Consider the following 54,091-nt stretch of genomic DNA (forward strand, 5'->3'; position numbering starts at 1 on the left):
GTTGCTCGGCAAGCGCCAGCACCGCGATGCCGTCGCCGATGCCGAAGGGATGGTTCGCGACGATGACGATCGGTGCGTCCGGCATCTCGCGCGGCGGCCATTCGCCGCGCACGTCCATGCGAACATCGATCAGGTCGAGCATCTTGCCGAACACCCGCTCGCTCTTGCCGACGATGTCGCTGCGCCAGATGTCATAGAGGCGCGCATAGCGATCGCGGCCGGACAGACCTTCGATCGAGCGGATCAGCCAGCGCTTGATGCGCGGGTCGCGTTCATTGGCGTAGGTGAATTCTTTCAATGGAAATCTACGTCGGACCCCGACCGCTCCTCAACCGTCAACGCGCTATATTACAAGTCTGTGACAATTATCTGACGGCGCGTGGCGCCGTCAGTCTTGTTATCAGGGTTTTAAGCGGCTTTCGCCTGCTTGGCTTCGTTCTTGCGGCGAATATCCGGAGGCGTTGCTTCCAGCGCCAGCGCGGCGATCGCCTCATCCAGCGACATCGGCGTTTGCGCCTGAGAGCCAAGACGGCGAATATTCACCGAGCGCTCTTCCGCTTCCTTCTTGCCGCAAACGATGATCACCGGAACCTTCGTGACCGAATGTTCGCGGATCTTGTAGTTGATCTTCTCGTTGCGGAAATCGGTTTCGACATTGAGGCCGGCCTCGCGCAGCGCCTCGGCCACTTCCAAGCCGTAAACGTCCGCTTCGGAGGTGATCGTCGCCACGACCACCTGCTGCGGCGAAATCCACAGCGGCAGATGCCCGGCGAAGTTCTCGATCAGGATGCCGAGGAAGCGTTCCATCGAGCCGCAGATGGCGCGGTGGATCATCACCGGCTGCGTCTTTTCAGAGTGCTGGTCGATGTAGAAGGCACCGAAGCGTTCCGGCAGGTTGAAATCGACCTGCGTGGTGCCGCACTGCCATTCGCGCCCGATGGCGTCCTTCAGCGTGTATTCGAACTTCGGACCGTAAAACGCGCCCTCGCCCGGCAGAATCCCGGTCTTGATGTTGTTCGACTGCTGCTGGATCGTCTCCAGCACCTCGGTCATAACGCTTTCGGCACGATCCCAGAGATCGTCCGAGCCGACGCGCTTGTCGGGGCGCGTCGAGAGCTTGATGGTGATCTCATCGAAGCCGAAATCCTTGTAGACGGACAGGATCAGGTCATTGATTTTCAAGCATTCGGCAGCCATCTGCTCGTCGGTGCAGAAGATATGGGCGTCGTCCTGCGTGAAGCCGCGCACGCGCATCAGCCCATGCAAAGCGCCCGATGGTTCGTAGCGATGGACGGTTCCAAATTCCGCAAGGCGGATAGGCAGTTCGCGGTAAGACTTCAGACCGTGCTTGAAGATCTGCACATGGCCGGGGCAGTTCATCGGCTTCAATGCGAAGACGCGGTCGTCATCGGTCTCGTCGCCAGCGACGGTGACCTTGAACATATTGTCGCGATACCAGCCCCAGTGGCCTGAGGTTTCCCACAGCGACTTATCGAGCACCTGCGGCGCATTGACTTCCTGGTAGTCGGCCGCGAGCCGGCGGCGCATATAGGAGACCAGCGTCTGGAACATCCGCCAGCCCTTGCCATGCCAGAAGACGACGCCGGGGCCCTCCTCCTGGAAGTGGAAGAGATCCATTTCGCGGCCCAAGCGGCGGTGATCGCGCTTCTCGGCTTCGGCCAGCACATGCAGGTAGTTGTCGAGCTCTGCCTGCTCGGCAAAGGCCGTACCGTAAATGCGGGTCAGCATCGGATTGTTGGAATCGCCGCGCCAATAGGCGCCCGCGACCTTCATCAGTTTAAACGCGGTGCCGATCTGGCCGGTGGAGGCCATATGCGGGCCACGGCAGAGATCGAACCAGTCGCCCTGGTAGTAGATCTTCAGGTCCTGCCCTTCGGGGATAGCGTCAACCAGCTCGACCTTGTAGCTCTCGCCTTTTGCGGCAAATACTTCTTTGGCCTTCTCGCGCGACCAGACCTCTTTGGTGAACGCTTTGTTGCGCTGGATGATCTCGCGCATCCTCTTTTCGATGACCGGCAGATCATCCGGCGTGAACGGCTCGTTCTTGGCAAAATCGTAGTAAAAGCCGTTCTCGATGACCGGGCCGATCGTCACCTGCGTACCCGGCCACAGTTCCTGCACCGCTTCGGCCATCACATGCGCCGCGTCATGCCGGATCAGTTCCAGTGCGCGGGCATCGCTACGCGTGACGATCTCGATCGCGCCGGTCTTCACCGGGTCGGAGAGATCGCGGACGACCCCATCGATCGCAATCGCGACGGCCTTCTTGGCCAACGACTTGGAAATGGATTCGGCGACATCGCGCCCGGTCGTGCCGGCCGCAAAGCCACGCACGGAACCATCGGGAAATGTGAGGGAAACGGCTTCGGACATCGAATTCTCCTTGTCCAGTCCCGCCAACGAATGCGGGTGGTGTCAATGGTACGGATCCGCAGTCGCGGATCACGGGCGCCTGATACCGGTATTTCCCATCTGAGTAAAGAAAAAGCCGGCTCGCCACGGGGAGCCGCAACTGAAATAGCTCGAATGCCGTTTGCTTCAGGCACGGCGGTGACTGCGCGATGTCGGATTGCCACCATCCCTCGATGCATGGCCGGAATATTCTTTGATATTAAAGCCTTGAATGGATTGCTCTACTTAGAGGCGGAAATATCGCCAAGGTGCCCACCACCGCAAATCGGCCCCGAGCGTCTCCGGCACCGGATCGAACCCGCTGGTGCCGCCGGGGCCGCAGCGTGCCACCCGAAAAAGCGTCATCCAGCCGCCGCTCCAAAGCCCGTGCCGCGCGATCGCCTCGTAGCCATATTCGGAGCAGGTCGGCAGATGGCGGCAGGAATTGCCGATGAAGCCTGACAAGGTCAGCTGGTAGAGACGGACCAGGCCGATGCCAAACAACCGATCCGGGGTCTTGCGGAATGGGCCTGACCAGTTACGAGATGCGCGCGGCGGCTTGATGCGCGGCGCGGCCGCACCTCCATCGTCCTCTTCGTGATCCATCAAGCAGAACTGGCACATGGCGGCGTCTCAAGCCTCGACCGTTTCGGCGCGCTTGGCCTCGATCTGGGTGATCGCATCGACGACGGCGTCGAAGGTCAGCATGGTGGAGGCGTGCCGGGCCTTATAGTCCTTCACTGGCTTCAAATAGCGCATGTCCTCGAACCGGCCGAACGGCCCGTCGCCATCGGCCTTCAGCATGGCAAGCATGTCTTCGCGCGCGTGGCGCACCTCCGCGGCCGTTGCGCCTACGACGTGCCGCGCCATAACCGAGGAAGAGGCCTGGCCAAGTGCACAGGCCTTGACGTCGTGGGCAAAATCCGTCACCACATCGCCGTCCATCTTCAACCAGATTTTCACGCGCGAGCCGCAGAGTTTCGAATGAGCCTGGGCGCTCGCATCGGCGCCGACGAGGCTGCCGATCCGGGGAATATTGCCGGCGAATTCGAGAATCTTGGTGTTGTAGATGTCATCCATCGCCGAATTTACTCCGATGCGCGTCAGGTGCGTATCCTAACAAAAAACACACCGTGTCCTATTCGGACACTTTCACAGTGACGGCGCCTTACTATATGTATGTCGTCCGAAGGCTATGGAAATGCAATGGCCTTCTGTAAGTTTGATGGGAAACCGTGCAGGAAGGCCTTTGAAAAACGGCCCGAACGCCCCGGAGCCCGCCGAAGGTACAAGTGCCCCGTCATCGGGGACAACCAGTGGCGAGTCCGAAAAAATGATGTCCGCAGAGCGGCTCAGGAGACCATATTTATGGACGCCATTATAAAGAACTTTCCGCAGACCGAGCATCAGTTCGACGATCGGCCGACGCAGAAGGAGGCTGAAGAAGCCGTCCGCGTCCTGCTTCGTTGGGCTGGTGACGATCCGGAACGCGAGGGTTTGCTCGATACGCCGGCGCGCGTCGCCAAGTCCTATCGCGAGTTGTTCGCCGGCTACGACATGAACCCGGAAGACGTGCTCGGCCGGACGTTCGAGGAAGTCGCCGGTTATGACGACATGGTTCTCGTCAAGGACATCCCGTTCTTCTCCCATTGCGAACATCACATGGTTCCGATCATCGGCAAGGCGCATGTCGCCTATCTGCCGAGCGGCCGGGTCCTCGGCCTGTCGAAGATCGCTCGCGTCGTCGAGATCTACGGACGCCGCCTGCAGACGCAGGAAGCCATGACCGCGCAGATTGCCGCGGCGATCGACGACACGTTGCGCCCGCGCGGCGTTGCCATCATGATCGAAGCCGAGCATATGTGCATGGCGATGCGCGGCGTGCAGAAGCAAGGTTCCACGACGTTGACGACCACCTTCACCGGTGCTTTCAAGTCGGAACCGGCCGAGCAGGTGCGCTTCACCACCATGGTCCGGGGCCGCTGATATCGGCTCCATAGCGGAGCCGATAATGACCCTGACGTTCAATCCACCATCTCCAGACAAGACCGAACTCGAGGGCGCGGGCGATTTTACGCCCCGCTTCGATGATCACGGCCTGATCACCGCCATCGTCACCGACGTTCACGACGGCGCGCTGCTGATGGTCGCCCACATGAATGCTGATGCATTGGCGCTGACGCTTGAGACCGGCGTTGCCCACTATTTCAGCCGCTCCCGCCAGAAAATCTGGAAAAAGGGCGAGACCTCCGGCAATTTGCAGAGCGTCAAGGCAATCCATACGGATTGCGATCAGGACGCACTTTGGCTGAAAGTAGAAGTCGCCGGACATGAGGCGACGTGCCATACTGGCAGACGGTCGTGTTTTTACCGATCCGTCGAGATGCAGGACGGCAAGGCGGTCGTTCGCATTACGGACGACAAGCGGCATTTCGATCCCGAGACGATCTACCGGCGGTAGCACGCCTTCTCCGCGATACGGCGGAAAATTGCCTAAATATACTATTTCGAAATAAAAAAGGGACACTAATTACCGTGAAGGCCCGAAAAGCTTGGAGGAGTCCGGAATGCTCAGTTGGAGTTCAAATCGTCCGAATGTAGCTCGCTCTTCGGCGGATCTAAGCCTTCCAACTGCGCAGTCCCCCAACCCGCCGCTCAATCCCGCGCCTCCGAAGAAAGCAAAGATCGCGCTGGCGCTCGGCGGTGGTGCCGCGCGCGGCTGGGCGCATATCGGCGTCTTGCGCGCGCTCGACGAGGCAGGCGTCGAGGTCGGCATGATCGCCGGCACGTCCATCGGCGCATTGGTCGGCGGTTGCTATCTCGCGGGCAAGCTCGACGAACTCGAAGGCTTCGCGCGGTCGCTGACCATGCGCCGCATCGCGAGCCTTCTCGACCTGACGATCGGCGGCAGCGGGCTGTTCGGCGGCATGCGCCTCACCAAGCGCATGGCGGAACATCTCGAGGGTCTGAGCATCGAGGAACTTGACCGCCCCTTCGTTGCCGTGGCCGCCGAAATCAGCTCCGGCCACGAGGTCTGGATCGCCAATGGCTCCTTGATCACGGCGCTCAGGGCGTCCTACGCACTGCCCGGAATTTTCGAGCCCATCCGTAGCAACAACCGCCTGCTCGTCGACGGCGCGCTCGTCAATCCTGTCCCGGTTTCCGTTTGCCGCGCCTATGAGGAGCCGCTCGTCGTGGCGGTCAATCTCAATTACGACCTCTACGGCCGATCAGCGGTCATCAAGCACAATGCCGGGCTGACCCCTATGGAAATCCAGCGCCAGCAGGTGACCCAGTCGAACAAGCTTGGCATGACCGGCATCATGGTGCAGGCCTTCAACATCATCCAGGACAGGATTTCGCGGGCGAGGCTCGCCGGCGACCCGCCGGATCTGGCACTCCATCCGCGCCTCAGCGATATCGGTCTTTCGGAGTTCCACCGCGCAGGCGAAGCGATCGAGCGCGGCTATGAGGAGGCTTCGGCGCGGCTTCCCGAAATCAGGCGCATGCAGGAAGCCTACGCGCCGCAAAATCCGTAAAGCGGCGGCGCTCGCCCGCGCTTCGTCTCATCCCGCGATATAAGCCTTGATCTGTTCCGTCTCGAGTTCGATCTCGCGGATGCGCGATTTAACGACGTCGCCGATCGAGATGATGCCGCTGAGCTTGCCCTTGTCTTCGACGGGTACGTGCCTGAAGCGCCGCTTGGTCATCAGTTCCATCAGTTCGTCGACGGTGCTGTCTTCCTTGCACCGGTAAACCTTGGCCGTCATCAACCCTGCTAGCGGCTGATCCAGGCTCTCCCTCCCCGACTTCGCGACTGCGTTGACCACATCACGCTCGGTGAAAATGCCGGCAATCTTTCCGTCGGGAGCGACGACCACCAGCGCGCCAATGCGATTTTCGCTAAGAATCTTCGCGGCTTCGCCGAGAGACGTGGCCGACCCTGTCGTCACTACGCTGCGGCCCTTTACGTCAAGGATGTTCTTGACCAAAGTCGACATTCAAACCTCCCATGCCGAGAGCGACATGAAATTCTTCTTGTCCACAGGCTCAGCGCCGCTCTCTCGTCACGAGTCTGTGAAGGCAAATGGTGCCTCACCGGCCATGAGAAAGCAACACATACAATCCTGCTTGATCAAGTCCTGACGCGCGGCTTGTCGAACGGCGTAAACAGCAGGAAGCCGAATAGAAAGCCGCCGATATGCGCATCCCAAGCAACCGCCTGTGATCCGTCGCCGATGAGCGGCACGCCGAACGCGATCAAGAGGTTGGTGAGAAACCAGAACAGGATGAAGACGAGTACGGTGCGGCTGCGCAACGAGGCTACGACCGAAAGGCGCGGGTTGTGATGCGCCGCCAGGGTGGACCGCCCGGTTGGAAAGGCGAAGCGACAGGCAGCTCCCATCAGCGCCGAAACGACGCCGGAGGCGCCGATCAAAAGCGTAACTTCGCCCCAATTCAAGACAGCGTGCAAAAACGCCGACGCCGTGGACGACAGGATCCAGAAGACGAGATAGCGCGCAGCACCGATCCGGCGCACGACGGGAGCGCCGAACGCCATCAGCCAGAGGCCGTTGAAGACGATGTGTTCCACGTTCCCGTGCAGCAAGGAATAGGTAACGGGCGTCCATAGCCATTCCGGCCCCTGCTGCGATAGCGGCACCACATAGCGCACCGGGATGAAGCCGAAGGTGAACAGAAAACGGCTCAACAGCGCCGGCGGCAGCAGCGACTGTACAATGAAAATACCGATGAGGAGGCCGAGCGTTGCCATCAGCACAGGCGGCAGGTTGAAAACGGGACGCCGGCGCCGCGCTTCTTCCGCACCCACTTCGGGGTCTTGTGGCGGCAGTGCTTCGCTGTCCATATCATGCTCTTCGGTCACGGATCGGAACCCTGACATACAGGAGCGAAGATCAAAAAAAAAGCCGTCCGGCATTTCTGCCGGACGGCTTTCGAGTCCCCAGAAGAAGAACCATCACCCCAAGGTTCTTCCCCCGTCCCGAATGAGTTTGTGCTGTCACTCCCACTTGTATGCTGTGATCTTTCCTCCCACGAATCTTGTTCGCGCTCAACCGAAACCATTCTTTAACCTTAACGGCCGCCGTTTGGCATGAAAAACGCTACGGATGATGGAAAGGCTCAGATTCGCTAGCGAATGTGAGCCGCAATGAAACACGGACCGTCATGCGCCAGAAAATTAGTCTCGAAATCTTTACCTACTGGAACGAGCTTCGCGGCTCGGCCGCCGCGCCGCTGCGAGCAGATGTCACGCCTGCTTCAATTCGGCACATCCTGCCGCACCTCTTCATTCTGCAAGCAGGCCAGGACAAAACGCCGCGCTTTCGTCTTGCCGGGACCGCGATCTGCACCGCCTTCGGCCGCGAGCTGCGTGAGGAAGGTTTCGCATCGTTCTGGGCAAAGGAGCAGTCGGCCGACCCGGTGAAGATCAGCGAAAGCGTCATGGAGCACGCCCTACCCACGCTGATCAACGCCACCGGCCATGGCATAGGCGGGCGGCGGATGGCGTTCGAAATGGTCCTATTGCCGCTGCGTTCCGCGCCTGACATCTGCGACCGGATCCTCGGATGCCTTGCGCCGGCATCCACCACCCCTTGGCTCAGTACCGAGCCCCTTGGCTACCTTTCGCTCGACGGCAGCCGCGCCCTTGTTCGGCGGCCGACAGATACCGACGCACCGCAATCGAGGGGGAATGGCCTTCGGCGGCGAAGCGCGTCGATGCCGCGCATGCATCGATCCGACGCATGACAACGCAAGCATTGTCAGCCCTGCGTTGCGGAAAATTCCGATAAGACAACTTTCTATTAACGGATCTCAGCTATTGGTTGTCAGATAAGAGTTCCTCCACAAGAAGCCCTCTTCTCATGCACACCTTCCAGTCAAGTCATTCGGCCACCCGCAATATTCCTCCTCCCTCGCAGCGCACCTTCCAGCGCGTGCCCATCAACATGCAGGGCCGCTTGATGCTGAGCAGCTTCGAGGAATTCGACTGTGTCGCCGTCGACATGTCGCCGGGTGATCTCTACGTCACCTGTCAGGCGCGCCCGCGCGCCAAGGAACGCATCATCGCCTACATCGAACATCTCGGCCGCCTCGAAGGCCATGTGATGGCGCTGGACGGTCGCGGCTTCAGCATGTCGATCAACGCCACCGATCGCAAGCGAGAGAAACTCGCAGCTCAACTGACCTGGCTTGCCAACAAACATGAGCTTGGCCTGCCCGAGGACCGACGTCACGATCGCCTGATGCCGCAGACGATAGACACGGAATTGACGCTTGAGGACGGCAGCAGCCATCCTTGCCGTCTCCTGGATCTCTCCTATTCCGGCGCTGCGGTCGACCTCGACATGCGCCCGCCTTTGGGGCAAGCCGTTCATCTCGGTAGTATCCGCGGCCGTATCGTGCGCCACTTCATGGAAGGCGTCGCCGTCGAATTCATCTCCATACAATCCCGCGAAAGCCTCCGCGAATTTCTCTAGTTTGGCTTGGCTCATCGGCAGGCGTCAGATAGCGGACGTGATTACATATGGTGATGGTCGTGGCGCAGACGCCGCATTTTTGCGCTTGCAGTTTTGATTGCGCAAGCCAGCCGCTACCGCCACTCTCCTCCCCCGCACCCCTTAGCAAACCTCGCGGCTAACGTACACCGATCCGCCAGGGTCGGTCGCCTCAGCGTGTCGACGAACTTGGCGATCGCTCTTGGTTGGCGGCGAAGAAATCTGTGGCTCCCACGTTCAAATATTTTCTCGGAGCTTCACGCGCCACCCTCTGAATTCAGGTGCGAAGCCGGCAAATCCACCGTCGCGACAACCTCCATCAGTCGGCTGGCCGTTAACTAATCGGTGCCAGACCATGCCGCACCGAGCGTCGAAGAACACAGACAAATCAAGCGATTCGCCACTGTTTCAGGTAGGGTGGAAGGCGGCGGCGCGGTCGCGTTCCCTTTCGATTTCGTTCAAATTTGAATCAAATTCGCATCGTCTTTTATTCAAGTACGCTCTGCATTTGAATAAACTAAGCCCTTAATTCTATTGCGCAATTTTGCCTGAGATAAAAACCTCCATGTCATTGTTCTCCTCACAACGGGGAGACTACAATGACCACTCGATGCTGGCTTCGGAGCGCCGCTACAGCAGCTGCACTGACATTCGGCCTATTCGGCCTTGCCAACGCGACACCCGCCAAGATGACGATCCTCGGCAATGCGGCTCCGCCCATCGGCCATTATGAATTCTGCCGGGACAATCCAGCCGAATGCAGCGACCCGAACGGCGACGTCGGTCCCCTCGCGCTCACGGAAGATCTGTGGAAACAGATCCTCAAGGTCAACTATACCGTCAACACCACGATCACGCCGATCACCGACAAGGAGCTCTACGGCGTCGAAGAGAAATGGGCCATTCCCACGCGCGCCGGTGATTGCGAGGATTTCGCGCTTCTGAAGCGCAAGCAGCTGATCGAAGCCGGCATTTCGCCCTCCGACTTGCTGATGACAGTTGTCTTGCAGCAGAACGGCGAGGGTCATGCTCTACTGACAGTCAGAACCGACCGTGGCGATTTCGTTCTCGACAACATGCGCAACAAGGTGCTGCTCTGGACCGACACGGAATATACCTTCCTCAAGCGTCAGTCCTCGGAGGATCCTGTCCGCTGGGTAAAGATCCAGGACGGCAGAGCCGTTGCAGTCGGCAGCGTCAAGTGAGAAGCCTTCGCCGCCCATCGGCCGCGCGCAAGCCTCAAAATCCGTAAACCGCTCGATCGCACGGCGCCTTGCAGCGCCGCGCGTCATTCTTCACACGCCAGGGACGTAGTAACACTTTGAATTTGTGCGCAATCCTTTGTTCAAAGGACTATGCGCTGGGCCTCGGCCCCGGTCGAAGTCCCCACTCGTCCCGACCGGTGCCCGGAGCCGTTCCTGCAGCCCCAGGAACGGCTCCACCACACCCCCCCAGATCCTGCCGATCAGGCTTAACCGGGCGTTAACCATAGCGGCGACAACACTGTTCTCGTTCGAGACTCATCGTCAGGGGTCTCTCCAAAGGCCGCGGGAAGATCGTCCCACTACTTCAACGGATCGAGAGCAATTGCATGGCCACGTCAATGCCGCCCTCCATATCGCTCGACGAGACGCCGCTATTCTCCAGACGTTTCGTTGTCAGGTCGATGGTAGCGGTTGCCGCCTTTGCCGCCCTGACGGCGGTTGTAACCGTGGGCGGCCATAGACTTGGTCAGACCATAGCGCTCGGCGGTCACACGGACCGTGAGACGCCGATCTCCGTGAGCATCGGGTCAGATACGCTGACGCTCGCAGCCAATACCATCCGCTTTCCGAGCGAGCGCAAGGACGGGCCCGCAGAGCGGGTCGATCTCTATCTGACCTTGCCGCAGATGCAGGGCTATCGCGAGGAGGACAGCCAGCGTTTCAACGATATCTCCCTGTCGTCTTCGCTGCTCTTTCTGCAGATCAGCCAGAGCACCATGTCGCGCGACATGTCCGGCCGCATGGAACCGATCTATTCCCACCTGATTGAGGGTGACGCCTTTGCTGGACCGCACGGACTAACCGGGCATCGCCTGCGGGCAGAGGCCGGTTACAACGGCGAAACCCTGCTCACTGCGCCGCGCTCCGGCGAGCCGGACTATGTCGTGCGCTGCATCCTGCCGGAGCACCCCGAAGCCGCTACCAGCGGTGATTGCCAGCGCGACATCAAGCTCGGCAACGATCTCAGCGTCCTCTATCGTTTTTCGAGCGCACAACTCGCCGATTGGCAACACATTGATGCCGCTATTCGGCGGTTTGTGGAATCCCGCCTGGCCGCGACGCCGGACGGGCCGGCCGACCTGCGACAAAGGATGGGTAAAATGTCGCCCGAGGCCGAAACCAACCATTCATCATAAACTTGTTGGTAACGCTAAGTCCTTATGCTGCCTCAATACGGAGCGTGTGGAGGCAGCGTTCCACCACCGAGAACATCAATGCAAGCGAAGAGCAAAATAGTGCCGAGCCAAGTTTCCCCCATATCCTCGTCCCATCCCGGCAAGTTTATTGCTAAGGTTTTCGTCGGCTTTGCTCTGGCGTTCGCCGCTGTCAGCACGTCGGCACCTGCCGCGTCCGCTGCCGGACCGAGCTATGCCGGCATCGTCATTGACGCCAAGACAGGCGCCGTCCTCTACAGCGAGGATGCGGATTCGCTGCATTATCCCGCCTCGCTCACCAAGATGATGACGCTCTACCTGGCCTTTGAAGCGCTGGAATCCGGTCGCATTCAGCCCGATACGGCAATCGTCTTCTCGCGGAACGCGTCGGCTCAAGCGCCCTCAAAACTCGGCGTGCGCGCCGGCGGTTCGATCACCGTCGAACAGGCGATCCTTGCCGTCGTTACCCGCTCCGCAAATGATGCTGCCATGGCACTTGGCGAAAACCTCGGCGGTTCCGAGGACGGTTTTGCTCGGATGATGAACAACAAGGCGCGCGCGCTCGGCATGACGCGGACGACCTACCGCAATCCGAACGGCCTTCCCAACACCGCGCAGATGACGACCGCGCGCGACCAGGCTCGCCTCGGCATCGCCCTTCGCGAGCATTTCCCGCAATATTACGGCTATTTTTCCACCCGCAGCTTCCGCTTCGGCAATCAGGTGATCGGCAATCACAATCACCTGCTCGGATCCGTGCGCGGCGTCGATGGCATCAAGACCGGTTATACGCGTGCTGCCGGCTTCAATCTTGTTTCCTCCGTCCAGGCGGACGGGCGCTCGATCGTCGGCGTGGTTCTCGGCGGAACCTCCACGCCCGCTCGCGACAATCAGATGCGCAAGTTGATCGCCTCCTATCTGCCGAAGGCGTCGACAGGCGCCGACAAGAACCTGATTGCGCAGACCGCGCCGACTGTTCCTCCGGCACAGGCGCCAGCGCAGCCGAACGTCGCCGCTGCCGCCGCCCGTATGGCCGACGTCGCCGACACCGAAATTACCAAGAGCGTGACCCGCGAGGCGCCGCCCTCTTCCAGCGCCGCGGCCTTTGCAGCGGTCACACCGCAGCCTGCCGCTACGGCGCCGCTCAAGGCCCGCACGACAAAAACGGCGCAGGCCGAAGTTGCGTCGATTGCTCCCGCCTACGCGGAAGGCGACGAGGATGAAGTCGATACAGTCACCACAGGTACGACTCCCAAGGTCGCAAAGGCCGAAGCCAAGCAGGAAAAGACCGAGAAGACGCCGTCCGGCTGGGTGGTTCAGGTCGGGATTTCGCCGAGCAAGGAAATGGCCAGCGATCTGCTCGATGCCGCCAAGGCGAAGGGCGGCAAGGCGCTGCGCTCCGCAAAGTCCTATACGGTCGCGTTCGGTAGCGGCAGCTCGCAGGTCTATCGCGCCCGCTTCGGTGGCTTCGAAGATCAGCGCGATGCCACCAATGCCTGCAAGGCCCTCAAGAAGGCAGGCGTGAAGTGCTGGGCAAGTATGGAATAGTGGGCGCGGCGGCTTCAGCCGCCTCGCTTTTCATACAAGAGGGCCGGAAGCGTCGTTTCCTGCTCACTTCATTGGGTCTTTCGGCCCACTCGTAAATTTGTATTGCGTTACGGGGAATATGACATGGCGATGAACGAGAATTCTCCGGAGTTCTTGCCGGACAGCGAAGGGAAGGCGAAGCCCAAGGGCTACGCACTTCATCCGTTGCATGAGGCGGCGATGCGGCTGGCCGACATCGGCTTCCACCGGTCACGGTCGCGCAAGACCAAGGACCTGATCGGCGTCCTCCTGGCCCATGGCGCGCGCGCCTGGCGCTACTCGCAGCCGGAGGCGCGGATCCACTTGCACATCACCTCTCCATCTGGCCAGTCGCCGGTGTTGATGCGCTTGCGCTGATCGATAGGTCGGAAATCTGAAACGATCTAGAGAAGTCCGAGTTCGGAAAGCTCGCGGCGCAAATCCGGCGGCATCTCGCCGACGCCCTCGCCGAGGCTCAACAAGTCGCGGGGCACGTCATCTGCGGGCAGATAGCGCCATCCCTGAAAGGCGCGGCGTGGCTGCAGCGCCGTTTCCACCACCTCAGGGCCAAGCACGAGATGACAGCGTGAAATTCCCTCGCCATCCGTGAAAGTGCGGATATCGATGAGACGCTGACGCGCCTGCACCTGTCCCTTGATGACCCAATAAAGCGACCCGCCGTCCAGCAGTTCGTCCATCCTCTTCGGCGCCATCCGTGTCGTGTGGGTGGTATGCGGTTCGAGCCCCGCCGCGATCGCGGTCAGCGACCTCTCGGAAACCCACTCGCGCAGGTCCTCGATCGAGTCGGCGCCTACGCACAGTTTGATGAGATGCAAAGCCATACCGCCGTTCAAATCCTTTTGACGGACAGCGTCAAGGCTTAACCGCAGCACATCCACATGACGAACTGCTGGCTTCTGGAAAGGATCGAGATGGCGCGGCGGTCCCTGAGCGGATGAGCGCCCTCAGCACTCGACGACGTTGACGGCGAGGCCGCCGGTGGAGGTTTCCTTGTATTTCTCGCTCATGTCGTAGCCGGTCTGGCGCATGGTTTCGATGCATGCGTCGAGCGGCACGAAATGCGTTCCGTCACCCTTGAGCGCGAGCGACGCGGCCGTCACGGCCTTGACGGCGCCGAGCGCGTTGCGCTCGATGCAGGGCACCTGCACGAGGCCGGCGACGGGATCGCAGGTCATGCCGAGATGGTGCTCGAGCGCTATCTCGGCTGCGTTCTCGATCTGCTCGGGCGTACCTCCCATGACGGCGGCAAGGCCGGCCGCTGCCATTGCGGCCGCCGAGCCCACCTCGCCCTGACAGCCGACTTCGGCGCCGGAGATCGAAGCATTGTGCTTGATGATGCCACCGACGGCGGCAGCCGTCAGAAGGTAGTCGCGGATGCCATGCTCATCCGCATCCTCATGAAAATGCAGGTAGTAGCGCACCGTCCCGGGAATGACCCCCGCCGCACCGTTGGTCGGAGCGGTGACAACGCGACCGCCGGCGGCATTCTCCTCGTTGACGGCCATGGCGTAGACGCTCAGCCAGTCGTTGGCGAGCAAGGGATTGATGCGGTTGCTGCGCCATTCTTCCTGGAGCTTGTCGTGGATCGCCTTGGCGCGGCGGCGCACCTTCAGCCCGCCGGGCATGATGCCTTCGGTCTTCAGGCCGCGGTCGATGCAGCTGTTCATGGCCTCCCAGATGCGATCGAGGCCGCTATCCAGCGCCTCGCGCGTCATGTGGCTCTCTTCGTTGGCGCGCTTCATCTGCGCGATGGTGAGCCCCGAGCGCTCGGCCATATCCAGCATTTGCTTGGCCGTCGAGAAGGGGAACGGGATCTTGTCGCCGGAAGAGGCGGTCTTCTTGTTGGCGCGCATCTGCTCGAGCTCGGTGTCGGTGACCACGAAGCCGCCGCCGACGGAATAGTAGATGCGTTTCAGAAGAAGTCGCCCGTCCCTGTCGAGCGCCGAAAAACTCATGCCGTTGGCATGTCCCGGCAAGGGCACCTTCTTGTCGAAGATGAGATCGGTTTTCGGCTGGAATGCATAGACGGGGTGGCCGGTGGGCGTGACCTGGCCGCTCGATTCGACGGCGGATATGATCACGTCCATGCGATCCGGATCGACTTCGTCAGGCCGTTCGCCCATCAACCCGAGCACGACCGCCCTTCCCGTGCCGTGCCCGATACCCGTATGGGCGAGCGAACCATGCAGGCTGACCTTGATCGCGGCGACATGCGCCTGCGAGGGCCGCGGCCACTCGTCGGAGAGGATCAGCGCGAGAAAGCGGTTGGCGGCCGACATTGGCCCCATCGTGTGTGAGCTGGACGGCCCCACGCCGATCTTGAATACGTCGAATACGGAAAGGAACATCGAAACCTGCGCAGATCGAGGAATATCGGAATAGGCTATGCCAAGCGCCTCTTCGGCTACGGCGACCCACCGACATCGGATTTCACGCCAACGACATTACAGTCAGGCGCAAGGGGAAGCAAATATCACCCGAGGGCAAACGCGAGGCGCCTTTGCCTGGACGCCAGCGATGGGTACAGTTCCTCGCTCTAAGGATTTTGGAGACCCGCCTTGTTGACGACCGCCGACTTTGTAGCGCTGGCGCTATTTCTCATCCTCTGGATCGGCTTGAACTGGATCACATCCAGCCTCCACTTCTTCGACCGGCCGAGCCTTACCAAGGCGATGACCGAGCGACGGCGCGAGTGGATCTACAATTCGCTGCGCCGTGACCTGAAGATGATCGACACGCAGATTCTCGCCGGTCTCCAGAACGGCACCGCCTTTTTCGCATCGACATCGATCCTTGCGATCGGCGGCTGCTTTGCCCTTCTCGGCGCGACCGACAAGGTCAACGCATTTTTCGCCGACCTCCCCTTCGTCTTCAATGGCGGGCGAAGTGCGTTCGAACTCAAGGTGGCCGGGCTTGCGTGCCTCTACGGCTACGCCTTCTTCAAATTCGGCTGGGCCTACCGGCTGTTCAACTATTGCACCATTCTCTTCGGCGCGATCCCGATGACGCAGGACGCGGAAGCCGACCCCACCGCGACGGTGCGCGCCGCCGAACGCGTCATTCGCATGAACGTCATTGCCGCGCGCAACTTCAATGCCGGGCTCAGAGCCATCTTTCTGTCGATCGGCTATCTCGGCTGGTTTGTCAGCCCATACGTGTTCATGGGAACCAGCACCTTCATCGTCGTCATATTGTTCCGGCGTCAGTTCTTCTCGGATGCCCGGCTGGCGATCATGGATGTGGATATGCCATGAAACCGCCGCGCTCGTCCTATTTGCCACCGGCTTGCCTCGTCTTGCCGAGAGCCGAAATTCGCCTGGGAGAAGCCGTTGATGGCCGCCATCACCGACAGCACTGATACGTCTTTGAGATTGCCCCGCGTCGGGATTTTAGACACCGCCCGCGGTGTCGCGCTGCTGGCCATGGCGAGCTACCATTTCACTTGGGATCTGGAGCATTTCGGCTATCTCGCGGCCGGGACGGCGGAGACGGGCTGGCTGAAGATCTATGCCCGGGTCATCGCCAGCACATTTCTGTTCCTCGCGGGTGTGAGCTTGGTTCTGGCGAGCACGCCGGAGATCCGCTGGCAATCCTACTCAAAACGGCTCGGCATGATCGTTGCGGCAGCAGCGGCGATCTCGCTCGTCACGTTCTTCCTTATGCCCGAGGAATGGATCTTCTTCGGTATCCTGCACTCGATCGCGGCCGCCAGTGTCATCGGCCTTGTCTTCCTGCGGCTACCCTCCTGGGGTAGCCTCCTGGTGGCGGCGGCCCTGCTTGCAGGCATATTCGTCGAGAATTTCCTCTCTCCGGGGCTGCTGCGCGCCCCATTCTTTGACGCCCCATGGTTCTGGTGGCTGGGGCTTTCGGAAACCCTGCCCCGCTCCAACGACTACGTGCCGGTCTTTCCGTGGCTGACGCCGTTTCTCTTCGGCCTCGGCCTCGCTCAGCTGGGCATCGCCAGGGGCTGGTTTGACCGTCTCGCCAGGCTCGGCACCGGAGGGAGCCTTGTCGCGAGCGCCGGACGACACAGCCTGCTCTTTTATCTTGTGCATCAACCCGTGCTTTTCGGCGCGGTCTATTTACTTTCGCTGGCGGCTCCGGCACCTACCCCCGACCCTGCGGTCGGCTATCTCAACGAATGCCAGGTCTCATGCACGAAATCCGGCAGCGAGGCCCAGTGCCGCAGCTTCTGCCAATGCACGCTCGATCAGCTCAAGGCGCAAAGTCTGTTCGAGCCGCTTCAGGCAGGCAAAATACAAGCAAATAATGATGAACAAATACAGCGAATCGCAATACAGTGCACTATGCAAGCGCAATGACGGGATAGTGCAATGAATGCATTTCGTGCCAAGCCGCTGACCTTCCCCTGGCCGCCATTGTTTTACGGGCTGGCCATTTTGACCGCACTTGTACTTGATCGCGTCTCGCCCCTGCCCTGTATTTGCGGTCCGATGACTTGGATTGCCGGCGGCCTGCTAGCGATGGGGTCCATTCTTCTTGGCCTATGGACCGCCAAGACGCTGGTCGAGAGCGAGACGGTGATCACCTACCGCCGCGCAACGCATCTCGTGACGCGCGGACCATTTCGCTACACGCGCAACCCCACCTATCTCTGCTACACGCTGCTGACCGTCACCTTCGGCTTGGTCACGGGCAATCTCTGGTTCTTCGCAGCGGCTGCGGCCGCCGCCGCCGTGACGACAGCCGTCGTCATCCATCGCGAAGAGATGCACCTGCTCTCCCGCTTCGGCTTCGAATTCGAGCATTATTGCAAGCGGACGCGCCGCTGGGTCTGACGTTGAGCTAATGGAAGGCGATCCGTAGCTGCTACGATCGCCTTCGAGGGGGTCACGTCCCGACGCCGATATCGGCAAGTCGCCCGAGGCAGGCTTCCTCGACGTTGTCGAGTTCCGTCAACGTGTCCTCGATATCTTTGCGCTTTTGGCGCAGCTCTTCCCGTTTCTCGTCGACACGCTTCATCAAAAGCTTGAGCTGGCCGAGTTCGCCGGGGGGTTCCTTATAGACCTGGATAATCTCGCGGATCTCTGCAATCGTGAAGCCGATCCGGCGTCCGCGCAGGATTTCGCCGATGAGCCGACGGTCGGCCTGGCGGAAAAGCCGCGTGCGTCCGCGCCGCTCGGGGTGGATCAGCCCCTCGTCCTCGTAGAAGCGCAGCGTTCGGGTCGAAACTCCGAATTCACGCGTCAGCTCCGTTATGCTAAAGTACTTGCTCACTGCCAAATCGTCCTCGAAGTGCTGCAACAGGCGCCCGCCAGACCGCGTGCAGCAACATATGAAAGGCGCGTGGCAATTCAGCCTTTGCGCCGGAGCGATCATCATATTGACTTTTACGTAATAGTCAATTTACGCATGTAGCAACCACTGGCGCTACCTTCACGCAAAAACCGGCTCCAGCGGGCGCTCCTCATCAGTTCACGAAGAAGCCGATCGCAAAGGCATTGGCGATATCGATGAAGAAGGCCGAGACGAGCGGCAAGATAATAAAGGACGTGGGCGATGCACCGTGCAGCTTGGTAACGGCGGTCATGTTGGCGATCGCCGTCGGGGTCGCGCCGAGGCTGATGCCGGTAAAACCCGCGGCAATCACCGCCGCGTCGTAATTGCGGCCCATGGCGGGAAAGACGACGAAGAGGATGTAGGCGACGGCCGCCGCCGTCTGGATCACCAGTACGATGACGAGCGCAAGGCCAAGACCCGAAAGCGTCCATAGCTGCATACTCATAAGCGACATGGCAAGGAAGATGCTCAGCGACAGATCCGAGGTCAGCGCCAGCGAGCGCGTCCGCGTCGGCCAGCCGAGCGTGGGCAGGAGGCGCGGCACGATATTGGTCAACGCGATCGCCGACAGCAGACAGGCGACGAAGAGCGGCAGGCGCAGCCCTGTTTCCAACAGCAACTCATCGAGCACGTAGCCGCAGAGGATCGCCACATTCAATACGAGAATGGTCCTGAGCAGGCTGAAATGATCGAGGTCGTCGCTGACGTCGCGCTCGTTCTCGTGCGGAAAGCCGATCGACAGCGCCTGCGCTTGCGGCCCTTGCAGATGGAAGCGCTTGACGAGAAATCCGGCGATCGGGCCGCCGACCAGACTTGCCACAACCAGACCGAGGGTTGCCGCTGCGACACCGACTTCCATCGCGTTCGTCAATCCGAAGCGCTCCGTCAGGATCGGCGCCCAGGCAATCGTCGTTCCGTGGCCGCCGATCAGCGATGCCGACCCCAAGAGAACGGTGATCCCCTCGGGCAGGCCAAGCACAGCGACACTCGCCACGGCGATCAGGTTCTGGATGACGAGAAAGCCGAGCGTGAGCGCGAGAAGGGTCAGCAACGGCCGTCCGCCGGCGATGAGATCCGAAAACCTCGCGTTGAGCCCGATGCCGGTGAAGAAATAGAGCAGCAGCGTATCCCGGGCATCGAGATGAAAATTGACCGAAATCCCGAGAAATCGATGAATGAGCAGCGTGGCCGCCGCCGCCAGCAAGCCACCCGTCACCGCCTCCGGAATGTTCCAGTTTCTGAGCGCCGGAATATGCCGGTTGAGGCCCGCGCCGATGAAGAAGACGACGATGGCGATCGTCAGGCTAAGCAGGCCTGAAACTTCAAAACTATTCACGCCGATATCCCCTTCGTGCGCGTGTCGGTAAAATCGTCAGTGGAGTGCGAACCACCAGGTCGCCAATCCAAGAAATGAAAAATAGCCGGTGCAATCCGTCACCGTCGTGACGAAGGCCGAGGACGCGATCGCGGGATCGGCCCCATAACGGTCGAGCAGCAGCGGCAGCAGAATGCCGCCGAGCGCTGCGGCGACCAGGTTGATGACCATCGCCGCCGCCAGCACTATGGCGAGCTGCATGTCGTGGAACCAGAAGGTTGCAATTCCTCCCATGACCACGGCGAAGAGGATACCGTTCAGCAAGCCGACGCCTGCTTCCCTGCGGATAACACGCGCGGCGTTGTAGATGTCGAGGTCGCCGGTCGCCAGCGCCCGCACGGTGACCGTCATCGTCTGCGTGCCGGCGTTCCCCCCCATCGAGGCGACGATCGGCATCAAAACGGCGAGCGCGATCATCTTCTCGATCGAGCCGTCGAAAAGGCCGATGATGCTCGCGGAGAGTATGGCCGTCACCATGTTGACCGCCAGCCATAGAAAGCGCGAGCGCACCGTGGAGAGGATATTGTCGGAGAGTTCTTCATCGCCCACGCCACCGAGGCGCTTGATATCCTCGTCCGCCTCCTCGTGGATGACGTCGACGACGTCGTCGATGGTCAGGACGCCGACGAGACGCTCGTTTTCATCAACGACAGCGGCCGAGAGAAGGTCGTATTGTTCGAACAGCTGTGCGGCTTCTTCCTGGTCCATCTCGGCGGGAATGGGATGCGTCGTCTCCCGCATGATGGCTTCGATCTTGACCTGGCGCTTGGCGCGCAGGATCCGGTCGAGGTCCACGCTGCCGAGCAGCTTGAAGGTGGGATCGATGACGAAGATCTGCGAAAACGCATCCGGCAGCTCCGCTTCCTCGCGCATGTAGTCGATCGTCTGGCCGACGGTCCAGAAAGGCGGAACCGCCACGAACTCCGTCTGCATGCGGCGACCGGCCGAGCTTTCCGGATATTCAAGGGCACGGCGAAGGCGGACGCGTTCGGTAAAGGGCAGCTGCGAGAGGATGTCGTCGCGATCCTCCTTGTCGAGATCCTCGAGAATGTATACGGCGTCGTCCGAATCGAGTTCGCCGATTGCTGCCGCCAGTTGATCGTTCGGCAGATGCTCGACGATTTCGAGACGAATGGCTTCATCGACCTGGGTCAGCGCCGCCATGTCGAAATCGTCGCCCAACAGGCGCACCAGTGCCAACCGCTCGTCCGCATCCAGCGATTCGAGCAGATGGCCCATTTCCGATTCGTGCAGGCGCGCGACGTTGTGCTCGAGGAAGGCAGTGTCGCCCGCCTCGACCGCCTCGCGGACACCGGTCAGGAAATCGACGCGAACGTTGCCGTCCTCGTCATAAATATCGAACTGATGATCGGATATGGAGGTGCGAACGCGCTCGTCTTCCGGGGTCGTGTTCATCAGCCGCCTCGCATTCCGCCCACGAATGGGCCACGTCATTCACCGCCACCGACAATGACGGCATAAAATCTATTGTCAACAATCAGATAGCTCGAAAACTTCGCATACGCTTGCGTAGATCGACGATGGTTTCCAGCCTGTGTTCTTGCGTCAACAAGCATCGTGCGCCGCCGCCGGATTTAGGGACATTCAAAGCCCCCATGTGATAGTTCTGAATCAGAAGGGAGACGCGATAGGTCTCTCAGTGACACCGAAAGCAACGCCACTTCTCAACAAGGAATCTCCGTGCCCGTCCGCACCATCATTCGATATCCAGATCCTCTCCTTAGGGCCCGCTGCCTGCCCGTCGCGCATTTCGACGCCCCGTTGCACCAGCTTGCCGACGATCTACTCGATACGATGCGCGCGGCTCCGGGCGTCGGCATCACGGCCGCGCATGTCGGCGAGCTTCAGCGCTTGTTCGTGATCGAACTTACGCCCGGCGACGTGCGCGTCTATGTCAATCCTGACATCACCTGGCTGTCGGAGGAGACGGCGGACCATGTCGAAGGCAGTGTGTCGATGCCGGGCTCAACCGAAACGGTCCGGCGGCCCGCGACCGTGCGCTTCCGCTACCAGGATCTGCGAGGAGAAATTCACGAAGAGGAAGCCGAGGGGTTCTTCGCGACCTGCATCCAGCACGAAATCGACCAACTCGACGGGATCTTCTGGCTGCAGCGCCTCTCGCGTCTGAAGCGTGAGCGTCTCGTCAAAAAATGGGAGAAGACAAAGATCTGACGATCCGAACCATTGCGCCTTTCCCGCGTTCTATCGAAGGGCAAACTGGAGACAGATCATGGATCCCAAAGACAAGGAACTCAGCCGCGAGGAAGACTATCGCGACTACGAGGAACGGGACATCGAGGAAGGATGGCCCTATGACGACGCGGCCGGCGAGCGCTCCGCCAAGAAGGCCAACCCGTCGTACGGCGAAGGCGCCAACTTCGACAGCCAAACCAACAAGGGCTACAGGGTCACCGACGCCGACGAGAGCGGCAACGAAGAGCGCCAGGCCGACGGACTGCTTCCCGGAACCTCGGGACGAGAGGAAGACGACGATCTGGAAGAGCGCGTCATGGACGCGTTGTTGCAATCGGACGACACGCAGCCGGAACAGATCGACGTTCGCGTGGAAGGCTCGACCGTTACACTCGAAGGCGATGTCGACGGCGCGGAAGCGGCTCACCGGCTCGTATCGCTGGCGCGGGGTGTCAAAGGTGTCGGCAGGATCCACAACAATCTCAGAGTTTTAGGCGCGGATGCCAATATCCCGGATGAAGACTAATCTCCTCAAACGAAACGGGCGCCTCGTGGGCGCCCGCTCGTTCTTTGCTTCGCAATTCATCAGCCCTTGAGCTTGGTATTGCACAGGCTGTAGTAGCCGCCGCCCTTTTCGATCCACTTCAGGCCGCCAAGAGCATTCTTGGCCTTGGCGTCGTTATAGGCATCGACGCAGGTGTGGAAGCGGGCCTTGCCGGGCGTCTCGCTGGCGTATTTCGTCGAGACGGCCGTTGGGAAGGCCACGCCCTTGGGTGCGGCCATCGTCGGCTTCGCGGGCTCTTTTGCCGGCACGACCGCGGGATCCGGCTCAGAATCAACCGGCTTGGCCGCAGCCATCGACTTCGTCGCAGGCTGGGCAGCGGTGTCGGCAGTGGCGTCCGTGCCGCATTGTGCTGCGCGGAAGTCGTTCCACTTCATGCCGTTGAGCGTGCCGGCCGTCTGCGCGGCTTTATACTTGGCGCTGCATTCCTTCATCGACAACGCCGAAGCCGGTGTCACGAAGGCGAGCGAACCAAGAATGGCGAAAGATGTAAATGACATCAAAACTGCTGTGCGACTGGTCATTCTCAGCTCCTCTTATCCAGGACGGATGTCGAACTATCGATCCGGCGCCCACAATTGTCAATTGAGCGGGCGCCTTGGTTTCTGAGGGGTAACATGTTGCAAAAATTGGAGAAGTCAACGTGCAAACAGGCGCATCCGAGCCAAACGCCGGAGAATGAAAAACCCGCCGAAGCGGGTTTCAACGGTGCGGTTGCGGAGCTCCGCGTCGTTCTGTCGCGGCCCACCAAGCGGATCCCTACATTCGTGCGGCTAGCCGCACGGATAAATTGAAGCGACCTCAAAGGCCGCTCCATGAAAGCGGTGGGTAGGAACCGCCTCTATCCGATGCTCATGAGGCTGGCGTTGCCCCCGGCGGCAGCGGTGTTGATTGACGTCGAAACCTCTTCGACCAGCCAGTTCAGGCTGTAGGCCTCGACATCGCTTTCGATCTCCGCGGTCGACGCCGACTGAACCAACACAAGCGGGCCGTCCAGTTTGGCGATCGCCTGGTTGACCGTCCGAACACGGTCAGCAGCCCCTTCGACCAGGGCAGCAGCGTAAGGCCCATCGGCGTTCCAGTCAGACGACCACGCAACGCGCGCGGCCACGGTGCCCGGAAGGTCCTTGAGGGCTGTTCGAAGTCCAGAACCATTGTCGATGACGATCTGGTTGCCGGTCGCCAGGGCGGCCGCGATCTGACGATAAAGTCCGCGTTCGGTCTCGGGAGCGAGCAGGACTCGGCCGCGGGGATGCAGAGCGTAGAGGTTGCGTTCGCCGACCGGACCTACGAGCTCTTTCTCAAGGCCAACGGCCGAAAGGCTGCCAAGTTCGCGCGCCGCTTCGGCGTCGTCGTTCCTACCCTTTGCGGACAGCCAGACTGCGAAGTCAGTGACCGCTATGTCGATATGAACGGAGCTGTGCTGCGGCGGCACCGGCGCCTTCTGCACGAGTCGACCGATATATAGCGGCCCCCCGGCTTTCGGTCCGGTTCCAGAAAGACCCCGTCCGCCGAACGGCTGCACGCCGACCACTGCGCCAATGATGTTCCGGTTCACGTACAGGTTCCCGGCCTGCACGCGCCGCGTGACGTGTGCAATCGTCTCGTCGAGACGGGTGTGCAGACCGAAGGTGAGGCCGTAGCCGCTGGCATTGATGTCGTCGATCAGTCGATCCATGTCCTCGCGGCGATAGCGGATGACGTGAAGAACCGGGCCGAAAATCTCCTTCGTGAGATCCGACAGCTTCTTCAGCTCGATGATCGTCGGAGGAACGAATGTTCCGAGGGTTGCGCCCTCCGGGAGGGGTAGCTGCTCGACCTTGCATCCTAGGCTTCGCATCTTTTCGATGTGAGCGTCGATCTCGCCCTTGGCCTGGTCGTTGATAACAGGCCCGACGTCGATGCTGAGGCGGTCCGTCCGTCCGATTGTCAGCTCCTTAAGGGCGCCCTTGAGCATGTTCAGGGTGCGATCGGCGATGTCTTCCTGGAGGCAAAGCACGCGAAGTGCGGAGCAGCGCTGACCAGCGCTGTCGAACGCCGACGCGATGACGTCTCCGACGACTTGTTCGGCGAGTGCAGAGGAATCGACGATCATCCCATTCTGCCCCCCGGTCTCGGCGATCAGCGGGATCGGCTTGCCGGACTTCGACAGCCGATTTGCCAGTTGCGCCTGGATCATGCGCGCCACGCCCGTCGAGCCGGTGAACATGACGCCGGCCGTCTCGGGAGCGTCGATCAGGGCTGCGCCCAGGCGCCCGCTGCCCGGCGTGAACTGAAGGGCGCCTCTTGGAACGCCGGCCTCATGCAGAATCTTGACGCTCTCAAACGCGATGATTGGCGTGACGCCTGCGGGCTTGGCCATGACCGAGTTGCCGGCGACAAGTGCGGCGGCCACCTGGCCGGTGAAGATGGCCAATGGAAAATTCCATGGGCTGATGCAGACGACCGGACCGAGCGGCGCATGGGACGGTCCAAGCGTCCGGCGCGCCTGCTCCGCGTAATAGCGGAGGAAGTCGACCGCCTCGCGCACTTCGCCGATGGCGTTACCGGCCGACTTACCCGCCTCGCGCATGATGACGCCCATCAGGGGCTGGATGCGTGACTCCATGATCTCAGCAGCCCGATCAAGGCATGCGGCGCGATCTGCCGGAGGAACGGTCGCCCATTCCCGCGCGCCTTGGGCAGCGAGCAGCGCGATCTTCGCGGCGGCACCGGTTTCGACCTCGGTAACCTGGCCAACAACGTCGCGATGATCCGCGGGATTGAGGACCGGGCGGGTCGTTCCTTCCACAGATTCGTCGGCGAGCAGCGGAAGCGCGTGCCAAGACGTCTTCGTCGTTTCGACAAGGCGCTGCGCCAGCCCCGCCAGCTCGTTCTCGTTCGAAAGGTCGATGCCGGAGGAATTGCGTCGCTCGCTTCCGTAGAGGTTGTTCGGCAACGAAATCAAATCATGCGGCTTGCCGACCGGCAACGTCGCCTCGACCACGTCGACGGGATCGGCCGTCAACTCGTCGATGGATACTTTCGGGTCGGAAATGCGGTTGACGAAGGAGGAATTCGCGCCGTTTTCGAGGAGGCGACGGACCAAGTAGGCCAGCAGCGTCTCATGGGTCCCCACGGGAGCGTAGATGCGGCACGGACGGTCGAGCTTCTGCTTGCCGACGACTTCGTCATAGAGCGGTTCCCCCATGCCATGGAGGCATTGAAACTCGTACTTGCCGACCCGAAAGTCGGGGCCGGCCAGATGATAGATCGTCGCGAGCGTCTGCGCGTTGTGGGTCGCAAACTGCGGAAAGACATCGTCCGTCGCCGCGAGCAGCTTGCGGGCGCAGGCGACATAGGCGACGTCGGTGTGGATCTTGCGGGTATAGACCGGGAAATCAGGAAGGCCGTCGAGCTGCGCGCGCTTGATCTCGGCGTCCCAATAGGCGCCTTTCACCAGACGCACCATTATTCTGCGGCCGGATCGACGAGCAAGATCGATGATGTAATCGAGGACGAAGGGGCAACGCTTGCCATAGGCCTGGACCACGAACCCGAGGCCGTTCCAGCCCTTCAGCTCCTGATCGAGGCTGAGTTCTTCCAGGAGATCAAGGGAGAGCTCCAGGCGGTCGGCTTCCTCGGCGTCGATATTCAGGCCAATGTCGTACTTGCAAGCCAGCAACGCCAGTTCGCGAACGCGCGGAAGAAGCTCTTCCATGACGCGCCTCGACTGGGCGCGCGCATATCGGGGATGAAGGGCGGAAAGTTTGATGGAGATGCCCGGACCTTCGTAGACGCCGCGGCCGTTGGAGGCTTTGCCTATAGCATGGATGGCATTTTCGTAGTCACGATAGTAGCGCTGAGCATCTGCCGCGGTCGTCGCCGCTTCCCCGAGCATGTCGTAGGAGTAGCCGAAGCCGCGGGCTTCCAGCGGACGCGCCCGCTTCAAAGCTTCGTCGATCGTTTCGCCGGTCACGAATTGCTCGCCCATCATGCGCATCGCCATGTCGACGCCACGGCGGATGACAGGTTCGCCGCACCGAGCGATGAGCCGCGTCAGCGCAGCAGAGAGACTGCGATCGTTGACGGTAGACGTCAGTTTGCCGGTTACCACCAGACCCCAGGTCGCCGCGTTGACGAAAAGAGAGCGGCCACCGCCGACATGGGATTTCCAGTCGCCTTCCGAAATCTTGTCGCGGATCAGCGCATCGCGGGTGGCGGTATCGGGAATGCGCAGCAGGGCCTCCGCAAGGCACATCAGCGCCACGCCTTCCTGGCTCGACAGCGAATATTCCTGCACGAGGCCCTCGACGCCCGTGCCCTTGTGTTTCGCGCGCAGCGCCTCAATCAGCTTCGTCCCGGTCGTGCGGACCGAGGCTTTCAGATCACCGGAAATCCTTGCCGCTTGCAATAGCGGGGGAAGGCATTCCGTCTCTGGCCGACGATAAGCCGCTGTGATCGACTTGCGCAGCGCTGACTGCTCCCGGATCGGGGGAGCGAACTGTTCGAATGGCAACGCGAAAGCGGTGTCGGAGTTTGCTTCGTTGACGGCTTCAAGCATTTGCAGGACCTATTGAAAAGAATGTTGAACGTGATCGTGTTTCCGGAGGATTCTCGGACGAAGAGCCGCGCCGCGGGCTCTCTCCGACGCATATCCTTGCAGTCAATCGGGGCTACGTGACTGCAGCCCTGATAAGCGGAGAGACCGATAGGCGGGTACCTTCCGGGTAGGTCGATATCCCGAGTTGGTCGATTGTCGCATGTTTAGCCGCGGACCTCAATTTTCATCACTTCGCAACGCCCGGCCGCCTCGGTGCAGTGGACAGCACGACGGCACGAAGCACGCCCTCCCCGGCTCGCTGATATCGAGTGCGTATCCATGCGCCCTCCTCCAAATTCATCCATAGATAGATAGCATGGACCTGGTTCACCAATCTCACTTGATATGATATCGATTCTAGCCAGAAGCCCCTATTTTTTGCGCTAATGGAAACCGATATGCCCAATGAAGACAGCATCTATAGTGAACTTGACCAGTTCGATAAGAAGATATTGGAAGTTCTCTCAGAAGACGGACGCATATCGATAACCGACCTCGCCGCGCGTGTGGGTCTGTCAAAGACACCTTGTCAGCTGCGCTTCAGGAAGTTGATCAACGAAGGTTATATCGAAGGCTTCAAGGCCATTCTCAATCCGTCGAAGATGCAGCTCGACCACATCGCCTTCGTCGAGGTGAAGCTATCGAACACCCGTGAAGACGCGCTCAAAAGCTTCAACGACGCCGTCAAGAAAATCAGGGAAGTCGACGAGTGCCACATGATCGCCGGCAGGTTCGATTATCTTCTCAAGATCAGGACGCGCGACATAGGTCGCTATCGTCGGGTGTTGGGGGAGCGGATTTCGACGCTTCCGCATGTGGCAAGCACCTCGACCAACGTCGCCATGGAAACGGTCAAGGAAAGTTGGGGCAAGGCCGCATCGAGTTTGGCGTGATGCTAGTCGAGTTCGCACGCCCGCGCGTGCCGCGGGGCTGGCAGTCTCGCTGCCAGCCTCGGTGCATTCCGCCTAGCCGAGGTGGGTGACAACCGCGCGGCCGCTGGTGAGATCGGTTATGGCGCGCAGAATGGCGTCGGCTTCGTCGACGGGCAGGAGAACTTCAAATTCCGCGCCGTCTTCCGTGAACCGCTCGGTTTCGATTGTCACGTCAGGCGCGGCGGTCAGTCGTCCCCGGAGGCGGGCGAGGTCTGAAAAAACCGCGAATATGCGAGCCGAGGTCAGGGCGACAACGACTGCCTTGTCGGCAGTTCGAAGGCAGGTGGCCGCGGTGCCGCCGTAGGCGCGCATCAGCCCGCCGCTGCCAAGCAGGATGCCGCCGAACCAGCGCGTCACGACGACCGCGACGTTGTCGAGCGCCTGGCCATCGATCGCCTGCAGGATGGGTTTTCCCGCCGTGCCGCTCGGCTCTCCGTCGTCGTTGAACCGGTAGGCCTGGCCGACGCGCCACGCCCAGCAGTTATGATTGGCGCCAGCGTCGGAGTGAACGGCAATGAATTCTTTTGCCGCCTGTTCGTTCGCGACCGTTCCGGCCACGGCTCGGAAACGGCTCTTCTTGATCTCCTGCGCGGAGGTTTCGATGCGCTGAAGTGTGAAGAGCGTCGGTTTCATGCTCTCCTCATAAAGCAAACGAATAACCGAATGAAAGTCATTGCGGCACGACGCGCCTTATACATGGAGGTCATTGGTTTTCTTAGTTCATCGAGCACGCAGGGGTCGAGCCACTGCGGTTTCGTGCAGCATCAGCACGGAGCCTGTCACCAGGCAGCACGCGCTGCAGCCGCTTCGCCTCACCAGAGTTCTCGGTCAAGTCTCGGTCTCGCCGGGCTAGGCGAGCATCCCCTGCATCACGTCCGGCGGACGGAAGCGACCAAGATTCGGTGGCTGGAAGCTCTCAATGGTCCGACGCGACCAGCCACCGGTGATCTCGATGACAGTTGCCTATTGGCAAGGAGCCTCGTAGCGGCGACCATTACGGTCCCTATACACGCAGTAGCCCTGGCGCTCATGCGAACGACCGATCAGGTTCCCGACGAGCCCGCCCGCGGCTGCGCCGACAGCGGCACCACCCCAGCTATTGGTGACCGCGCCGCCGATGATTGCGCCGGTGCCCGCGCCGATTGCCGTTCCCTGCTCTGTCGGCGTGCACGAAGCAAGCGCTCCGATCATTCCAATGGCAACAACGAATTTTTTCATGAGGTTTATTCCTTTGCTTGATACTGATCTCGGCATTTCATCACAGGCGCACGCCCATATCCACGGCACACAGTTCAATATTTTTGCAAGGCGTTCAATAGGTGTCCACTCCGACTGCATGCAGGACGCAATCACGAAGCCGTCCTTCCGACCCCCGTTTCTGTGTTCGCTGGGTGCGGCATTCCATGCCACCGAACTAATAAATGCCAAATCGCGCTTGACGGTTGGGTTCTTAAGATTAGTAAGATGCACATACGATAATCTCCCCCGCACGAATACCATTCCTTAGAGCGGGCCGCATGGTCCGAAGGTCATCCATGACAGAGAAAACTTCGCATCGCGGGCTCGTCGTCGTCGCGATCATGGCAAGCATGGCGATGATCGCCATCGAGGCGACGATCGTCTCGACGGCGATGCCGCAGATTGCCGCCCAGCTCGGACAACTTAATCTCTACTCCTGGGTCTTCTCGTCGTTCCTGCTGACCCAGACAGCGACGACAGTCGTATTCGGGAAGCTCGCGGATATTTATGGTCGCAAGCCGATGATCCTTATCGGCATCGCACTGTTTCTGTTTGCCTCGGTGCTTGCCGGATTCGCATGGTCGATGCCGTCGATGATCGCTTTTCGGCTGCTGCAGGGTATCGGTGCGGGCGCCATTCAGCCCGTCGCCATGACCGTTGTTGCCGATCTCTTCCCCGGAAACCAGCGCGGCAAGGTCCAGGGCTATCTGGCAAGCGTATGGGCGCTATCGGCCGTCGTTGGACCACTGCTCGGCAGCCTCATCATTCACAACCTCCCCTGGGCCTGGGTATTCTGGATCAACGTACCCGTGGGGCTTTTCGCGGCATCGGCGTTCCTCTTCTTTCTGCACGAGGAGAAGCGGACCCGGGTCGTGTCCATCGACGTGCTCGGCGCAGCACTTTTCGCCGTCTCCATTTCCGCGCTGATGATTGCGCTCACCGAAATGGAAAACGCAATATCCGGACAAGCCATAGGCGCGCTCGCCGTATCCATGGCGGCCCTTGCTGCCTTCATCTGGCAGGAACGCCGCGCCGAAGCACCGATGATCGCACCGGATCTGTGGCTAAAGCGTCCGATAGCGTTTGCAAACCTGGCGGTCTTTTTCGCAAGCATGGCGATCATGGGCCTGACCACCTTCCTGCCTATGTATGTCCAAACGGTTCTCAACCGCTCGCCACTCGTTGCAGGTTTCGCGTTGACAATGCTGCTGCTCGGCTGGCCCTGCGGCGCGACGATCGCTTCCCGTCAGTTTGCACGCTTCGGTCTGCGACCCATCATGATCGCCGGCAGCCTGTGCATTCCGGTGGGCACATCCCTGTTCGCCTTCCTTACGCCCTCCAGTTCGGCCGTACTGGCCGGCGCTGGTTCGCTCATTATGGGTTTCGGCATGGGACTGCTCAATATCGGGGCTCTTGTCCTCACGCAGGAAAGCGTGAGCTGGTCCGAGCGCGGCAGCGCTACCGCCTCCAACGTCTTCTCGCGTAACCTTGGCAGCACGCTTGGCGCGGCAGTCTTAGGCGCGGTGCTGACCTATGGCCTGACGCACGCCACCAACGGCCAGGCGATAACGCCGGAACAGATGCGGGCTCTCCTGAACGGTACCGGTGCTGTCATCAGTGACGCCGAAGAGATCCGGCTTGCCCTGCAGCAGGCGCTACACGCGACCTTCATAGCAATGCTGCTGATCGCCATCCTGATCGTGCCGGCCTGCCTCCTGGTTCCACCACCTCACAGGCAGCAGGAAACACCGCAGGAAGCATGATTGGCACAGCGCCACAGATGCAAAGGAAAAAAGGCCGGAACGACTTCCGACCCTTTTGAGCGAGAGCATCTACCTTCTCGAAAAGAGACCCGTTGACAGGGCCACCCCCGCACCGGTGACGACAGCGGCCGAAAGCTCTGCCGCACCTATGCTTTCGCCGAGCAGCAGACCGCCGCCAAGCGTCGCGAGAACGGGCGTGATGGCGGTGAAGGCGGCCGCCTGCGTGCCGCCGAGCGCCTTTACGGCAACTCCGTAGGCAAGCATCGCTGCAAGCCCTGAAAGCAAGCCTTGGCTTAAGATTTGCAGGCCGATTTCGGAAACGGGGACCGACCGCAAGGCGCTGCCGAAAACGAGCGCCAATCCCACATGGATGATGAAGGACCAGATGGCGATCACGGCGCTTGCCTGGATGGCGCTCAGTCCGGAGCGGCGGAAGACCTGAGTGTAGACCGCCCAGAGAAGCGCGGCGAGCGGCAGCAGCGTGAAGCTCGTCCAGGACATTGCTTCGCCCGACAGGCTCCGCGCAAGCAGGATGGCAACGCCGGCGACGATGCCGCCAAGCCCTGTCAAGCGCAGGGCGTCCAGCCGCTCGCCGAATGCCAGCACCCCGATCGCGGCCGCGGCAAGCGGCATGGAACCGCCAAGCAGGATGCCAGCGGAGGCGGCGGGCGTATTGTGAATGGCAAAGGTGGCGAGCTGGAAGAAGACGGCACCCGCGCCGCAAACCATCAGCGCCAGGCTAGTGAGCGGAACACCTTTCGGCAGAAGGCCGGTGCGCAGCCAGACCGGCGCAAGCACCAAAGCCGGAATGCCGTAGCGTATGAGCCCGAGATCGATCGTGCCCATCGTCGTTTCGGCGGTGTGGCGGGTGGCAAGGATCCAGTTCGCCCAGATCAGGACGGTTACGATGGCGCCGCTGTAGCCGGCGATGACGGGTGCGCGCTTGGCTGTGAAAAATGCGGTGCCGATCATCACTTTAATCCTCTCTTCGAACGTTGGGATCGTTGCCCCGAGAAGAGAAAGCTAACGCCAATGACCGAGGCATGTCCTTGCTAGTTATGGCGTCAAATTCATGATATAAGCAGTAATCTGCCAATATTTACGTTGGAATTACTCAAAGATGCCAAATCTTGATAGTTTCGATATTGCCATCCTGAAATGCCTGCAGGAGGACGCCAGGGCGACAAACGTCGAGATCGCCGAGAGGGTCAACCTTTCGCCGTCGCCCTGCCTTCGACGTATCCGCAATCTCGAAAAGTTGGGCGTGCTGCGTGGCTACCGCGCCGACATCGACCGCAAGAAAGTGGGCTTGGGGCTCACCGTCTTCGTGGAGATCAAGGTGGGACACCACAGTCGCGAAAACTCGGAAGCGCAGCAGCAGGCGCTGTTGTCGATACCGGAGGTGGTGTCGTGCTTCTTGATCTCCGGCACGGCGGATTTCCTGGCTGAAGTGGTCGTCGAGGATCTGACAGCCTACGAACGGCTGCTCACGGAAACTTTGCTGGCGCTTCCGGGCGTAGCGGACATTCGCTCCAACTTCGCCATACGTCTGATGAAGACCGGTGGTCCGCTAAGGTTGCCGGAGCCGCAATAGCGTTGCGTTTTGGTAGCCCGACGATCTAGGCCCTTATGTTACGGGCGCAATCCGGTGGAGCGGCAGAATATGACCGGGCAGGCACTGGTATCCTTAGCCCTGACCGACGTGCGATAGCCGACCCCGAAGCCGGAGCATTGCACGGAATCCGCCACCGCTCGATCATACAACGAGCCGCCGGGGCCGACGCCATATTGCAGAATGACGGCGCGCTTGGCCTGGATGATCGATTGGATTTGCGCACACGACCGGCCGCCCGTCTGTATCCGATCGATGGCGCCTGCCGGAGAGCCCAACAGGAGCGCGAGCGAAGCAACGGTTAGAAGTCGGGCGTTCATCTGCGATCTCCCTGCAGGGGCGCCCGGCAGCCATGGCATGAGTGCGACGGGTCGGCCAGCGCGTGATCCATTGATACGATTCGATCTAGAGCATCATGCGTGGCTGTCGAGCATCGATGACGCGGCGTTGCAGAGACATACGAATATACAGTGGAATTTAGCAGCTAGGTGCCGAGATCGACAGGCTATCCCAGAAAGCAAAAAATCCCCGCATACCAAAGGCAACTAAGCCACTGATATGCTGGGGATTTTTGGTGCGGTCGAGAAGACTCGAACTTCCACGGGTTGCCCCACAGCGACCTCAACGCTGCGCGTCTACCAATTCCGCCACGACCGCATCGTGGTAGCGCCGAATTGCTCCGGCGGGGGTGCATGTAGCAAAAGCGTTCGGGGGGCACAAGAGCGATATGACAGATTTTTTCATGACTTTTCACAGGCGTTTGAATTGTCGCCCGAAAGCCGCCATATAGCCTTGAGTTCGCCTCCGGGCTGCCCACGCACAAACGGGCATGCGGGCCGGTAGGGCGCAAAGGACTGGCTCATGCTTCGCACCGATCTCGACATCTCCATGTTTCCCCTCGCCGGCTCGCCGCCCGTCCGCTGGCGGATCGCCGACGGCCTGGTCGGCTACGAGGACGCGGTGGCGACGATGGAGAGCGAGGTTGCGGCGATAGCGGACGGGCGAGCGGATGAACTCGTTTGGCTGGTCGAGCATCCGCCGCTCTATACCGCCGGCACAAGCGCCAACGCCGCCGATCTGATCGACCCCGACCGCTTCCCGGTTTTCGCCACCGGCCGCGGCGGAGAATATACCTATCACGGTCCAGGCCAGCGGGTGGCCTATGTCATGCTCGACTTGAAACGGCGGCGGCAGGACGTCCGCGCCTTCGTGGCGGCGCTCGAAGAGGTCATCATCCGCACGCTCGATTCCATGAACGTTCGCGGCGAGCGGCGCGAGGATCGCGTCGGCGTTTGGGTGCGCCGGCCGGAAAGGCCGCTGCTTGCCGACGGAACGATGGCGGAGGACAAGATTGCCGCCCTCGGCATCCGTTTGCGCCGCTGGGTGACCTTTCATGGACTGTCGCTGAACGTCGATCCGGACCTTGGCCACTTCGGTGGCATCGTGCCCTGCGGCATCTCCGCCTACGGCGTCACCAGCCTGGTCGATCTCGGCCTACCGGTGATGATGCCGGATGTGGATATCCGGCTGCGCGAAGCATTTCAGTCGGTCTTCGGGGAGACCGTGAGCGAGCGCGCATGAACTCAATGCGCGACGTCGCGGCTGAGGTTTTTCAAGCGCACATGGTGATCTAGCTTCTCCAGCTGCCGCGCCGTGGTCTCTATCAGCCTTCCGATCTCGTGATGGGCGGTCTGTAGCCGGCCAAGCTCGATCTTCACCGCCTCAAGCGCGCGCTCGTCGCTGACTTCCGCCGGTCCGTCGCCGCCTCCCGTCATCAGCCATAGCGGCGAGACGCCGAGAACGCCCGCCATGCGAATGAGGCGGGAAGGCCGGGGCTCGGAGCGGTCCGATTCCCATGCAAGCACCGTTTCGCGGCGCACGCCGAGCTGGTCGGCCATCGCCTCAACGCTTATTCCCGCTGCGTCACGGGCGAAAGATAGACGTCCCCCGAGCGTGTCGTCGCTCTCTTCCGACAAGACCACCGTCTCCCGTTCCGATTTCAGCATACGACGCTCTCCTCTCGGGGTAGCCCACGCGTGGGCTAGGCTCTTTATTTTTACTGGATCACGCGCCTCAAGATAGGTCTCGAAGCGTCACGTCGCCACTCAGTTATGGCGAAATCAGAAAAATCGCGGGCGATTTCCGCAATATAGGCAGAGCGACCCGAGCCCTCGTCTCCTCGGCTTGATCGCACCGGTCTCCTGTGTTTGATGGCTGGCGAACGCAACGCAGGCCCGCCATGACCGAGATCGCCGCCGCCCCGACGCAACAGAACCAGCTGCAAGGCATGGCTATCATGGCTGGCGCCATGCTTGTTCTGCCCGTCATGGACGCCATTGCCAAATATATGGCAACCTTCGAAGGCATGTCGCCTGGGCAGGTGACGTTCTACCGCTTCTTCTTCCAGCTGCTCTGCACGCTGCCGCTGCTCTTTACCGTCTTCGGCGCCGGGGCGCTTGCGGCCAAACGGCCCTGGATGAACCTCTTGCGCGGCGCAATCCATGGCGCGGCGAGCCTCCTCTTCTTTGTCGCGGTCAAATACATGCCGCTCGCCGACGTCTTCGCCATCTATTTCGTCGAGCCGTTTATTCTGACCGCCATGTCTGCAATCTTCCTTGGAGAAAGGGTCGGCTGGCGACGCTGGCTGGCGATCATCGTGGGGTTCGGCGGCGCACTGATCGTCATCCAACCGAGCTTCGAAATCTTCGGCTGGAAGGCGCTGCTGCCTGTCGCCTGCGCCTTTCTCTACGCCCTCTATCTCTTCATGAACCGCGCCATCGGCGATGCCGATACGCCGCTCACCATGCAGACTATGGCCGGTGTCGGGGGCACTGTCTTCATGGCGGCCGCCCTTTGGGTCGGCAACAACGCCGATGCCGCCAATTTCGCTCCGTCGCTGCCCAGCTCGTGGCTCGGCCTGGTGTTGCTTCTGATCCTCGGATCGATCTCCGGATACGCACATCTGCTGGTCGTGCGCGCCTTTCGGATGGCGCCGCTGTCGCTGCTCGCGCCGTTTCAATATTTCGAAATCATCTCGGCGACCATTCTTGGCTATGCGCTCTTCGGCGACTTTCCAAACCTGTCGAAATGGCTCGGAATTCTCATCATCGTCGGCTCCGGCCTCTTCATCATCTGGCGCGAGCGCGTGCATGCGAGATCGCCGAAATCAGGGTGACCTCCGGATTGCCCGACGTTGAACAGCCCTCGGATTTGTGACTAATTGACGGGAACGATTTGGGGCGGCGATGTTCAAGAAAATATTGATAGCCAATCGTGGCGAGATCGCCTGCCGGGTGATCAAGACGGCCCGTCGCATGGGGATCGCCACGGTTGCCGTCTATTCCGACGCCGATCGCGATGCGCTTCATGTCGAGATGGCCGACGAGGCCGTGCATATCGGGCCGGCGCCGGCGGCCGAAAGCTATCTCGTGGCCGAGAAGATCATCGCCGCCTGCAAGGAAACAGGCGCCGAGGCGGTCCATCCGGGCTACGGCTTCCTGTCCGAACGCGCATCCTTCTGCGAAGCGCTCGAAAAGGAAGGCATCACCTTCATCGGCCCGAAGCCCAAGGCGATCAGGGCCATGGGCGACAAGATCGAATCGAAGAAGTTTGCCAGCGCCGCCAAGGTCTCGACCGTGCCCGGCCATCTCGGCATCATCGAGGATCCCGACCATGCGGAGAAGATCGCCGGCGAGATCGGCTATCCCGTGATGATCAAGGCCTCGGCCGGCGGCGGCGGCAAGGGCATGCGCATCGCCTGGAGCGAGCCGGAGGTGCGCGACGGTTTCGAGCGCGCCCGGTCCGAGGCCAGAAGCTCTTTCGGTGACGACCGTGTTTTCATCGAAAAATTCGTGGTCGAACCGCGCCACATCGAAATCCAGGTGCTTGCCGATGCGCACGGAAATGTCGTCTACCTCGGCGAGCGCGAATGCTCCATCCAGCGGCGCAATCAGAAGGTCGTCGAGGAGGCGCCCTCGCCTTTCCTCGACGAGAAGACGCGCGCCGCCATGGGCGAGCAGTCGGTCGCACTCGCAAAAGCCGTCGACTACCAAAGCGCCGGCACGGTCGAATTCATCGTCGACCGCGACCGCAACTTCTATTTCCTCGAAATGAACACCCGCCTGCAGGTCGAGCATCCCGTTACCGAACTCGTGACCGGCATCGATCTCGTCGAGCAGATGATCCGCGTGGCGGCCGGCGAAAAGCTGCCCTTTTCACAGAAGGACGTTTCGCTGAACGGCTGGGCGATCGAAAGCCGGCTCTATGCCGAAGATCCCTATCGTAATTTCCTCCCCTCGATCGGCCGCCTCACGCGCTATCGCCCACCGCCGGAGGGCAAGGAGGGCGGACGCATCGTTCGCAACGATACCGGCGTTTTCGAGGGCGCGGAAATCTCCATGTATTACGATCCGATGATCGCCAAGCTCTGCACCTGGGCGGCGACACGCGGTGAAGCGATCGAAGCCATGGGCGAGGCGCTGGACGGATTTGTCGTCGACGGGATCGAGCACAACGTGCCGTTCCTGTCGGCGCTGATGAAACACCCGCGCTGGCGCGAGGGGCGCTTGTCGACCGGCTTTATCGCGGAAGAATATCCCGACGGTTTTGCGCCGATGTCGCCGGATGGTGACGAGGAAAGAGTGCTTGTCGCCATCGCGCTTTCCTGCGGCCTGATCGAAGCCAACCGCCGCGAGCGCCATCTCGACCGCCTCAGGCCGGCGGCAGGGCCCCTGCAGGAACACTGGACCGTCAAGCTCGGGGGCAACTACGTCCCGGCGCGGCTGATGGACGGCATCGTCACGATCCCGCTCGATATGCCGGTCGAGATCTCCGGCAGGATCGTCGACGTCGTCACCGACTGGAGACCCGGTGACGCGGTCTGGCGCGGCTCCGTCGGCCGCCGCAAGGTCACCGCCCAGGTCCGGCCTTTCCCCAACGGTTTGCGCCTCGACTGGCAGGGCCTTTCGGTGAAGGCGAAGGTCTTTGCGCCTCGCCAGGCCGAACTCGACAGGCTGATGCCGGTGAAACTGCCGCCGGACACATCGAAGCTCTTACTCTGCCCAATGCCCGGCCTCGTCATGGCCATTGCCGTGGCCGAGGGACAGGAGGTCAAGGCCGGCGAGACGCTCGCCGTTGTCGAGGCGATGAAGATGGAAAACGTGCTGCGCGCCGAGCGCGACCTCGTCGTCGGCAAGATCAACGCGCGGCCGGGAGAAAGCCTTGCCGTGGACGCGGTCATCATGGAATTCGCTTGATGGGATCGCACCCGCTGGCGCGTATTCGTCAGCCGGCGGCGCATGCGGACAAGCATTTGACACTTGGCACAGGATCGCGCCCCTCCCCTTAAAGATGCCGCTAAGCACCTGATTTTTCACTTGAGTGCCGGGCTTCGGCCGTGCAAAAGTCGCGCCCATCAATCACCATGGGAGACAAAACGATGGACGTGCGCGCAGCAGTCGCCGTGCAGGCCGGAAAGCCGCTCGAAATCATGACCGTTCAGCTCGAAGGGCCCAAGGCCGGCGAGGTGCTGGTCGAAGTCAAGGCAACCGGCATTTGTCACACCGACGACTTCACGCTCTCCGGGGCCGATCCCGAAGGCCTGTTTCCGGCGATCCTCGGCCACGAGGGTGCGGGCATCGTCGTCGATGTCGGTCCCGGTGTCACCTCGGTCAAGAAGGGCGACCACGTCATCCCGCTCTATACGCCGGAATGCCGCGAATGCCCCTCCTGCCTGTCGCGCAAGACCAATCTGTGCACTGCCATCCGCTCCACGCAGGGCCAGGGCCTGATGCCTGACGGCACTTCGCGCTTCTCGATCGGCAAGGACAAGATCCACCACTACATGGGCTGCTCGACCTTCGCGAACTACACGGTGTTGCCAGAGATCGCCGTCGCCAAGGTCAACCCGGACGCTCCCTTCGACAAGATCTGCTACATCGGCTGCGGCGTGACGACCGGCATCGGCGCCGTGATCAACACCGCCAAAGTCGAGATGGGCGCAACGGCCGTCGTCTTCGGGCTCGGCGGCATCGGCCTCAACGTCATCCAGGGGCTGAAGCTCGCCGGTGCCGACATGATCATCGGCGTTGATCTCAACAACGACAAGAAAGCCTGGGGCGAGCGCTTCGGCATGACGCATTTCGTCAACCCGAAGGAGGTCGGCGAGGACATCGTTCCTTACCTCGTCAACATGACGAAGCGCGGCGCGGACCAGATCGGCGGCGCCGACTACACCTTCGACTGCACCGGCAATACGAAGGTCATGCGCCAGGCGCTGGAGGCTTCGCATCGAGGTTGGGGGAAATCGGTCGTCATCGGGGTCGCCGGCGCCGGCCAGGAAATCTCGACCCGTCCCTTCCAACTCGTCACCGGCCGCAGCTGGATGGGCACCGCCTTCGGCGGGGCGCGCGGCCGCACCGATGTGCCGAAGATCGTCGACTGGTACATGGAGGGCAAGATCCAGATCGACCCGATGATCACCCACACCATGCCGCTCGAAGACATCAACAAGGGTTTCGAGCTGATGCATTCCGGCGAGAGCATCCGAAGCGTGGTTCTCTACTGACGTCGAGGAAGTCCGGCGTTTTGAAAGCCGACGCGTAGCTTCCACCGGCGCGCGGCCATGGCTCAAAGGCCGGAACGGAAAGCGATTTTTCTGTTCCGGCCAACATGGAATTGCTACACTTTGCGCAACAGCGCAGCGTTGGAGATCGATTTATGGCGCAGCATCCCGTGGTACCTGTGACCGCGCAGCAAAAAGAGATGATTGACCACCTCGTGCGGTCCGGCCGCTTCAGCGGTGCCAGCGACGTCATTGCTGCCGGCCTGGATCTGCTGAAAGACCGTGAACAGCGCGCTGCGGCGTTCGTTGCCGAAATGGAGCAAGAAGTGGCCGCCGGCCTCGCCAGCGGACCGACCTCCGAGATGGAGACGTCTGAGGAGCTGCTGGCTCAGTTTCGCCGTCAGATTTAGTCTGATGAGTGGTCTGATTACGCGGAGACCGCAGTTCGTGGAGGATATTCGCAGCGTCTGGGCGTTGATTGCCGAAGACAGCTACGAAAGAGCGGATGCATTCGTCGTTGAATTGGAAAAGCGATATGCAGCGCTCGCGGCATCCCCTTTCTTGGGGGCAAGCCAATTTCCAAACTACCCTACCCTTCGCATGTTTCCATTTCGCAGCTACATCATCATCTATGAGCCGCTGGAAGACACTGCGGGCATAGAATTGGTGCGCCTCCTTCACGCGGCGCGGGACTACCATCGCTTTTTCGATGATTGACCACTGGCGCCGGCAGGCGTCTCGCGGTAGCAGGGCGTGAAAATCAAGAGTGTGCAAATGATCTATGTCGATGCCGATGCCTGCCCGGTGAAGCCGGAGATCCTCAAGGTCGCCGAGCGGCATGGCATCGAAGTGACCTTCGTTGCGAATTCGGGCCTCAGACCGTCGCGCGACCCGATGGTGCATAACGTCATCGTCTCGAGCGGTTTCGACGCCGCGGACAACTGGATCGCCGAGCGTGCGACGGCTGGCGACGTGGTGGTGACCGCTGACGTTCCGCTTGCCGGGCGGTGTGTCGCCACAGGTGCGTTGGTGACAGGGCCGACCGGCCGGATCTTCGACAACACCAACATCGGCATGGCGACCGCAATGCGCGATCTTGGCGCGCACCTGCGCGAAACCGGCGAGAGCAAGGGCTATAATGCCGCGTTCTCGCCCCGCGATCGCTCGACCTTTCTCGAAACATTCGACCGGCTCTGCCGGCGGGCGAAAGCCGTTATCCCTCCGACCGGAGACAGACCATGAAAGTCCTTTCCCAGAACACCGCCTTCGGCGGCATGCAGGGCGTGTTTTCGCACGAGTCGGAGGCGTGCCGATCCGAGATGACCTTCGCCGTCTTCGTTCCCGCGAAGGCGACCAAGGAGCGCTGCCCGGTCGTGTGGTATCTCTCAGGCCTCACCTGCACCCACGCCAATGTCATGGAGAAAGGCGAATATCGACGTATGGCGGCCGAGCTCGGCCTCATCGTCATCTGCCCCGACACCAGTCCGCGCGGCAACGATGTGCCCGACGAACTCACCAACTGGCAGATGGGCAAGGGCGCCGGCTTCTATCTGGACGCCACCGAGAAGCCGTGGTCCGATCACTACCGGATGTATAGCTACATCACCGAGGAACTGCCGGCTTTTGTAAGCCAGCACTTTCGCATGGACATGAGCCGGCAGGGTATTTTCGGACATTCCATGGGCGGCCACGGCGCCATGACGATCGCGCTCAAGAACCCCGGGCGCTACAAGAGCTGCAGCGCCTTTGCCCCCATCGTCCAGCCGATGACGGCGGACTGGTCGGCGCCGGCCTTCGAAAAATACCTGGGGCCGGATCGGTCAGCGTGGCGGAAGTACGATGCCTGCGCTCTGGTCGAGGATGGCGCACGCTTTCCCGAATTCCTGATCGATCAGGGCAAGGCAGACAGTTTTCTGGAAAATGGCCTGAGGCCATGGCTGTTCGAAGAAGCAGTTCAAGGCACCGGCATCGATCTGACGCTGCGCATGCACGAGCGTTACGACCACTCCTACTATTTCATCTCGACTTTCATGGACGAGCATCTGAAGTGGCATGCGGAACGGCTTGGGTAAGTCGCGCCAGCGCTGCTATCAGCCGACGTCTGTGGGGCCCGGATCCTTCGGACCCGGATTCTTCGGGGCACGCTTCTTGGCGAGCTGTCTTGTGCTGGCCTTCGCTGCCCTGCTGACCTTCAGGGCGCGATTGGCGGCCTTTGCCTGCTCGAGCATCATCTCGACCTGTATCTGCTGGATCTCGGTCAGCCGCTCCCATTGGCGATTGAGCAGATGGTCGACCTTTTCGTGCAGGTGGCGGATTTCCAACTCGGCCTTGAGGTTGACCTTGTAGTCGTTGAGCGCCCGCAGGCGGTCCTTGGACTCCTGGCGGCGCTGGCTCATCATGATGACCGGCGCCTGCAACGCGGCGATGGTCGAAAGGATGAGGTTCAGCAGGATGAAGGGATAGACGTCGAAGGCGTTTCTTTCCCCGAGCGCCAGATTGATCCCCATCCATACCGCCAGAAAGAAGCAAAACGAGATGATGAAGGTCCAGCTGCCGCCGAAACTTGCAACCACGTCGGCTACGCGATCGCCTATGGTTCGGTGGTCCTGATAATCCTCTTCGATGTTTTCGGCGAGCGTATCGTGGGTCTTCAGGCTCTCGACCACTTCGTCTTCAAGGTTCGAAAGCTCACCACGCTCGTCTCTCAAGAGCACCGCGATATATTCGCCGCGATAGTCATCCACGAGCTTGCGGCTGATATAGTCGTCCGAGCGAATGTCCGGATGCCGCTGACGCACGAATTCGGCAAGAGAGGGCCGAAGATCGTCGAAATGCACCGCCTCTTTCTTCCTCAGAGAGGCGCCGCTGATTGCATCGACAAGCTTCACCGACTTCGCTTTCGCCTGGGCGAGGCTCGCGGTGTAGTCGCCCATCTCGACGGTTGCGGGCTCCCCCTCTCCGGCGTCGAAGTCGACAATCTTGTCCGTCGTCTCCAAGCTTTCCGAGCCCGCCATCGGTGTATCTCTCGCTGAGGTATCTGCCTGCCTATGCTCCGATCACAACAGATTTATGTCAGGCCGTCGACACTCCCCTGCGGCTTTTTTCCCGTAAACACCCCCGCGCTGGAACAGCCCTCGGGGCTACTCCGTAGGCCGGATGGACGGTTTCCTCTCATAGTCCTAATATAGTGTCGCCAGCTTGAGGCGTCTGAAAGAAGCAACAAATGCCTATATTCATGGACCGGCACGACCTGGCGGGAACCTCCGCGGCCGACGTTGCCGAAGCTCATCAGAGAGATCTCGCCATTCAGGACGACTACGGCGTGAAGTTTCTCACCTATTGGTTCGACCAGCGGCGCGGAACCGCCTTTTGCCTCGTGGATGCACCGGATGCCGCAACGGCGCAGTGCGTACACCAGCACGCGCATGGGATGGTGGCCGGCGAAGTGGTCGAAGTCGCCTTGTCAGCGGTCGAGGCGTTTCTGGGGCGCATCCACGATCCGGAAGCGGCTCCTGGCCAACCTACAGGTGACATGGATGCCGGCCATCGGGCGATCCTCTTCACCGACATCGTCGGCTCGACAGCCATGACGTCCCGTCTCGGCGACCGCATGGCAACCGAGCTGATCAGGGCGCATGACGCGATCGTTCGCCGTTGCCTTGGACAATCTTCAGGCAGGGAGGTCAAACATACCGGCGACGGCATCATGGCTTCCTTCGCGTCGATCGTTGCCGCCGTGGACTGCGCGATGAACATTCAGCAGGAGTTCCGAAGGTACAACGCAGGGACGCCCGAGCCTATCCATATTCGCATCGGCTTGGACTGCGGCGAGCCGATCGAGGACAGCAACGATCTGTTTGGATCCACCGTGCAAACAGCGGCGCGACTTTGCGATGCTGCCTCAAGCGATCAGATCCTCGTGTCCGAGAACATCTTTCGGGAGTACGGCTCCGCCGATCTTTTCGCCAACGCCACGCGCCATCAGTTGAAAGGCTTTTCCAAGCCGGTCCTTGCCTTCGAGTGCAGTTGGGCCGACACGACCTGACCGGTTGCCCGGCCCCGCCACGCTACCTTCTTGACATCACGCGGGCGCATCTCATATCGATCGTGTACCGCGGACGGCCGCGGCGGCAAGCATTTTGAGGCTGCCGAACGTGTCGCGGGGACGGCCTCGCTCTTTTGAACGGAGCATCACGTGGCCTGGTTCCTGCTTTTTCTCGCCGGACTGTTCGAAATCGGTTGGGCGGTCGGATTGAAATATACCGACGGTTTCACACGCCTGTTGCCGACCACGCTCACCGCAGTGTCGATGGTGATCAGCGTCGTCCTTCTCGGACTTGCCGTGAAATCGCTGCCGATCGGTACGGCTTATGCGGTCTGGACCGGCATAGGTACGGTCGGCACCGTCATTCTCGGCATTTACCTGCTGGGCGATCCGGCCACAGCCGTACGGCTTCTCTGCATCGGGCTGATCGTCGCTGGCATTGCCGGGCTCAAGCTTACCGCCTGAGCCCGCGCGATTCGGCGCTGAGTGCTCTACGCCTTGCGGTTGTCCAACGCGAAGCGCCCTGCTCCTGCGAATACCAGATACAGGAAGACGAAGCAGAACAGGATGGCGGCGTCGCCGCCGTTGTTGGCCGGGAAGAAGCTTCGCGGCGCATGCGCCATGAAATAGGCAAACGCCATCTGGCCGGAAAGAATGAAGGCAACGGGCCGCGTGAACCAGCCGATCAAGATGAGAAGCCCGCCGAACGCCTCAAGCACGCCTGCCAAGAGTATCAGCGCCGTCATGCCACCCCCGCCGGCATTGGCGCTTGCGGGAAAGCTGAAGAGCTTCTGCGTTCCATGCTCGATGAACTGCAGCGCCGTGACGATGCGCAATACGCCAAGCGCGTAGGGCTGAAATCGATTGAGACTGTCCGAAAGTGCCATTTGAATCTCCAGTTTAGCGTCAAGCCCAGCGTTAACGGGCGTCAGTCGCGAACTGAAGAGCAAACGCCCGCAATCCCCATCAAATCTTCGTGCGAAATCCGTGACTTGATCTTAAAGCGGGATGTTGTCGTGCTTCTTCCAGGGATTTTGCAGATCCTTGTTGCGGAGCATCCTCAAGCCCCGTGCCAGCCGGCGCCGGGTCGAATGCGGCATGATGACCTCGTCGATATAGCCGCGTTCCGCCGCCACGAAGGGCGAAAGGAAGCGATCCTCGTACATCTTCGTATGCGCGGCGATCTTTTCCGGATCGGCGATATCCTTGCGGAAGATGATTTCCACCGCGCCCTTGGCGCCCATCACCGCGATCTGCGCGGTCGGCCAGGCATAGTTGAGGTCGCCGCGCAGGTGCTTCGACGCCATGACGTCGTAGGCGCCGCCGAAGGCCTTGCGCGTGATCACGGTCAGCTTCGGCACGGTGGCTTCGGCATAGGCGAAGAGCAGCTTGGCGCCATGCTTGATAAGGCCGCCATATTCCTGCGCGGTGCCTGGAAGGAAGCCCGGCACGTCGACGAAGGTGACGATCGGAATGTTGAAGCAGTCGCAGAAGCGCACGAAGCGCGCAGCCTTGCGCGAGGCGTCGCTGTCGAGCACGCCGGCCAGAACCATGGGCTGGTTGGCGACGAAACCGACGGTCGAGCCCTCGATACGGCCGAAGCCGCAGACGATGTTCCTCGCGAAGCTCTCCTGGATCTCGAAGAAGTCGCCCTCGTCCACCGTCTTCAGGATCAGTTCCTTGATGTCGTAGGGCTTGGTGGCATTGGCCGGCACGAGCGTATCGAGCGACATGTCGGCATCGGTCACCGATTGGAAACACTCGATCTCGGGTGCAGGCGAAGTGTTCGACAGCGGCAGGAAATCGACCAGCCGGCGCATCTGCATCAATGCATCGACATCGTTGTCGTAAGCGCCGTCGGCAATCGACGATTTGGTGGTGTGTATCGACGCGCCGCCGAGCTCTTCGGCGGTCACCGTCTCATTGGTCACGGTCTTCACCACATCCGGCCCGGTGACGAACATGTAGGACGTGTCGCGCACCATGAAGATGAAATCGGTCATGGCAGGCGAATAGACGTCGCCGCCGGCGCATGGGCCCATGATGACGGAGATTTGCGGAATGACGCCTGAAGCCAGCACATTGCGCTGGAAAACCTCGGCATAGCCGCCGAGCGCCGCCACGCCTTCCTGGATACGCGCGCCACCGGCATCGTAAAAGCCGATGATCGGCGCGCGGTTCTTCAGCGCCATGTCCTGGACCTTGACGATTTTTTCGGCGTGCGCTTCCGACAGCGAGCCGCCGAAGACGGTGAAATCCTTGGCAAAGACGAAAATGGTGCGGCCGTTGACCGTGCCCCAGCCCGTAACGACGCCGTCGCCGGCGACGCGGCTCTTCTCCATGCCGAAATCGCTCGAGCGATGTTCGACGAACATGTCGAATTCTTCGAAGGAACCCTCGTCGAGAAAGATCTCGAGCCGCTCACGGGCGGTGAGCTTTCCGCGACCGTGCTGCGCGTCGATGCGGGCCTGGCCGCCGCCAAGCCTGGCGATTTCGCGGCGGCGTTCCAGTTCTTGCAGGATTTCCTTCATGATCCCCCCATTCCTCCCCTCGCTTAGCACGAGGGGCGTCGGCTTTGAAGGCCCGGGGCTGGTCAGCTAGCGAGACGCGGCGTCTTCAACCCGAAGGTGGAGCGGACCCTAGCGGCGATATCCTCGGCCATCAGAGCGTCGGCAACCGAGGGATCGGGGGTGACGGTCGTGGTTTGAAACGATGCTATGCCGATGACCGACCCGGTATCGACCGATGTCGCGTCGATATTGATCTTTGCGGTGTTGCGGTCCTTGTTGAACCCTTGGCCCTTCTCGACTTCGGCAACCCGGATCGTCAGGACCACCCGCGGCAGCGGCGTCTCACGCGTGGTCGCGGCGATGGCCGCATTGACGCGATCGCTGGTGGCAGTCAGGAGCGCGGGCGAGACATTGGGGCCGGAGACCACCACGGCACTGCGCACGTCGTAGACGGGATCCGGCGGCGGCTTCATCGCCGAAAGCGACGAACACGCAGCCAGCGCCAGGCAGCCCAAAAGGACTTTCCACGCGCGCAACGTCAGCCAAGACATGAGTCGATTCCCGAATTTCCCCTCGCGAGCGACAGGTTTCGCGATAGTGGATTGGAAATCAATCGCTTTCAGCTGCGAAGCGCTGAAAAAACGTCCGTTGCCGCCTGATATTCAACGAAACGATCGGCGCGGCGCTGCTCGGCCTCCGCATCGCTGCCCCAATGCTCGATCGTCCAGTCCTCGTCGAGGTGGGCGAGCGACCAGATGTCGGTGAGCGGCAGGTGTCCTTCGGCGAAAGCGAGCGCGAGGATGGCCGAGCCGGTGAGCGACGTGATGGTGTGCAGGCAGGCAAGCTCTATCGGCGTGTCGTACTTGCGCACGGTGACCGCAAAGGCAGCGATTGCCTCGCGCGGCTGTTCCTGGTGCATGACGCCCTCGGCGAGTATGAACCGCGCGCCGAGCTCCTGTGCCGCCCAGTCGATCACCGGATCCCAGCTTTCGGACTGGCGCTCCACCAGCCGCTCGGGTCCTTCGGCGCGATAGCAGAGCATATCGCTGGAGGAGAAACGCAGGATATCCTCGAAGACCGCCTGCGGATCGGCGGCAATGCCGTCGAGCGCGGTATTGATCAGCCGCGTGGCAGGCATCTTCGCGGGATCGATGACCTCCGCCTGCCGTTGCCACTCCCCCGCGATGAGCGTCGCCAACGCCTCGGTCGGCACGACAAGCGGCTGGCGCGCCGGCGTCTTTACCGGCTTGCCGTCGAGTTCGATGGCAAAGCCACCTTCCCGCTCGCCGACGGACGCCTCTTTGTAGAAACGCTTTGGCAGCGGTTTTTTCATCTGGATCTGCGCGCGGCGGATCGGATCGGGATGGCTCAGACCCTCGGAGAGGTCGTTCAGAAGGTCGCGCATGGCGTCACCTCAGGCAATGTGGCTCAAAAGATCGTTCGGATGATGCGCAATCGCATCGGCGCCGTGCTGAAGCAGGTCGTCGACCGACGCATAGCCCCAGGCTACGCCGATCGCGGTTGCACCTGCAGCCTTGGCCATCTGCATATCGTAGATCGCGTCGCCGATGACAAGGGTGTCGCGCGCATCCATGCCGGTCTCGGCGCAGCATTCCGTCACCATCGCCGGATGCGGCTTGGAAGGGCAGTCATCCGCCGTCCGTGTCACGATGAAATGGGGCGCGAAACCGTTGTTGTCGAGGATTTGCGTAAGTCCACGGCGCGATTTTCCGGTGACGGCGCCAATCAAGAGGTCATCATGCGTGGCAAGCGTCTCGATCAGCGGCTTGATGCCGTCGAAGAGCGGCGTCTGCATCCCCGGCAGGTCCCGGACATCGGGATAGATGGATTTATAGTGCGCCATCATCGCCACCGCCTCGTCGTCCACATGCGGCTTGCCCTGCATGCGGGCGATCGCGATGTCGAGCGTCAGGCCGATGATCGCCTTGGTGGCAGCAATATCGGGACGCGGATGGCCGAAGGCGACGAAGGTGCGCGCCATAACCTCGTGGATCAGGCGTGCGCTATCGACAAGCGTCCCGTCGCAATCGAAGAGAACCAGTTTCATTCGTCATCCATTTCCGCGCTGGCGAGATCGAAGCCAAGCAGGTTCCAGGTCTGGACCATATGCGGCGGCAGCGGCGCGGTGACGCGAAGGCGGCCGCCGCTCGGATGCGGTATGTCGATGCGGCGGGCATGCAGGTGCAGCCGCTTCTGGACACCGCCCGGAAAATCCCAGTTGGGATCCTCGATGAAATATTTCGGGTCGCCGATGATCGGGTGGCCGATGTGGAGCGCATGGACGCGCAACTGATGCGTGCGCCCCGTATAGGGCTCCATTTCCAGCCAAGCGAGGTTTTGGGCGGCGGTCTCCAAGACGCGGTAGAACGAGACGGCGTGATCCGCCCCCTCCTCGCCGTGCTTGGCGATGCGCATGCGATCGCCGTCCTCGGTTTGCTCCTTGACCAGCCAGGTCGAAATCTTGTCCTCGTGCTTGCGTGGCACGCCCCTGACCAACGACCAGTAGGTCTTGTGCGTATCGCGCTCGCGGAAGGCCGCCGTCAGCTTCTGCGCAGCGCCGCGTGTACGCGCGACGACGAGAACGCCTGAGGTGTCGCGGTCGAGGCGATGCACCAGGCGCGGCTTCTCGCCTTTCGGGCTGGTCCAGGCCTCGAGCATCTTGTCGATATGACGGTTGACGCCGGAACCGCCCTGGACGGCGATGCCCGCCGGCTTGTTGAGCACGATAACCTTGTCGTCCTCGTGCAGCAGCATGCGCGCCAACAACTCGGCATCGCCGGAATGCTTGAGATCCTTGCTGGCGATCGGGCCGGTTTTTACGGCCTTGGCATCGACATCGAGCGGCGGCACGCGCACCATCTGGCCCGGCTGCACGCGGGCATCTGTCTTCACCCGCCCGCCGTCGACCCGCACCTGGCCGGAACGCAGCAGTTTCTGCAGCTGGCCGAAGCCGAGGCCGGGAAAGTGGATCTTGAACCAGCGGTCGAGCCGCATGCCGGCTTCGTCCGCGTCGACCTTTATGTGCTCAATCCCGGCCATACCTGTTCTTTCGATGATCTCAGCGCAAACGCTGCGCCCTTCGAGGTCGCTTTAGAGCATTTTAGCCCAAAGTGGAAACCGGAATCGGCATTGGCCGCCTTTTGGCACCGCGTGTCGCCTCTTTGGCTGTCAGGCGAATGTCCGTACAAGCGTAGCGCCGCCGAAGACGGCAGCCAGGGACACGACGACACTGCTCGCAATATAGAGGAGCGCCGCCACCGTCTCGCCGCGCTCGAAAAGCACCAGCGCATCGAGCGAGAAGGCCGAAAAAGTCGTAAAGCCGCCGAGAACGCCGGTGATGAGGAGCAGCCTCAGCTCCACCGACCCGCCAAATTTGCGGCTGATCAGTTCCGCCAGCACGCCGATCAGAAAGCAGCCGACGAGGTTGACGGTCAACGTACCCCAGGGAAAGCCGGGACCGGCCACCCTGAGAGACCACAGGCCGACACCGTATCGCAGCAGAGAACCGAAAGCGCCGCCGACGGCGACCAGAAGAGCTTGCGTCATGACGCATCTCTAGCGCGCGTTTTCGACGCTGCCAATCTCTTCCGAGCGGTCGGCAGCATTTACCAACATCTCTAAAATGCCGCTGAATAAATTAGCGGGGTTGCAAATCCCGCGACATAGGATCGAAGCGATATCCGCTTTGGAATGAACCACATGGTCGAAGTCGTTACCGTATCCGCCTACACCGCCGCCTGGGCGATGGACGCCGCCAAGCAGCCGGCGCGCGTTCCGACGGCCATTGCCGCCCGCGAGGCGCGGCGCATGGAGCTTCGCCAGAAGCGTAGGGAGGCGGGCGACGCCGAAGTCGAAGCGATCGTGCCCGCCGTCCAATCCACTGCACTCGCCCTCGAACTGATGATCGAAGGCGAACGCCAGCCGCAGTCGACCATGCAGCAGGCGATCACCTCTTACGAAGAAAACAGCTAGTCGCCGCGCGGACGCGCAGCGGCTGGGCATAGCGTAGCGAGCTACGTCCTCAGTTCCCCTGCGCAGACAGCACCGGCAGCATCAGGTCGACGGTGCCCGCCTTCTCGAAGGTCAACGTGATCGCCACTGTTTCACCCTTCTTGAAAGGCGTCTTCACCTGCCGGAACATCAGGTGCAGGCCGTTCGGCGCCAGCGTCACGGTGGAGCCTGCGGCAACGGCGATGCCGTCCTTCAATTCGCGCATCTTCATGACGTTGTTTTCCATGGTCATTTCATGGAGTTCGACCTTCCCGGCCGCAGCCGAGGTCACCGAAACCAGCCGGTCGGCGGCGCTCCCGCCATTGTGGATCGTGAGATAACCGCCGCCGACGGGCTGACCGGGCAGCATGGCCTTGGCAAAGCCGCCGCTGATCGCGATGTCGCCGACCTTGGATGTGTCTCCCGCCGGTGCGGCACTGCCGCTCATGTCCATACCCGGCATGCCGTTCATGTCCATCTTCATGCCGGCCATATGGTCATGGGCCACATCACCGGCCACCTTCAAAACGGGAGCCGGGCTTTTCAGGCCGTGTGCATCGCCGTCTATCGCTACCTGATCCCAGTTTTCCACCGCGTCGCCGCAAAGCTGGCGTACCGGAAAGGCAAGCGACGTCCCCGCGCCGACGCCCGAGACTTTGCCGCGAATGACGAAGGTGTCGTAGAAATCGTCGGAGAGATTGCCACCTTTCCAGCGGATCTCGACGGCGCCCGATTTGACCGCCTCGCCGTGGTTGTCGTAGCTCTTGCGGTAGTCGCCCTTGATCACCTCGACCTCCCAGCCGGCCTTGGGCTGCGGCTTGGCGAAGACGAAGCCTTCCGGCAGCTTGACCTGCACCTCGGTGGTCGCCTTGCCGTCGCAACCGTGCGGGATCTGAAGGGTGGCGAGTATCGTGCTTTCCGGCGCCGCAACGTCGTCGAGAAAGGTCACGTGTGCTTCAGCGCCGGCAACGGCGGCACCGCAAAAGAGGGCTGCAAACCCAAGCGTCTTGATGGTTTTCATTTATTGCTCCTCGCCGGGGCCGTTTCTTGGCGGGCTCGCCGGCATCATCTGTCGTTCATTCGATGGCTGAAGATCAGACGAGCGCAGGCGGCGCGCGGGAATTCGGGCGCTCGACCGCACGTGGGACAAAGAGGACGGGCACAGTTTTTGGCGGATTACGGAGCGAGGCGAAGTCGTGGACGACCCAGGCGCCTGTGTCGGGCGTCGGAAGAATCACGCTGGCCGATAGGCGGCAAACCTCGCAATTCGGCTTGAAGGCGGCGATCGGCTTGCCGCTGTCATCGGTGACCGTGACGCAAAGCGACGCCTCAGTGCCATCAGGCAACACATACGCCGCGGCGCTATAGCCCCCCCGCTCGCGCATCTCCGGCGGCTGGTGGCCCAATCCGAGAAATAGGATCGCGACGGCGCACAACATGCGCAATGTGATCGCCGCTCTTAGCCCTGCCCGCATCGGATCCTCCGCAACAACGCCATAAGGCGTTTCGGTGTTTTTGCAAAGTCCGAGTTGGACACGAGTGGAACATCGCGCCCCCCGAGGGGTTTTCGCAACACCTGGAAACGCGACATGGAGAACGAAGATGCCGGCAAAATCCAAGGCGCAGCAGAAGGCGGCGGGTGCCGCCCTTGCCGCCAAACGCGGCGACATAAAGAAATCCGAACTCAAGGGCGCATCGAAGGAAATGGTCGACAGCATGTCAGAAAAGCAACTCGAGGAGTTCGCCTCGACGAAGCGCAAGGGCCTGCCGGCCCACAAGAATGGCAGCTGAGCCAAAGGCGGCGGCGGCGATCCGGATTCCCGTCCGGGTCGCCGTCACGACAAAAATTTATTTCACGGCGACATTTGCCCCTTGCCAAGGTCGGTTGCCGCCGGATAATTGCGCCGACCCAGTTGGGAGAAACCGGCATTGCCGGTGCCGAAGGAGCAACCGCCCCGGAAACTCTCAGGCAAAAGGACCAGCGGGGGCAGACGGAACTCTGGAGAGAAGCGCTTCCACGCGCTCGCCGAAGGGATAACAATCTCAGGCGCCAAGGACAGAGGGGGCTCAAAGACCTGGGTGCGACCGCGCCTTCGAAACTGAGCCCGCGCTTGCACGCCAAGCGCAAAAACCGGAGGCGTCACTTGGACGAGACCGCTGCCCTTAGGAAGACCCCTCTTCATGCCCTTCACGTTTCGCTCGGCGCGCGCATGGTGCCGTTTGCCGGCTATGACATGCCGGTGCAATATCCCGCGGGCGTATTGAAGGAACACCTGCAGACCCGCAGTTCCTCTGGCCTTTTCGACGTATCGCACATGGGGCAGGTCCTCGTCCGCGCACGTTCGGGCAAGGTCGAGGATGCGGCGCTCGCGCTCGAAAGCCTCGTCCCGGTCGACATTTTGGGGCTAAAGCCAGGCCGCCAGCGCTACGGCTTCTTCACCGACGAGAACGGCGGCATCCTCGACGACCTGATGATCGCCAACCAGGGCGACCATCTGCTGGTGGTCGTCAACGCCGCCTGCAAGGACGCCGACCTTGCCCATATGCGCAAGCATATCGGCGATAGCTGCGACATCACCCTTCTCGACGACCGTGCCTTGCTCGCCCTGCAGGGACCGCGCTCACAGGCTGTCATCGCCGAGCTCTGGGCCGGGCTGCACGACATGAAGTTCATGGACGTGCGCGAGGTCAGCCTGCACGACGTGCCTTCGGTCGTCTCGCGCTCCGGCTATAGCGGCGAAGACGGCTTCGAAATCTCGGTCCCCTCCGACAAGGCCGAGACCGTGGCAAAGTGGCTGCTGGAGCATCCCGACGTGCAGCCGATCGGGCTCGGCGCGCGTGATTCGCTTCGCCTGGAAGCCGGCCTCTGTCTCTATGGCAACGATATCGACACCAGCACCTCACCGGTGGAGGCGGGGCTCGAGTGGGCGATGCAGAAGGCGCGCCGCAGCGGCGGCATCCGCGCCGGCGGTTTTCCGGGCGCATCCCGCATCCTTCGCGAGCTGGAATCCGGTGCGGCCCGCCGCCGCGTCGGCCTGAAGCCGGACGGCAAGGCGCCGGTTCGCGGCCACGCGAAGCTTTATGCGGATATGGAAGGCCAGACCGAGATCGGCGAAGTCACCTCCGGCAGCTTCGGCCCCAGCGCCGATGGCCCGGTCGCCATGGGCTACGTGCCAGTCAGCCACGCAGCACCCGGCACGCGGATCTTCGCGGAGGTACGCGGCAAGTACCTGCCCGTCATCGTCGCGACGCTGCCTTTCGTGACGCCGACCTACAAGCGCTAAAGGCCACCCCGCGAGCGGGGCGAAGGTGCCGGCACCCGAAATACGTCAACACCGAGAGAGGAACAAACACATGCTGAAATACACCGAAGAACACGAGTGGCTGAACATCGAGAACGGCGTCGCGACCGTCGGCATCACGGCTTATGCGGTCGAGCAACTCGGCGACCTCGTGTTCGTGGAGCTGCCGGAAGTGGGCGCGAGCTTCGCCAAGGGCGGCGATGCCGCAACCGTCGAATCCGTGAAAGCAGCGTCCGAAGTCTATTGCCCGCTCGACGGCGAAATCACCGAGATCAACGAAGCCATCACCGCCGACCCATCGCTGGTCAATTCCGATCCGCAGGGCGCCGGCTGGTTCTTCAAGTTGAAACTCAAGAATATCTCCGATGTCGATGCTTTGCTTGACGAAGCTGCCTACAAGGAGCTCACGGCATAATGAATACGCCCACCGAATTTACGTTCACGGACTACCAGCCCTACGACTTTGCCAACCGCCGGCACATCGGTCCGTCGCCGTCCGAAATGGCCGACATGCTGAAGGTCGTCGGCTTCAGCAGCCTCGACGGGCTGATCGATGCGACGCTGCCGCCTTCCATACGGCAGAAGGTGCCGCTGACCTGGGGCGCGGCCATGACCGAGCGCGAAGCGCTCGACCGGCTGCGCGAGACCGCCAACAAGAACAAGGTTCTGGTCTCGCTGATCGGCCAGGGCTATTACGGCACGATCACGCCGCCGGTGATCCAGCGCACCATCCTGGAAAATCCCGCCTGGTACACGGCCTATACGCCCTACCAGCCGGAAATCAGCCAGGGCCGCCTGGAAGCGCTCCTGAACTACCAGACGATGATCACCGACCTCACCGGCCTCGACGTCGCAAACGCATCGCTTCTGGACGAGGCGACGGCTGCGGCCGAGGCCATGGCCATGGCAGAACGCGTCTCGAAGACCAAGGCTCAGGCCTTCTTCGTCGACGCGGAATGCCATCCGCAGACGATCGCTCTCATCCGCACCCGCGCCGAGCCGCTCGGCTGGTCCGTGATCGTCGGCGATCCCTTCAAGGATCTCGATCCGGTCGACGTCTTCGGCGCGATCTTCCAGTATCCGGGCACGCATGGCCGCATCCATGATTTCAGCGGCCTGATCGCCCGCCTTCATCAGGCCGGTGC

60 protein-coding genes, 1 tRNA gene and 1 riboswitch (2 of these 62 cut by a window edge) are annotated in these 54,091 nt (G+C 61.3%); of the genes, 32 read left to right on the forward strand and 29 right to left on the reverse strand.

The features are described from left to right. The 4 genes from AB4048_RS01550 to AB4048_RS01565 all read right to left on the reverse strand — a co-directional run. Positions 1 to 298 carry the 5' end (the start) of a lysophospholipid acyltransferase family protein gene (locus AB4048_RS01550; protein WP_442200139.1) on the reverse strand. 536 nt of this gene lie to the left of the window's left edge, so only the first 298 of its 834 coding nucleotides appear in the window; it begins with the start codon at positions 296 to 298; its stop codon lies beyond the left edge, outside the window. Between the two features lie 110 nt (positions 299 to 408). Continuing rightward, positions 409 to 2,394: a threonine--tRNA ligase gene (gene thrS / locus AB4048_RS01555; protein ID WP_442200140.1), complete on the reverse strand. Its 1,986-nt coding sequence runs from the start codon at positions 2,392 to 2,394 to the stop codon at positions 409 to 411. A gap of 264 nt (positions 2,395 to 2,658) precedes the next feature. Beyond that, on the reverse strand, positions 2,659 to 3,036 hold the full coding sequence (yidD, locus tag AB4048_RS01560; protein ID WP_442200141.1) for a membrane protein insertion efficiency factor YidD: 378 nt from the start codon (positions 3,034 to 3,036) through the stop codon (positions 2,659 to 2,661). Between the two features lie 9 nt (positions 3,037 to 3,045). Continuing rightward, on the reverse strand, positions 3,046 to 3,492 hold the full coding sequence (locus AB4048_RS01565; RefSeq protein ID WP_442200142.1) for an iron-sulfur cluster assembly scaffold protein: 447 nt from the start codon (positions 3,490 to 3,492) through the stop codon (positions 3,046 to 3,048). A gap of 288 nt (positions 3,493 to 3,780) precedes the next feature. Here AB4048_RS01565 and folE point away from each other — a divergent pair, with 288 nt between their 5' ends. From folE to AB4048_RS01580, 3 genes are all read left to right on the forward strand, one after another. Next, positions 3,781 to 4,398 (forward strand): GTP cyclohydrolase I FolE, encoded by a 618-nt coding sequence (folE, locus tag AB4048_RS01570; protein ID WP_442200143.1) that lies wholly within the window; start codon positions 3,781 to 3,783, stop codon positions 4,396 to 4,398. A gap of 22 nt (positions 4,399 to 4,420) precedes the next feature. Further along, the gene (gene hisI, locus AB4048_RS01575; protein WP_442200217.1) at positions 4,421 to 4,873 is read left to right on the forward strand and encodes a phosphoribosyl-AMP cyclohydrolase; all 453 of its coding nucleotides are present in this window, start codon (positions 4,421 to 4,423) and stop codon (positions 4,871 to 4,873) included. Positions 4,874 to 4,979: 106 nt separating this feature from the next. Next, the gene (locus tag AB4048_RS01580) at positions 4,980 to 5,951 is read left to right on the forward strand and encodes a patatin-like phospholipase family protein (RefSeq protein WP_442200144.1); all 972 of its coding nucleotides are present in this window, start codon (positions 4,980 to 4,982) and stop codon (positions 5,949 to 5,951) included. 27 nt (positions 5,952 to 5,978) lie between these two features. Here the strand turns inward: AB4048_RS01580 and AB4048_RS01585 are convergent, their stop codons facing one another. Both AB4048_RS01585 and AB4048_RS01590 read right to left on the reverse strand, forming a co-directional pair. Continuing rightward, a complete protein-coding gene (locus AB4048_RS01585; RefSeq protein WP_442200145.1) occupies positions 5,979 to 6,413 on the reverse strand; it encodes a CBS domain-containing protein in 435 nt (144 codons plus the stop codon). Positions 6,414 to 6,547: 134 nt separating this feature from the next. After that, a complete protein-coding gene (locus AB4048_RS01590; protein ID WP_442200146.1) occupies positions 6,548 to 7,279 on the reverse strand; it encodes a rhomboid family intramembrane serine protease in 732 nt (243 codons plus the stop codon). 320 nt (positions 7,280 to 7,599) lie between these two features. Between AB4048_RS01590 and AB4048_RS01595 the strand changes: the two genes are divergently transcribed. The 6 genes from AB4048_RS01595 (at position 7,600) to AB4048_RS01620 (ending at position 13,293) form a co-directional block, all read left to right on the forward strand. Next, positions 7,600 to 8,181, forward strand: a complete 582-nt coding sequence (locus tag AB4048_RS01595; RefSeq protein ID WP_442200147.1) for a PAS domain-containing protein — start codon at positions 7,600 to 7,602, stop codon at positions 8,179 to 8,181. A 116-nt stretch (positions 8,182 to 8,297) separates the two neighbouring features. Beyond that, positions 8,298 to 8,912: a PilZ domain-containing protein gene (locus AB4048_RS01600; protein ID WP_442200148.1), complete on the forward strand. Its 615-nt coding sequence runs from the start codon at positions 8,298 to 8,300 to the stop codon at positions 8,910 to 8,912. Positions 8,913 to 9,529: 617 nt separating this feature from the next. After that, a complete protein-coding gene (locus AB4048_RS01605) occupies positions 9,530 to 10,135 on the forward strand; it encodes a transglutaminase-like cysteine peptidase (RefSeq protein ID WP_442200149.1) in 606 nt (201 codons plus the stop codon). 386 nt (positions 10,136 to 10,521) lie between these two features. Continuing rightward, the gene (locus tag AB4048_RS01610; protein WP_442200150.1) at positions 10,522 to 11,331 is read left to right on the forward strand and encodes a hypothetical protein; all 810 of its coding nucleotides are present in this window, start codon (positions 10,522 to 10,524) and stop codon (positions 11,329 to 11,331) included. A 78-nt stretch (positions 11,332 to 11,409) separates the two neighbouring features. Beyond that, positions 11,410 to 12,897: an SPOR domain-containing protein gene (locus AB4048_RS01615; RefSeq protein WP_442200151.1), complete on the forward strand. Its 1,488-nt coding sequence runs from the start codon at positions 11,410 to 11,412 to the stop codon at positions 12,895 to 12,897. Between the two features lie 123 nt (positions 12,898 to 13,020). Next, the gene (locus AB4048_RS01620) at positions 13,021 to 13,293 is read left to right on the forward strand and encodes a hypothetical protein (protein ID WP_442200152.1); all 273 of its coding nucleotides are present in this window, start codon (positions 13,021 to 13,023) and stop codon (positions 13,291 to 13,293) included. A 26-nt stretch (positions 13,294 to 13,319) separates the two neighbouring features. On the opposite strand, the gene AB4048_RS01625 is transcribed toward AB4048_RS01620, so the two are convergent. Both AB4048_RS01625 and AB4048_RS01630 read right to left on the reverse strand, forming a co-directional pair. After that, positions 13,320 to 13,757 carry a DUF1489 family protein gene (locus AB4048_RS01625; protein WP_442200153.1) on the reverse strand — a complete coding sequence of 146 codons (438 nt, stop codon included), beginning with the start codon at positions 13,755 to 13,757 and terminating at the stop codon, positions 13,320 to 13,322. Between the two features lie 123 nt (positions 13,758 to 13,880). Continuing rightward, positions 13,881 to 15,284 carry an L-serine ammonia-lyase gene (locus tag AB4048_RS01630; protein WP_442200154.1) on the reverse strand — a complete coding sequence of 468 codons (1,404 nt, stop codon included), beginning with the start codon at positions 15,282 to 15,284 and terminating at the stop codon, positions 13,881 to 13,883. A gap of 213 nt (positions 15,285 to 15,497) precedes the next feature. Here AB4048_RS01630 and AB4048_RS01635 point away from each other — a divergent pair, with 213 nt between their 5' ends. The 3 genes from AB4048_RS01635 (at position 15,498) to AB4048_RS01645 (ending at position 17,735) form a co-directional block, all read left to right on the forward strand. Further along, entirely contained in the window at positions 15,498 to 16,190 is a 693-nt protein-coding gene (locus tag AB4048_RS01635; protein WP_442200218.1) for a DUF599 domain-containing protein, read from the forward strand. Positions 16,191 to 16,268: 78 nt separating this feature from the next. Beyond that, positions 16,269 to 17,258: a heparan-alpha-glucosaminide N-acetyltransferase gene (locus tag AB4048_RS01640; protein WP_442200155.1), complete on the forward strand. Its 990-nt coding sequence runs from the start codon at positions 16,269 to 16,271 to the stop codon at positions 17,256 to 17,258. A 12-nt stretch (positions 17,259 to 17,270) separates the two neighbouring features. Further along, positions 17,271 to 17,735 (forward strand): methyltransferase family protein, encoded by a 465-nt coding sequence (locus tag AB4048_RS01645; protein ID WP_442200156.1) that lies wholly within the window; start codon positions 17,271 to 17,273, stop codon positions 17,733 to 17,735. 52 nt (positions 17,736 to 17,787) lie between these two features. On the opposite strand, the gene AB4048_RS01650 is transcribed toward AB4048_RS01645, so the two are convergent. The 3 genes from AB4048_RS01650 to mgtE form a co-directional block, all read right to left on the reverse strand. Next, positions 17,788 to 18,180 (reverse strand): MerR family transcriptional regulator, encoded by a 393-nt coding sequence (locus AB4048_RS01650; protein ID WP_442200219.1) that lies wholly within the window; start codon positions 18,178 to 18,180, stop codon positions 17,788 to 17,790. 187 nt (positions 18,181 to 18,367) lie between these two features. After that, positions 18,368 to 19,573, reverse strand: coding sequence for a sodium/glutamate symporter (gene gltS / locus AB4048_RS01655; RefSeq protein ID WP_442200157.1), 1,206 nt, complete (start codon positions 19,571 to 19,573; stop codon positions 18,368 to 18,370). 36 nt (positions 19,574 to 19,609) lie between these two features. Then, the gene (gene mgtE / locus AB4048_RS01660; RefSeq protein ID WP_442200158.1) at positions 19,610 to 21,028 is read right to left on the reverse strand and encodes a magnesium transporter; all 1,419 of its coding nucleotides are present in this window, start codon (positions 21,026 to 21,028) and stop codon (positions 19,610 to 19,612) included. A 285-nt stretch (positions 21,029 to 21,313) separates the two neighbouring features. Between mgtE and AB4048_RS01665 the strand changes: the two genes are divergently transcribed. Further along, a complete protein-coding gene (locus tag AB4048_RS01665; RefSeq protein WP_442200159.1) occupies positions 21,314 to 21,805 on the forward strand; it encodes a peptide deformylase in 492 nt (163 codons plus the stop codon). Between the two features lie 58 nt (positions 21,806 to 21,863). Next, complete coding sequence (locus AB4048_RS01670) at positions 21,864 to 22,352, forward strand: BON domain-containing protein (RefSeq protein ID WP_442200160.1); 489 nt, start codon at positions 21,864 to 21,866, stop codon at positions 22,350 to 22,352. Between the two features lie 59 nt (positions 22,353 to 22,411). On the opposite strand, the gene AB4048_RS01675 is transcribed toward AB4048_RS01670, so the two are convergent. Both AB4048_RS01675 and putA read right to left on the reverse strand, forming a co-directional pair. Further along, positions 22,412 to 22,912: a hypothetical protein gene (locus tag AB4048_RS01675; RefSeq protein ID WP_442200161.1), complete on the reverse strand. Its 501-nt coding sequence runs from the start codon at positions 22,910 to 22,912 to the stop codon at positions 22,412 to 22,414. A 317-nt stretch (positions 22,913 to 23,229) separates the two neighbouring features. Beyond that, entirely contained in the window at positions 23,230 to 26,931 is a 3,702-nt protein-coding gene (gene putA / locus AB4048_RS01680; protein ID WP_442200162.1) for a trifunctional transcriptional regulator/proline dehydrogenase/L-glutamate gamma-semialdehyde dehydrogenase, read from the reverse strand. Positions 26,932 to 27,368: 437 nt separating this feature from the next. On the opposite strand from putA, the gene AB4048_RS01685 reads away from it, so the two are divergent. Continuing rightward, positions 27,369 to 27,863 (forward strand): Lrp/AsnC family transcriptional regulator, encoded by a 495-nt coding sequence (locus AB4048_RS01685; RefSeq protein ID WP_442200163.1) that lies wholly within the window; start codon positions 27,369 to 27,371, stop codon positions 27,861 to 27,863. 72 nt (positions 27,864 to 27,935) lie between these two features. On the opposite strand, the gene AB4048_RS01690 is transcribed toward AB4048_RS01685, so the two are convergent. Further along, entirely contained in the window at positions 27,936 to 28,535 is a 600-nt protein-coding gene (locus AB4048_RS01690) for an IMPACT family protein (protein ID WP_442200164.1), read from the reverse strand. Between the two features lie 330 nt (positions 28,536 to 28,865). Then, on the reverse strand, positions 28,866 to 29,120 hold the full coding sequence (locus AB4048_RS01695; protein WP_442200165.1) for a YMGG-like glycine zipper-containing protein: 255 nt from the start codon (positions 29,118 to 29,120) through the stop codon (positions 28,866 to 28,868). Positions 29,121 to 29,437: 317 nt separating this feature from the next. Between AB4048_RS01695 and AB4048_RS01700 the strand changes: the two genes are divergently transcribed. Beyond that, positions 29,438 to 30,904 (forward strand): MDR family MFS transporter, encoded by a 1,467-nt coding sequence (locus tag AB4048_RS01700; protein ID WP_442200166.1) that lies wholly within the window; start codon positions 29,438 to 29,440, stop codon positions 30,902 to 30,904. Positions 30,905 to 30,973: 69 nt separating this feature from the next. Here the strand turns inward: AB4048_RS01700 and AB4048_RS01705 are convergent, their stop codons facing one another. Then, positions 30,974 to 31,876: an EamA family transporter gene (locus AB4048_RS01705; RefSeq protein ID WP_442200167.1), complete on the reverse strand. Its 903-nt coding sequence runs from the start codon at positions 31,874 to 31,876 to the stop codon at positions 30,974 to 30,976. Positions 31,877 to 32,024: 148 nt separating this feature from the next. Between AB4048_RS01705 and AB4048_RS01710 the strand changes: the two genes are divergently transcribed. After that, entirely contained in the window at positions 32,025 to 32,498 is a 474-nt protein-coding gene (locus AB4048_RS01710; RefSeq protein ID WP_442200168.1) for an Lrp/AsnC family transcriptional regulator, read from the forward strand. Between the two features lie 38 nt (positions 32,499 to 32,536). Here the strand turns inward: AB4048_RS01710 and AB4048_RS01715 are convergent, their stop codons facing one another. Both AB4048_RS01715 and AB4048_RS01720 read right to left on the reverse strand, forming a co-directional pair. Further along, positions 32,537 to 32,836 (reverse strand): hypothetical protein, encoded by a 300-nt coding sequence (locus AB4048_RS01715; protein ID WP_442200169.1) that lies wholly within the window; start codon positions 32,834 to 32,836, stop codon positions 32,537 to 32,539. Positions 32,837 to 33,088: 252 nt separating this feature from the next. Next, positions 33,089 to 33,173, reverse strand: a tRNA-Leu gene (locus AB4048_RS01720). A gap of 204 nt (positions 33,174 to 33,377) precedes the next feature. Between AB4048_RS01720 and lipB the strand changes: the two genes are divergently transcribed. Continuing rightward, positions 33,378 to 34,097 carry a lipoyl(octanoyl) transferase LipB gene (lipB, locus tag AB4048_RS01725; RefSeq protein WP_442200170.1) on the forward strand — a complete coding sequence of 240 codons (720 nt, stop codon included), beginning with the start codon at positions 33,378 to 33,380 and terminating at the stop codon, positions 34,095 to 34,097. A 2-nt stretch (positions 34,098 to 34,099) separates the two neighbouring features. Here the strand turns inward: lipB and AB4048_RS01730 are convergent, their stop codons facing one another. Next, positions 34,100 to 34,522 carry a helix-turn-helix domain-containing protein gene (locus tag AB4048_RS01730; protein ID WP_442200171.1) on the reverse strand — a complete coding sequence of 141 codons (423 nt, stop codon included), beginning with the start codon at positions 34,520 to 34,522 and terminating at the stop codon, positions 34,100 to 34,102. 233 nt (positions 34,523 to 34,755) lie between these two features. Between AB4048_RS01730 and AB4048_RS01735 the strand changes: the two genes are divergently transcribed. The 7 genes from AB4048_RS01735 (at position 34,756) to fghA (ending at position 41,150) form a co-directional block, all read left to right on the forward strand. Further along, complete coding sequence (locus tag AB4048_RS01735) at positions 34,756 to 35,691, forward strand: DMT family transporter (RefSeq protein ID WP_442200172.1); 936 nt, start codon at positions 34,756 to 34,758, stop codon at positions 35,689 to 35,691. Between the two features lie 70 nt (positions 35,692 to 35,761). Then, entirely contained in the window at positions 35,762 to 37,771 is a 2,010-nt protein-coding gene (locus AB4048_RS01740) for an acetyl-CoA carboxylase biotin carboxylase subunit (RefSeq protein ID WP_442200173.1), read from the forward strand. 182 nt (positions 37,772 to 37,953) lie between these two features. After that, positions 37,954 to 39,081: an S-(hydroxymethyl)glutathione dehydrogenase/class III alcohol dehydrogenase gene (locus tag AB4048_RS01745; protein ID WP_442200174.1), complete on the forward strand. Its 1,128-nt coding sequence runs from the start codon at positions 37,954 to 37,956 to the stop codon at positions 39,079 to 39,081. Between the two features lie 152 nt (positions 39,082 to 39,233). Further along, the gene (locus tag AB4048_RS01750) at positions 39,234 to 39,488 is read left to right on the forward strand and encodes a type II toxin-antitoxin system ParD family antitoxin (protein ID WP_442200175.1); all 255 of its coding nucleotides are present in this window, start codon (positions 39,234 to 39,236) and stop codon (positions 39,486 to 39,488) included. A 37-nt stretch (positions 39,489 to 39,525) separates the two neighbouring features. Further along, positions 39,526 to 39,795, forward strand: coding sequence for a type II toxin-antitoxin system RelE/ParE family toxin (locus AB4048_RS01755; protein WP_442200176.1), 270 nt, complete (start codon positions 39,526 to 39,528; stop codon positions 39,793 to 39,795). 57 nt (positions 39,796 to 39,852) lie between these two features. Then, complete coding sequence (locus tag AB4048_RS01760) at positions 39,853 to 40,320, forward strand: YaiI/YqxD family protein (RefSeq protein WP_442200177.1); 468 nt, start codon at positions 39,853 to 39,855, stop codon at positions 40,318 to 40,320. Continuing rightward, positions 40,317 to 41,150: an S-formylglutathione hydrolase gene (gene fghA / locus AB4048_RS01765; RefSeq protein WP_442200178.1), complete on the forward strand. Its 834-nt coding sequence runs from the start codon at positions 40,317 to 40,319 to the stop codon at positions 41,148 to 41,150. The genes AB4048_RS01760 and fghA overlap by 4 nt, the downstream gene beginning before the upstream one ends. Positions 41,151 to 41,168: 18 nt before the next feature. Here the strand turns inward: fghA and AB4048_RS01770 are convergent, their stop codons facing one another. Beyond that, entirely contained in the window at positions 41,169 to 42,092 is a 924-nt protein-coding gene (locus AB4048_RS01770; RefSeq protein ID WP_442200179.1) for a DUF1003 domain-containing protein, read from the reverse strand. Between the two features lie 209 nt (positions 42,093 to 42,301). On the opposite strand from AB4048_RS01770, the gene AB4048_RS01775 reads away from it, so the two are divergent. After that, positions 42,302 to 43,123 (forward strand): nickel-binding protein, encoded by an 822-nt coding sequence (locus tag AB4048_RS01775; protein ID WP_442200180.1) that lies wholly within the window; start codon positions 42,302 to 42,304, stop codon positions 43,121 to 43,123. A 150-nt stretch (positions 43,124 to 43,273) separates the two neighbouring features. Then, entirely contained in the window at positions 43,274 to 43,588 is a 315-nt protein-coding gene (gene sugE, locus AB4048_RS01780) for a quaternary ammonium compound efflux SMR transporter SugE (RefSeq protein WP_442200181.1), read from the forward strand. 26 nt (positions 43,589 to 43,614) lie between these two features. Here the strand turns inward: sugE and AB4048_RS01785 are convergent, their stop codons facing one another. From AB4048_RS01785 to crcB, 7 genes are all read right to left on the reverse strand, one after another. Then, positions 43,615 to 44,010 (reverse strand): DoxX family protein, encoded by a 396-nt coding sequence (locus AB4048_RS01785; protein ID WP_442200182.1) that lies wholly within the window; start codon positions 44,008 to 44,010, stop codon positions 43,615 to 43,617. A gap of 111 nt (positions 44,011 to 44,121) precedes the next feature. Continuing rightward, positions 44,122 to 45,654: an acyl-CoA carboxylase subunit beta gene (locus AB4048_RS01790; protein ID WP_442200183.1), complete on the reverse strand. Its 1,533-nt coding sequence runs from the start codon at positions 45,652 to 45,654 to the stop codon at positions 44,122 to 44,124. A 62-nt stretch (positions 45,655 to 45,716) separates the two neighbouring features. Next, the gene (locus AB4048_RS01795; protein ID WP_442200184.1) at positions 45,717 to 46,184 is read right to left on the reverse strand and encodes a hypothetical protein; all 468 of its coding nucleotides are present in this window, start codon (positions 46,182 to 46,184) and stop codon (positions 45,717 to 45,719) included. 68 nt (positions 46,185 to 46,252) lie between these two features. Beyond that, positions 46,253 to 47,038, reverse strand: coding sequence for an ATP12 family chaperone protein (locus AB4048_RS01800; protein WP_442200185.1), 786 nt, complete (start codon positions 47,036 to 47,038; stop codon positions 46,253 to 46,255). Positions 47,039 to 47,047: 9 nt separating this feature from the next. After that, positions 47,048 to 47,701, reverse strand: coding sequence for an HAD-IA family hydrolase (locus tag AB4048_RS01805; protein ID WP_442200186.1), 654 nt, complete (start codon positions 47,699 to 47,701; stop codon positions 47,048 to 47,050). Further along, positions 47,698 to 48,693 (reverse strand): RluA family pseudouridine synthase, encoded by a 996-nt coding sequence (locus AB4048_RS01810; RefSeq protein WP_442200187.1) that lies wholly within the window; start codon positions 48,691 to 48,693, stop codon positions 47,698 to 47,700. Before AB4048_RS01810 ends, AB4048_RS01805 begins: the two co-directional genes overlap by 4 nt. A gap of 129 nt (positions 48,694 to 48,822) precedes the next feature. Continuing rightward, complete coding sequence (gene crcB, locus AB4048_RS01815) at positions 48,823 to 49,200, reverse strand: fluoride efflux transporter CrcB (protein ID WP_442200188.1); 378 nt, start codon at positions 49,198 to 49,200, stop codon at positions 48,823 to 48,825. 153 nt (positions 49,201 to 49,353) lie between these two features. Here crcB and AB4048_RS01820 point away from each other — a divergent pair, with 153 nt between their 5' ends. Next, positions 49,354 to 49,626 carry a hypothetical protein gene (locus tag AB4048_RS01820; protein ID WP_442200189.1) on the forward strand — a complete coding sequence of 91 codons (273 nt, stop codon included), beginning with the start codon at positions 49,354 to 49,356 and terminating at the stop codon, positions 49,624 to 49,626. A 49-nt stretch (positions 49,627 to 49,675) separates the two neighbouring features. Here the strand turns inward: AB4048_RS01820 and AB4048_RS01825 are convergent, their stop codons facing one another. Beyond that, positions 49,676 to 50,665 carry a DUF1775 domain-containing protein gene (locus AB4048_RS01825; RefSeq protein ID WP_442200190.1) on the reverse strand — a complete coding sequence of 330 codons (990 nt, stop codon included), beginning with the start codon at positions 50,663 to 50,665 and terminating at the stop codon, positions 49,676 to 49,678. A gap of 73 nt (positions 50,666 to 50,738) precedes the next feature. Next, on the reverse strand, positions 50,739 to 51,119 hold the full coding sequence (locus AB4048_RS01830; RefSeq protein WP_442200191.1) for a hypothetical protein: 381 nt from the start codon (positions 51,117 to 51,119) through the stop codon (positions 50,739 to 50,741). A 127-nt stretch (positions 51,120 to 51,246) separates the two neighbouring features. On the opposite strand from AB4048_RS01830, the gene AB4048_RS01835 reads away from it, so the two are divergent. From AB4048_RS01835 to gcvP, 4 genes are all read left to right on the forward strand, one after another. Then, a complete protein-coding gene (locus tag AB4048_RS01835; RefSeq protein WP_442200192.1) occupies positions 51,247 to 51,435 on the forward strand; it encodes a DUF3008 family protein in 189 nt (62 codons plus the stop codon). 113 nt (positions 51,436 to 51,548) lie between these two features. Then, positions 51,549 to 51,635: riboswitch (glycine riboswitch) on the forward strand. A gap of 153 nt (positions 51,636 to 51,788) precedes the next feature. Next, entirely contained in the window at positions 51,789 to 52,928 is a 1,140-nt protein-coding gene (gene gcvT, locus AB4048_RS01840) for a glycine cleavage system aminomethyltransferase GcvT (RefSeq protein WP_442200193.1), read from the forward strand. Between the two features lie 70 nt (positions 52,929 to 52,998). After that, complete coding sequence (gcvH, locus tag AB4048_RS01845; RefSeq protein ID WP_442200194.1) at positions 52,999 to 53,361, forward strand: glycine cleavage system protein GcvH; 363 nt, start codon at positions 52,999 to 53,001, stop codon at positions 53,359 to 53,361. Next, on the forward strand, positions 53,361 to 54,091 hold the beginning of the coding sequence (gene gcvP / locus AB4048_RS01850; protein WP_442200195.1) for an aminomethyl-transferring glycine dehydrogenase. It continues 2,134 nt past the right edge of the window; the window shows 731 of its 2,865 coding nt (coding positions 1-731); the start codon lies at positions 53,361 to 53,363; its stop codon lies off the right edge, out of view. The genes gcvH and gcvP overlap by 1 nt, the downstream gene beginning before the upstream one ends.

Origin of the sequence: Rhizobium sp. RAF56, from assembly GCF_052113965.1 — a bacterium.
In the GTDB taxonomy this organism is placed as follows: domain Bacteria; phylum Pseudomonadota; class Alphaproteobacteria; order Rhizobiales; family Rhizobiaceae; genus Rhizobium.

What these genes read in the sequence shown, in the direction of transcription:
- thrS (WP_442200140.1), bottom strand. Translation starts at nt 2,394, where the DNA reads ATGTCCGAAGCCGTTTCCCTCACATTTCCCGATGGTTCCGTGCGTGGC.
- yidD (WP_442200141.1), bottom strand. Translation starts at nt 3,036, where the DNA reads ATGTGCCAGTTCTGCTTGATGGATCACGAAGAGGACGATGGAGGTGCG.
- AB4048_RS01565 (WP_442200142.1), bottom strand. Translation starts at nt 3,492, where the DNA reads ATGGATGACATCTACAACACCAAGATTCTCGAATTCGCCGGCAATATT.
- folE (WP_442200143.1), top strand. Translation starts at nt 3,781, where the DNA reads ATGGACGCCATTATAAAGAACTTTCCGCAGACCGAGCATCAGTTCGAC.
- AB4048_RS01580 (WP_442200144.1), top strand. Translation starts at nt 4,980, where the DNA reads ATGCTCAGTTGGAGTTCAAATCGTCCGAATGTAGCTCGCTCTTCGGCG.
- AB4048_RS01585 (WP_442200145.1), bottom strand. Translation starts at nt 6,413, where the DNA reads ATGTCGACTTTGGTCAAGAACATCCTTGACGTAAAGGGCCGCAGCGTA.
- AB4048_RS01590 (WP_442200146.1), bottom strand. Translation starts at nt 7,279, where the DNA reads ATGGACAGCGAAGCACTGCCGCCACAAGACCCCGAAGTGGGTGCGGAA.
- AB4048_RS01595 (WP_442200147.1), top strand. Translation starts at nt 7,600, where the DNA reads ATGCGCCAGAAAATTAGTCTCGAAATCTTTACCTACTGGAACGAGCTT.
- AB4048_RS01600 (WP_442200148.1), top strand. Translation starts at nt 8,298, where the DNA reads ATGCACACCTTCCAGTCAAGTCATTCGGCCACCCGCAATATTCCTCCT.
- AB4048_RS01605 (WP_442200149.1), top strand. Translation starts at nt 9,530, where the DNA reads ATGACCACTCGATGCTGGCTTCGGAGCGCCGCTACAGCAGCTGCACTG.
- AB4048_RS01610 (WP_442200150.1), top strand. Translation starts at nt 10,522, where the DNA reads ATGGCCACGTCAATGCCGCCCTCCATATCGCTCGACGAGACGCCGCTA.
- AB4048_RS01615 (WP_442200151.1), top strand. Translation starts at nt 11,410, where the DNA reads ATGCAAGCGAAGAGCAAAATAGTGCCGAGCCAAGTTTCCCCCATATCC.
- AB4048_RS01620 (WP_442200152.1), top strand. Translation starts at nt 13,021, where the DNA reads ATGGCGATGAACGAGAATTCTCCGGAGTTCTTGCCGGACAGCGAAGGG.
- AB4048_RS01625 (WP_442200153.1), bottom strand. Translation starts at nt 13,757, where the DNA reads ATGGCTTTGCATCTCATCAAACTGTGCGTAGGCGCCGACTCGATCGAG.
- AB4048_RS01630 (WP_442200154.1), bottom strand. Translation starts at nt 15,284, where the DNA reads ATGTTCCTTTCCGTATTCGACGTATTCAAGATCGGCGTGGGGCCGTCC.
- AB4048_RS01640 (WP_442200155.1), top strand. Translation starts at nt 16,269, where the DNA reads ATGGCCGCCATCACCGACAGCACTGATACGTCTTTGAGATTGCCCCGC.
- AB4048_RS01645 (WP_442200156.1), top strand. Translation starts at nt 17,271, where the DNA reads ATGAATGCATTTCGTGCCAAGCCGCTGACCTTCCCCTGGCCGCCATTG.
- mgtE (WP_442200158.1), bottom strand. Translation starts at nt 21,028, where the DNA reads ATGAACACGACCCCGGAAGACGAGCGCGTTCGCACCTCCATATCCGAT.
- AB4048_RS01670 (WP_442200160.1), top strand. Translation starts at nt 21,864, where the DNA reads ATGGATCCCAAAGACAAGGAACTCAGCCGCGAGGAAGACTATCGCGAC.
- AB4048_RS01675 (WP_442200161.1), bottom strand. Translation starts at nt 22,912, where the DNA reads ATGACCAGTCGCACAGCAGTTTTGATGTCATTTACATCTTTCGCCATT.
- putA (WP_442200162.1), bottom strand. Translation starts at nt 26,931, where the DNA reads ATGCTTGAAGCCGTCAACGAAGCAAACTCCGACACCGCTTTCGCGTTG.
- AB4048_RS01685 (WP_442200163.1), top strand. Translation starts at nt 27,369, where the DNA reads ATGCCCAATGAAGACAGCATCTATAGTGAACTTGACCAGTTCGATAAG.
- AB4048_RS01690 (WP_442200164.1), bottom strand. Translation starts at nt 28,535, where the DNA reads ATGAAACCGACGCTCTTCACACTTCAGCGCATCGAAACCTCCGCGCAG.
- AB4048_RS01695 (WP_442200165.1), bottom strand. Translation starts at nt 29,120, where the DNA reads ATGAAAAAATTCGTTGTTGCCATTGGAATGATCGGAGCGCTTGCTTCG.
- AB4048_RS01700 (WP_442200166.1), top strand. Translation starts at nt 29,438, where the DNA reads ATGACAGAGAAAACTTCGCATCGCGGGCTCGTCGTCGTCGCGATCATG.
- AB4048_RS01705 (WP_442200167.1), bottom strand. Translation starts at nt 31,876, where the DNA reads ATGATCGGCACCGCATTTTTCACAGCCAAGCGCGCACCCGTCATCGCC.
- AB4048_RS01710 (WP_442200168.1), top strand. Translation starts at nt 32,025, where the DNA reads ATGCCAAATCTTGATAGTTTCGATATTGCCATCCTGAAATGCCTGCAG.
- AB4048_RS01715 (WP_442200169.1), bottom strand. Translation starts at nt 32,836, where the DNA reads ATGAACGCCCGACTTCTAACCGTTGCTTCGCTCGCGCTCCTGTTGGGC.
- lipB (WP_442200170.1), top strand. Translation starts at nt 33,378, where the DNA reads ATGCTTCGCACCGATCTCGACATCTCCATGTTTCCCCTCGCCGGCTCG.
- AB4048_RS01730 (WP_442200171.1), bottom strand. Translation starts at nt 34,522, where the DNA reads ATGCTGAAATCGGAACGGGAGACGGTGGTCTTGTCGGAAGAGAGCGAC.
- AB4048_RS01735 (WP_442200172.1), top strand. Translation starts at nt 34,756, where the DNA reads ATGACCGAGATCGCCGCCGCCCCGACGCAACAGAACCAGCTGCAAGGC.
- AB4048_RS01740 (WP_442200173.1), top strand. Translation starts at nt 35,762, where the DNA reads ATGTTCAAGAAAATATTGATAGCCAATCGTGGCGAGATCGCCTGCCGG.
- AB4048_RS01745 (WP_442200174.1), top strand. Translation starts at nt 37,954, where the DNA reads ATGGACGTGCGCGCAGCAGTCGCCGTGCAGGCCGGAAAGCCGCTCGAA.
- AB4048_RS01750 (WP_442200175.1), top strand. Translation starts at nt 39,234, where the DNA reads ATGGCGCAGCATCCCGTGGTACCTGTGACCGCGCAGCAAAAAGAGATG.
- AB4048_RS01760 (WP_442200177.1), top strand. Translation starts at nt 39,853, where the DNA reads ATGATCTATGTCGATGCCGATGCCTGCCCGGTGAAGCCGGAGATCCTC.
- fghA (WP_442200178.1), top strand. Translation starts at nt 40,317, where the DNA reads ATGAAAGTCCTTTCCCAGAACACCGCCTTCGGCGGCATGCAGGGCGTG.
- AB4048_RS01770 (WP_442200179.1), bottom strand. Translation starts at nt 42,092, where the DNA reads ATGGCGGGCTCGGAAAGCTTGGAGACGACGGACAAGATTGTCGACTTC.
- AB4048_RS01775 (WP_442200180.1), top strand. Translation starts at nt 42,302, where the DNA reads ATGCCTATATTCATGGACCGGCACGACCTGGCGGGAACCTCCGCGGCC.
- AB4048_RS01785 (WP_442200182.1), bottom strand. Translation starts at nt 44,010, where the DNA reads ATGGCACTTTCGGACAGTCTCAATCGATTTCAGCCCTACGCGCTTGGC.
- AB4048_RS01790 (WP_442200183.1), bottom strand. Translation starts at nt 45,654, where the DNA reads ATGAAGGAAATCCTGCAAGAACTGGAACGCCGCCGCGAAATCGCCAGG.
- AB4048_RS01795 (WP_442200184.1), bottom strand. Translation starts at nt 46,184, where the DNA reads ATGTCTTGGCTGACGTTGCGCGCGTGGAAAGTCCTTTTGGGCTGCCTG.
- AB4048_RS01800 (WP_442200185.1), bottom strand. Translation starts at nt 47,038, where the DNA reads ATGCGCGACCTTCTGAACGACCTCTCCGAGGGTCTGAGCCATCCCGAT.
- AB4048_RS01805 (WP_442200186.1), bottom strand. Translation starts at nt 47,701, where the DNA reads ATGAAACTGGTTCTCTTCGATTGCGACGGGACGCTTGTCGATAGCGCA.
- AB4048_RS01810 (WP_442200187.1), bottom strand. Translation starts at nt 48,693, where the DNA reads ATGGCCGGGATTGAGCACATAAAGGTCGACGCGGACGAAGCCGGCATG.
- crcB (WP_442200188.1), bottom strand. Translation starts at nt 49,200, where the DNA reads ATGACGCAAGCTCTTCTGGTCGCCGTCGGCGGCGCTTTCGGTTCTCTG.
- AB4048_RS01820 (WP_442200189.1), top strand. Translation starts at nt 49,354, where the DNA reads ATGGTCGAAGTCGTTACCGTATCCGCCTACACCGCCGCCTGGGCGATG.
- AB4048_RS01825 (WP_442200190.1), bottom strand. Translation starts at nt 50,665, where the DNA reads ATGAAAACCATCAAGACGCTTGGGTTTGCAGCCCTCTTTTGCGGTGCC.
- AB4048_RS01830 (WP_442200191.1), bottom strand. Translation starts at nt 51,119, where the DNA reads ATGCGGGCAGGGCTAAGAGCGGCGATCACATTGCGCATGTTGTGCGCC.
- AB4048_RS01835 (WP_442200192.1), top strand. Translation starts at nt 51,247, where the DNA reads ATGCCGGCAAAATCCAAGGCGCAGCAGAAGGCGGCGGGTGCCGCCCTT.
- gcvH (WP_442200194.1), top strand. Translation starts at nt 52,999, where the DNA reads ATGCTGAAATACACCGAAGAACACGAGTGGCTGAACATCGAGAACGGC.